Genomic DNA, 54,595 nt, shown 5'->3' on the forward strand with positions numbered 1-54,595 from the left:
CGGGTCGAGCGGGTCGCCCGCCACGATGGCCGCCGTGCGCGCCGCGAGGCGTGAAAGAAACCGCTCCTTGATCCCCTTTTGCACGAACACGCGGGTGCCGTTCGAGCAGATCTGCCCCGAGGAGTAGAAATTGCCGAGCATCGCCGCGCCGATTGCGCTTTCCAGATCGGCATCGTCAAAGACGATCAGCGGCGACTTGCCGCCAAGCTCCATCGTCACATGCTTCATCCCCGCCCCCGCGGCGGCATAGACCTTCGCGCCCGTCGGCACCGAACCGGTGAGCGAAACCTTCGCCACCCGCGGGTCGGTCGAGAGCGCCGCGCCCGCGGCCCCGCGCCCCTGCACCACGTTGAAAACGCCGGGCGGCATCCCCGCCTCGATGAAGATCGCGGCCAGTTGCAACGCGCCAAGCGGCGTGATCTCGGAGGGTTTGAACACCATCGCATTGCCGGTTGAAAGCGCGGGCGCGGCCTTCCAGCAGGCGATCTGGCTTGGATAGTTCCACGCGCCGATGCCCACGCACACGCCGAGCGGCTCGCGAATCGTATAGGCAAAATCGCCCCCCAGCGGGATGGTCTCGCCTGTCAGCGTGGGCGCGAGCCCGGCGAAATATTCAAGCGCATCGGCGCCCGAGGGCCAGTCGGCCACTTCGGTCTCCTGAATCGGCTTGCCGGTGTCGAGGGTTTCGAGCTGCGCCAGATCCGCCGCGCGCGCATGAATGAGATCCACCGCGCGGCGCAGGATTCGCGCGCGCGCGACAGGCTTCATCGCCGCCCATGTTTTTTGCGCCCGCGTGGCAGAGGCAAGCGCCGCGTCGATCACCGCGGGCGTCGCCTCATGGAGCCGCGCGATCACCTCGCCCGTGCCGGGATAAATCACCTCGATCTCGGCGCCAGCGGCGTCTTCGAGCCATTTGCCATCCACAAAATGGCTTGCTTGCGGTTGAGCCTTCATGGCGTTCCCTCCAGTTCACGGTCGAGATATTCTGTCACGATATCAAGTGCATATCGGCGATCCGGCGCGCCATCGGCAAGGGCAGCACGGATATAGACGCCGTCGATCATGGCACCGAGACCCCGGGCCACCGCCTCGGCCCGCGCGCCCACCAGCACGCGCAGATCGTGGCGCAGATTGGAGCGCAGCCGCCGCTGGTAGACCCGCAAGAGCCGGTGCGCCTCTGCATTCGTCTGCGCGAGCACGTAAAAGTTCAGCCAGGCCGAAATCGTCTCGCGCCGAAAGCTGCCCGCCGCGAAAGAGGCCGCCACAATCGCCCGAAGCCGCGACTCGGGGTCCTGTGCCGTCGCCAGAGCGCCGCGCACTTCTGCCCCGTAGAGGGTCAGAATCGCGCGCATCGCGGCAAGAAAAATCTGCTCCTTCGAGCCGAAATAATGATGCGCGAGCGCAGAAGACATGCCTGCGCGCCGCGCGATCTGCGCGACGGTCACTTCAAGCGACCCGGCCTCGCCCACGGTCTCGATCGTGGCTTTCACCAAGGCCGCCCGTCGAATAGGCTCTGCTCCAAGCTTCGGCATGGCTTTTACGTCCCTGCGACAAAAAGGTCTTGCTTTCTGGAGCTACAGGCAAGTTTATTGACTCGTCAATCAACAAAAAGCCTGACCATCAAACCGGGCAACCAACGGGAGACCAAAATGACCCTTCGTTCGTTCCTTCTTGCCGGGGCTGCGACACTTTCGCTCGCCCTTCCCGCCAGCGCCGATTGCACCAAGGTTGTGTTCTCGGATGTCGGCTGGACCGACATTACCGCGACCACCGCCGCCACCTCGGTCGTGCTCGAAGCGCTTGGCTACGAGACCGATGTGAAAGTGCTCTCGGTGCCGGTGACCTATACCGCGCTTGCGGGTGGCGATGTCGATGTGTTCCTCGGCAACTGGATGCCGACGATGGAGGCCGATCTTGCGCCCTACCGCGACGAGGGCTCGGTGGAAACGGTGCGGGTGAACCTGACGGGCGCCAAATACACGCTCGCCACCAATGCCGCGGGCGCCGCGCTCGGGATCAAGGATTTCGCCGATATCGCCGCGCACAAGGATGCGCTCAACGGGCAGATCTACGGCATCGAGCCGGGCAATGACGGCAACCGGCTGATCATGGACATGATCACGGCAAATGCCTTCGGGCTTGAGGGCTTCGAAGTGGTCGAAAGCTCCGAGCAAGGCATGCTCGCGCAGGTCGCGCGCGCCGACAAGTCAAACGAGCCGGTGGTGTTCCTTGGCTGGGAACCGCATCCGATGAACGCCAATTTCGATCTCACCTATCTTGCGGGCGGGGACGATTTCTTCGGCCCGAACTTTGGCGGCGCGGAAGTGATGACCAACGTGCGCAAAGGCTATGTGGCCGAATGCCCGAATACCGGCAAACTGCTCGAAAACCTTGAGTTCTCGCTTGCGATGGAAAACGAGATCATGGGCAAGATCCTCGATGACGGCGAGGAGCCGAAAGTGGCCGCAAAGGCCTGGCTCTCGGCGCATCCCGAGGTGCTCGCGCCCTGGCTTGAGGGCGTGACCACCAAGGACGGTGGCGACGCGCTGGCCGCGGTGTCCGAAGCGCTGAAATAAGCACCATTCCGCCCCCCGCCCGCTCGGTCGCGGGGGGCGATGATGGCCCGATATCGGGCGCACTTTCAGGGGACAGATGTAGATGGAGTGGCTTACGGCCCAGAAAATCCCGGTCGGCAAGACGGCGAAATTCGTCTTCGACTGGTTCAAGGAGAATGCCTCGGGCTTCTTCGACATGCTTTCGGCACTGATGCAGGCGCTGATCGACGGCATCTTGTGGCTGATGCAGACACCACCGCCGCTGGTGATCATCGCGATCTTCTGCGCCATCACATGGGCCACGCAGCGCAGCTGGAAGATGGTCGTGCTCGTCTTCGTCGGCTTTCTCTACATCCTCAACCAGGGCTACTGGAAACCCACCACGGAAAGCCTGACGCTGGTGCTTTCGGCCTGCGTCGTGTGCATGGTGGTGGGGGTGCCGATCGGCATTGCCGCGGCGCATCGGCCCCGCCTTTACATGGCGATGCAGCCGGTTCTGGACCTCATGCAGACCCTGCCGACCTTCGTTTATCTCATTCCGGCCATCGTGTTTTTTGGCATCGGCATGGTGCCCGGCCTGATCGCCACGGTAATCTTCGTGCTGCCCGCGCCGATCCGGCTCACGCATCTGGGCGTGTCCTCCACGCCGCAGGCGCTGCTTGAGGCCGCCCGCGCCTTTGGCGCCACGCCGCGGCAGGTGCTGTGGAAAGTGGAGCTTCCCTATGCCCTGCCGCAGATCATGGCGGGGATGAACCAGACCATCATGCTCTCGCTTTCGATGGTGGTGATCGCGGCGCTTGTCGGCGCCAACGGGCTCGGTGTGCCGGTGGTGCGCGCGCTCAACTCGGTCAATACCGCGCTCGGCTTCGAGGCGGGGATGATCATCGTCGTCGTTGCCATCATCCTTGACCGGATGCTGCGTCTGGGAGGCAAGAAATGACCCGGATCATGACCCCGAAGGAGACCGCGGGCGTTGCGGTGCGGTTCGACAATGTCTCGATCGTGTTCGGCGACCAGCCGGGGCGCGCGCTGCCCCTGATGGATCAGGGCCGCAGCCGGAGCGAGATTCAGGAGACGACGGGCCAGGTGCTTGGCGTGCACAATTGCTCGCTCGAGGTGGCCGAGGGCGAAATCCTTGTGCTGATGGGGCTCTCGGGCTCGGGCAAATCAACGCTTTTGCGCGCGGTGAACGGGCTCAACCCGGTCTGCCGCGGCAAGGTGGAGGTCTGTGACGGCAACGGGCTTGTGGATGTCACCCATGCCGATCCGCAAACCCTGCGCCGCATTCGCCTCTCTCGCGTGGCCATGGTGTTCCAGCAGTTCGGCCTGCTGCCCTGGCGCACGGTGCGCGAAAATGTCGGCCTCGGGCTTGAACTTGGCGGCATGTCAAAGGCGGAGCGGCGTGACCGGGTGGATGCGCAGCTGCAACTGGTTCATCTTGAGGACTGGGCAGATCGCAAGGTGGGCGAGCTTTCAGGCGGCATGCAGCAGCGCGTGGGCCTTGCGCGCGCCTTTGCCACCGAGGCGCCGATCCTTTTGATGGACGAGCCCTTCTCGGCGCTTGACCCGCTCATTCGCGCCAAGCTGCAAGACGAGCTGCTCGAACTGCAATCCGCGCTCAAACGCACCATCGTCTTTGTGTCCCATGACCTTGATGAGGCTTTCAAGATCGGCAACCGGATCGCGCTGATGGAGGGCGGGCGGATTGTGCAAATGGGCACGGCGCGCGACATCATCGCCAATCCGGTCGATGATTATGTCGAGGATTTCGTGGCGCATATGAACCCGCTGGGTGTGCTGACCGCGGCAGATGTCTCCGAGCCGGGCAGCGCGGAGGGCACGCCCTTCTCGCCCGATCTGCCGGTGAAAGAGGTGATGGCGCTCCTGCGCGACGTGCCTGCCGTGGCGCTCACGGGCGGGCGCCGCGTCACCCGCGAGGGGGTGATTGCGCGGCTGATCGACCCGCGTGGCAGCGACGGGCTGCGCTGACACGCCCCAAAGGCCCCTCTCTGAGGGGCCTTTCAACTGCGGCGGCGGCGGGCCTGCGCTTCGCGCCACGTGATGTAACTCACCGCGCCAACGATCATCCCACCGCCAAGAAAGACGAAGGGGTCGACGGCCTCGCCAAACAGCAAGAGCCCCGCCAGCGAGGCCCAGACAAGCTGCAAGAACACCACCGGCTGGGTCACGGTGACCGGCGCGCAGGCAAAGGCGCGGGTCATGCAGTAATGGCCGAGCGTGGCGAAAAGCGCCGTGGCGCCGAGCATCAGGTTTTCCGAAAGCGTCATCGGCTGCCATTGCCAAAGCGCGAGCGGCGCAAGGCAGAAGGTCACCACCACCGTCATCATGGCCACCACGACAGCGGCGGGCGCGATCACGGAGAGGCGCTTCATCACCAGATAGGAGAGCCCGAAAAAGAGCGCCGCGCCCAGCTGGGCGATATGGCCCGAAGAGATCTCGCGCAGGCCCGGCCGCAAGATCACCAGCGCCCCAAGAAGCGCCACCGCAATCGCCACGCCCCGGCGCCACGCGAAGGCCTCGCCCAACAGCAGTGCCGCGCCGATCGAGACGACAATCGGGTTGAGATAGCCGATCGCCGTCACATCGGCGATCGAGATTCGCACCATGGCGTAGAACCACAAGATCACGCCCGCCGCATGCAACAGCCCGCGCAGCCCAAAGAGCGCCCAGACCTTTGGCGTGAAGCGCAACCGCACAAGCTGCCAAAGCGCCGGGGCAACGAAAAGCCAGCCCCAGAGGAAGCGCACAAAAGAGGTCTGGGTCGCGGGAAGGCCCGCGCCCAGATAATGCACGCTCACATTCACCGCGGTGAAGCTCAGCGTGGTGGCAAGCATCCAGGCGATGCCTGCGAGCGGGCGGTCCTGGCTCGGAACGAAAGAGGGGGCACGGGTCATGATGGCCCGTTGTGCGGGCAGAGGCCGCCATTGGCAAGCGCGCGATTGCGCCAAGGGCAACATCGGCAGGCCGGCTCCGCCGCGCGCGCAAGATTGTCGCAGCCACTGGCCCCGCGGCGCAGGAAGAGTGTTGCTTTTTGAACCATCTGCGGCGAGGCTGCGGCAACCCATCGCACGCAGGCCCATGTCGCTCACCGCCCCTCTTCCAGCCCGACCGCTTCGCCACGCGCTGCCGCGCGCGCTGGCGCTCCTTGCGATGCTGGTGCAGGTGCTGTTTTTTGCAGAGCATCTGGGGGCGGCGGCCGTGCATGAGATGGGCGCGGCCCACCCCGGCGCCCGGCTCGGCTTTTTGCAAATTTGCACGGGCGAGGGCGTTGCGCTTTATGACCCCGCCTCGGGCCGCATCGTCGCCCAACCCGGCGCGCCCGCCCCCACAGGGCACAGCGATTGCGCCGTCTGCGCCTCGGCGGGCGTGTGCAGCTTTGATACGCCGGTCGCGAGCCTTGCCCTCGCGCCGATTGTGACGCTGATTGCCGCGCTCGCGCCCGCGCTGTTTGCCCCCTTTGGCTTCATCGCCCCGCTGTCCCGTTCTGGCCAGATCCGCGCGCCGCCGCAGGCCTGACGCCCCCGCGTCCGGGCCGGAGGGGCAGCGTCCCGCACCTCCGGCGCCGGTCGGGTGTCTTGCCGTGTTCGCGCCATGATCCGGGGCCGCCTTCAGGCGCTTGCCCCACGCCAATGACCGGAGATTTCCATGAACCGTCGCAATTTTCTGATCACCACCACCACCGGCGCCGCATTCGCGGGGCTGGCAGGCACCGCCGCGCGCGCCGAAATGGCGATGGCGCCCGCGGAAAAGCCCGTAAGCCCGATGCAATGGACCGACGAGAACGGGCTGACGCGGTTTTTGAAGGTCGATCCCGACCCGCTCACCGATGAATTCGAAAAATATCCGCGCTGCCCCTATTGCGGCATGATGCGCCAGATGTATTCCCACACCCGTCACCTCATCGTCTATGCCAATGACACGGTCGATGCCACCTGCTCGCTTCACTGCGCGGCGATTTCGCTCGCGCTCAACATGGATGCCGGGCCAAAGGCGATCTATGCGGGCGATGCCGGGGCCGAGGGCGAGGTGAAGCCGCTCGCCGAAACGGGCGCGATGACCTATGTGATCGACCCGGGCAAACCCGGCACGATGACAGCCGTGTCAAAATGGGCCTATGCCGATGCGGCCAAGGCCGAGGCCGCCGCCAGCGCCGCGGGCGCCAAGACCGCAGGTTTTGACGAGGCGCTGACCCTCGCCTATCTCGATATGGCCAAGGATACGCTCGCCATTCGCGCCCGCCGTGGGGAAAAACGCAAGCAAATGGGCATGCCGATGCCCGCCGGCAATTGACCTTTTGCAACATTTTGGCCGCGTCTCACCGCGCGGCCTGACCTGGAGTTGACCATGTGCAACATCTCGCAGCAATCCCGGCGGAGCGCGCTCGCGCTGCTGCTCGGCGCGGCGGCGCTGCCGCTCGCGCCCGGCCTTGCCTCTGCCGAGGCGGCAAAAATCACACTGCCACCGCCCGGCCCCCGCGACACTTGCCCGGTCTGCGGCATGTTCGTCGCGCGCTACCCGGACTGGATCGCGACGATCCAGTTCTCCGACAGCACAGCGGTGCATTTCGACGGGCCGAAGGATTTCTTCAAATTCCTGCATGACCCCGGCAAATACGCCCGCGGTCGCAGCCGCGCGCAGATCACCGGCATGGGAGTGAGCGATTACTACAACGTCGCGATGATTGATGCCGGCGCCGCACTCTATGCGGTGGGCTCGGATGTGCTCGGGCCGATGGGCCATGAGTTCGTGCCGCTCGCGAGCCCGGCCGATGCCGAGGATTTCATGCGCGACCACAAGGGCAAGCGGCTCGTGAGCTTTGCCGAGGTCTCGCCCGAGCTGCCCTTCGCGCTTGATGAGGGCCGCTTCGAGTGACCGCCCTGCCCCGATATCGCCGCCCCGCCACGCCGGTGTTCGGGGCACTGGGCCTGCTCATGGTGCTTGGCATGGCCGAGGCCGCCGATGCGCTTTGGCATGCCCCGCAAGAGCGCCAACGCCTCGCGCGCGAGCGCCAGATCGTGGCCGATCTCGGCCTGAGCGATCTCGCGCTTTTCACCGAGGCGCGCTACACCCGCCACCCCGCGCTTGCCGATCATGCCGCCGCCTTTCAAGATGCGCCCGGCAGTTTCGAACATTTCCCCTCCGGCAGTTTCGTGCCCCCAGCGGGGCCATGGGGCGCGGCAAGGCTCGGCTTTTCGGAAGCGGAGGTCGCACGATGAACGCGCTGCGCCGTCAGCGCGCGCTCGCTGATTACACCATCGCCGCGCTTTCCCGCCGCAAGGTCAAGAACCTTGCCCTCGTCGCGGTGTTCTCGCTTGTGGTGTTTTTGCTGGCCTCGGCGATGTTCTTCGCCTCGGCCCTGCGGCAAGAGGCGGATGCCGCGCTTGAGGGCGCGCCGGATCTGATTGTGCAGCAGCTTTCGCTGGGCCGTCAGGCGATGATTTCTGCCGATCTGATCGACGATCTCGCCAGCATCCGCGGCGTGCGCGATGTGCGCGGCCGGCTTTGGGGTTATTATTATGACCGGGTCAGCGGCGCGAATTACACCGTGATGGTGCCCGACGCGGGCCAGATGCCTCCCCCCGGGCAGGTGATCATTGGCGAGGGCATCGCGCGGGCGCGCGGGCTTGAATGGCAGGGCGCGCCGCTCTTTCTCTCCCGCAAGCAGGGGGATTTGAACCGCTTCGACGTGGCGCAAACCTTTGAAAGCGACTCCGCCCTGCTGACCGCCGATCTGCTCTTGATGAACGCGGCGGATTTCCGCGCCTTTTTCTCGGTGCCCGAGGGCATGTTCACCGACCTTGCCGCCAGCGTGCGCAACCCGCGCGAACGCGCCACCGTGGTCGAGAAGGCCAGCCGCGCGATGCCCGATGCCCGCTTCGTCACCCGTGACGACATTGCCCGCACCTATATGAAGCTCTTTGACTGGCGCGAGGGGATGATGGTGGCCCTTGCCGCGGTTGCCATGCTCGCCTTCGCGATTTTTGCCGCCGACAAAGCCTCGGGCCTCTCCGCCGAGGAAGCGCGCGAGATTGGCATATTGAAGGCGATCGGCTGGGATACGCGCGATGTGATCGCAATGAAGCTCTGGGAAGGCGGCTTTGTCTCGCTTGGCGCGTTTCTCCTTGGCACAACCGCGGCTTACGCCCATGTTTTCTGGGCTGGTGCGCCGCTCTTTGCGCCGGTTCTGAAAGGCTGGGCCGTGATCTACCCCGCGTTCCGGCTCGCCCCCGGGGTGGATCTTTCCGAGCTTGTGGTGCTTTTGCTGCTCACCACGCTGCCCTATGCGGCAGCAACCGTGGTGCCGGTCTGGCGCGCGGCAAGTGCCGACCCTGATGCGGTGATGCGATGATAACCCTCTCTGATGTCTCAAAAATTTATAACGAGGGCCGCCCGAATGCGGTCACGGCACTCCATGCCGTCACCCTGACCATCGCCCGGGGCGGGGTCACGGTGTTCATGGGGCCCTCGGGCTCGGGCAAGACCACGCTTTTGAGCCTTGTGGGCTGCATGGCGCGCCCCAGCACCGGGCGCATCACCCTCGATGGTGCGCCGGTCTCCGGCCTGCCCGAGCGGTTTTTGACCGATCTGCGGCGGCGACACTTCGGCTTCGTGTTCCAGCGCTTCAACCTGATCCGCGGTCTGACGGTCCTCGACAACGTGATGCTGCCCGCCGCCCCCCTGGGCGAAGACCCGCGCGCCGTGCAAGCCCGCGCGCTGGCCCGGCTTGAGGCTCTGGGGCTCGGCCCGAAGGCCTTGATGCCCGTCGAAGTGCTCTCGGGCGGCGAAACGCAGCGCGCCGCCATCGCCCGCGCGCTCGTGAACGATGCGCCGGTGCTGATCGCCGATGAGCCAACGGCAAACCTCGATACCGCGCTCACGCACCGCTTTCTCGATATCGTCGCCGCGCTGCGCGATCAGGGCAAAACGGTCCTGCTGACAAGCCATGACCCGCGCATCATCGCAGCAGCCCCCGTAACCGCGGTGGTCGAGATGCGCGACGGGCAGGTGGTCGAGGTGCGCTCGTGATCTTCCGCACCCCGATCCTGACCCTGCTGCTCGTCTCTTTTCTCGCGCTTCTGGTGGCGCTGGGCGCGGCCTGGTTCGGGCAACGGCTGGTGCGGCACTGGGATCTGACCTCGGGAAACCGCGCGCAGCTTGAGATGGAACGGCGCACAGAACTTGTCTCGACGCTCTTTGCGATGGTGATGCTGGTTGAGGCGGTGGCGCTGTTTCTGTTTGTGTTCAACGCAGACCGGATGGCGGCGCTGTTCGTGGGGGCGATGTGCGCGGTCGGCACGCTCAATGTGAATGGCTACGGCTTCCCCGCGCTTTATGCCAAGATTGCCGTGTTCTTCGCCGCTGCGGTCTGGCTGATCGTCGATCATGTGGACCGGCTCGGGCGCGACTATCCGCTCACCCGCGTGAAATATGCCCTCATCCTTGGGATCGCGCCGCTCGTGATCCTCGCGGGGGGGCTGGAACTCGCCTATTTTCTCAACCTGCGCACCGATGTGATCACCTCCTGCTGCTCGAAGCTCTTCACCCCGGCGAATGAAGGGATCAGCAACGAGATGGCGGGCCTCGGCCCGGGGCTCTCGCTCTGGGCCTTGGCACTGGCGGAGCTGGTCGTGTTGGGGCTCGGCGCCTATGCCGTCAGGACCGGGCGCGGCCATGCTCTCTTCGCGCTCGCGGGGGCGGTGTTCTTTGCGGTGGCGCTGACGGCGATGGTTTCGGTGATTTCGCTCTATGTCTATGAGAACCCCAACCATCACTGCCCGTTCTGCATTCTGCAGCGGGAGTATTTCTATATCGGCTACGCCTTCTATGTGCCGCTGTTCGGCGCAACGGCGCTGGCGCTCGGGCTTGGCGCCACCGCCCCGTTCCAGCGCCGTGCAAGCCTTGAAACGGCCCTGCCGCCGGTCGCGCGCCGGTTCACGCTTTGGGCGATGGCAGGCTTTGCCACCTATGGCGCGGTGACGCTTCTGGTGATCGCCCGCTCGCATCTGATCCTCTTCGGCTGAGAGTCTTTCGCCTCGGCAGAGCCGAGCCGACCCGCCGGGGGGCTTTGCCCCCCGGACCCCCCCAGGATATTTGGACAAAGTCGAAGGCGACATTTGAGCAGCTTCCAAGCGCAGGCGCCCCTGCTGCGGCGGTGCCGAGGCTTCTGCCCCGTTCGTGCGAACCGCCCCAAGATGCCCCTCCTTCGACTTTGTCCAAATATCCCGGGGGTCCGGGGGCGGAGCCCCCGGCGGGTCGCTCTGCGCCAGCAGGGCGAAACAGCCTCCTGCAATCATCACGCACGACAAAGGGCATCAGGGGGGCGCGGGGGGCTTTGCCCCCCGCGCGGGTCGCCTCGGCCTTGCCGAGGCGAAAGAAAAAGCCCCGCCAGGGGCGGGGCTTTCCAAAACCGTGGGATCAGGCTCAGCGCCGGATCAGATGCAGCAGTTCCTCGATCGACTTCTTCGCGTCACCGTAGAACATCCGCGTATTTTCCTTGTAGAAAAGCGGGTTCTCGATGCCCGAATAGCCCGTGCCCTGACCGCGTTTGGAAACGAAGACCTGCTTCGCCTTCCACACTTCCAGAACCGGCATGCCAGCGATCGGCGAGTTCGGATCGTCTTGCGCCGCCGGGTTCACGATGTCGTTCGAGCCAATCACGATCGCCACGTCGGTTTCGGGGAAGTCCTCGTTGATCTCGTCCATCTCAAGCACGATGTCATAAGGCACTTTCGCCTCGGCGAGCAGCACGTTCATGTGCCCCGGCAAGCGCCCCGCCACCGGGTGAATGGCGAAGCGGACCGATTTGCCGCGCGAGCGCAGCAGCGTGGTGAGTTCGCTCACCGCCATCTGCGCCTGCGCCACCGCCATGCCGTAGCCCGGGATGATGATGATGCTCTCGGCCTCGTTGAGCGCATCGGCCACGCCCTGCGCGTCAATCGCCACCATCTCGCCCTCCACCGCTTGCGCGGGGCCTGCGGTGTTGCCGAAGCCACCGAGGATCACCGAGACAAACGAGCGGTTCATCGCCTTGCACATGATGTAGCTCAGGATCGCGCCCGAGGAGCCCACCAGCGCGCCGGTCACGATCAGAAGGTCGTTGCCAAGCGAGAAGCCGATCGCCGCCGCGGCCCAGCCCGAATAAGAGTTGAGCATCGAGACGACCACCGGCATGTCGGCGCCGCCGATGCCCATGATCAGGTGATAGCCGATGAAAAGCGCCAGAAGCGTCATCACGATGAGCGGCCAGGTGCCATAGCCGAGCATGAAGAGCACGAGCATCGCCACCGAGCCAAGCGCGGCAACGGCGTTGAGAATATGGCCGCCCGGAAGCTTCTTGGCCTTGCTGTCGACCTTGCCCGCGAGCTTGCCGAAGGCGATGATCGAACCGGTGAAGGTCACGGCCCCGATGAACACGCCGAGGAACAGCTCGACATGCAGGATAGTGAGCTCGGTCGGCGTTTTATGCGCCACAACCGCGCCAAAGCCGCGCAGCAGCGCCTTCGCCGCCTCGTTCATTTCCGGCACGGTGACCGACTCGATATAGGCGTTATAGCCCACAAGCACGGCGGCCAGGCCAACGAGCGAGTGCATCGCCGCAACGAGTTGCGGCATCTCGGTCATCTGCACCTTCTTGGCGACCTTGACGCCATAAAAGCCGCCCCAGCCGAGCAGGATGATCGACAGCAGCCAGTAGCCCTGACCGGGGCCGACCAGCGTTGCCGCTACGGCAAGCGCCATCCCGACAATGCCGTACCAGACCGCCCGCTTGGCGCTTTCCTGGCCCGAGAGCCCGCCCAGCGAGAGGATGAAAAGAACTGCCGCAACAACGTAAGCGGCCGTGGTGAAACCGAAATCCATTATGTTCCCCTCCGCTTACGACTTCTGGAACATCGCCAGCATGCGCCGGGTGACCATGAAACCGCCGAAGATGTTGATGCCCGCAAGGAAGACCGAGACGGCCGAAAGCAGCACCACCAGATAGTTGGTCGAGCCCACCTGCATCAGCGCGCCCAGAATGATGATCGAGGAGATCGCGTTGGTGACGGCCATCAAGGGCGTGTGCAGCGAATGCGAGACGTTCCAGATCACCTGGAAGCCGACAAAGCACGAGAGCGCAAAAACGATGAAGTGCGCCATGAAGCTCGCCGGCGCGACAAGGCCGATGCCCAGGAGGAAGGCCCCGCCCGCGCCGAGCATGATCAGCTGATCGCGGGTCTGCTTGCGGAAGGCGGCCGTCTCCGCGGCGCGAATTTCCTCAGGCGTCAGCGCTTTGGGCTTTTCTTTCGGCTTTTGCGCGGCGATCGCGGCCACTTTCGGCGGCGGCGGCGGGAAGGTGATCTCGCCCTGATAGGCAACCGTTGCGCCGCGGATCACATCGTCTTCCATGTTGTGCACGACCACGCCGTCTTTGCCCGGCGTCAGGTCGGTCATCATGTGACGGATGTTGGTCGCGTAAAGCTGGCTCGATTGCTGCGCCATCCGGGACGGGAAATCGGTGTAGCCAATCACGGTCACGCCGTTTTCGGTAACGACCTTCTCGTCCTTTTTGGTCAGCTCGCAGTTGCCGCCACGCTCGGCGGCAAGGTCAACGATCACCGAGCCGCGCTTCATCGCCTCGACCATATCCTTGGTCCAGAGGATCGGCGCGTCGCGGCCGGGGATCAGCGCCGTGGTGATGACGATATCCATCTCGGGCGCAAGTTCGCGGAATTTCTTCAGTTGCGCTTCGCGGAACTCGGGGCTCGAGGGGGCGGCATAGCCCCCCGTCGCGGCGCCGTCCTGCTGCGTTTCCTCGAAATCGAGATAGACGAATTCAGCGCCCATCGATTCGATCTGCTCGGCCACTTCGGGGCGCACGTCAAAGGCATAGGTGATCGCACCGAGCGCGGTCGAGGCGCCGATCGCGGCGAGGCCGGCCACGCCCGCGCCCACCACAAGCACCTTTGCCGGCGGCACCTTGCCCGCGGCGGTCACTTGCCCGGTGAAGAACCGGCCAAAGTTGTTGCCCGCCTCGATCACCGCACGGTAGCCGGAGATGTTCGCCATCGACGACAGCGCATCCATCTTTTGCGCGCGCGAGATCCGCGGCACCATATCCATCGCGATGACATTGGCGCCGGTCGCCTTCGCGGCCTCCAGAAGCTCCTTGTTCTGGCCCGGATAGAAGAACGAAATCAGCGTTTTGCCGGGTTTGAGGCGCGCCATCTCGGCATCGACGGGCGGGCGCACCTTGACGACGAAATCAACCGCCTCGAAGAGCGCTGCAGCCCCTTTCACCACGGTCACGCCCGCGGCCTCATAGGCACTGTCCGCAAACCCCGCCGCATGACCGGCCCCGGCCTCGACGTAGCATTCATGTCCGAGCTTTTGCAGCTGGAGCGCAGAGTCGGGGGTCAGTGCGACGCGCGCTTCCCCCTCGAAAATCTCCTTCGGAGCGCCGATTTTCACTTTTCATTCTCCCATTGGCTCACCCGGACGATTTCAGCCGGGGGACAAAACGTGGCGACAGCCTCTTAACACCGCGTAAGAAAGTTTCACAAGCGAATGATCGAGGGAAACAGTTCGAAATCTGGCAGGCGCTGCGGGCCGCAACGCGGCATACCGCGGCATACCATGTTACCGCTCCCATTTCGCAAAATGTTTCAAGGGTTTGCCTCCTTGCTTGTCAATAGGGCAAGGGCCTGCCCCGGGCTGCTCAAAAACCGGGCTGCGACGATTTTTCTGCGCCGCGGCATCTGTTACAGCCAGCGCCGGGTCCGGGCGCAATATTGCGCATACTCCGCACCATGGGCCGCGGCGATCCACGCCTCCTCGCCCTTGATATAGCGATGCGTGATCCAGAGCATGAAAAGCGGCACCAGCGGCGCGGCAAAGAGCGCGTCCCAGATCAGCAAAAGCCCCGAAAGGATGAGCACATCGGCCAGATAAATCGGGTTGCGCGACAGCGCGAAGATGCCGGAGGTGACAAGCCTCGCGGGCTGGCGGCGCGGAATGAAGGTGGTGCGGGCAAGCACCATCTGGCCCGCGGCAAGCCCCGAGATGACGAGCCCCAGCGCCACGAGCCCCCAGCCGGCGACATCGGCATAAGGGATCGGCAGCGGGATCAGCCGTCCCACCGCCCAGCCAAGGGCCGCAAACACGGCCAGCCACATCGGCGGAAGCTCAAGCTCCTTGAGCGCAGTCCTGAGTGTCGTTGCCAGTTTCATCCCGGTCTCCCCCGCCCCATCTTGGGCCTTGCGCGCGCGCGTTCAAGCCCCGGCAGACGGGGCATGTGCGCGCAGCCCCTCTTGCGTCCGCGCCCGCCCGCAGGCAGGCTCACCGCGAAAGGACCCCCAGATGAGCACAGATTTCTCCGCCACCCGCGCGCTGTTCGACCTCCCCGAGGGGGTGATCTATCTTGACGGCAACTCGCTCGGGCCCCTGCCCCGGGCGGTGCCGGAGCGTGTCAACCGCGCGCTGACCGAGGAATGGGGCGCACTGCTGATCACCGCCTGGAACAAGGCAGGCTGGATGGGGCTGCCCGAGCGGCTGGGGGACCGGGTGGGCCGGCTCATCGGCGCCGAGCCCGGCACGGTAAGCTTGGGGGACACGCTTTCGATCAAGGTGTTTCAGGCGGTCTCGGCGGCGCTGCAAGCACGGCCCGAGCGCCGCGTGATCCTGACCGACAGCGGCAACTTTCCCACCGATCTTTATATCGCCCAAGGCCTTGCCGAGCTTCTGGCCGCCGGGCATGAGCTGCGCATCGTCGCCCCCGAAGAGGTCGAGGGCGCGATCAACGAGAGCGTGGCGGTGACACTGCTCACCGAGGTCGATTACCGCACCGGCCGCAAGCACGACATGGCCGCCCTGACCGCAAAGGCCCATGCCGCGGGCGCGCTCACGGTCTGGGATCTGGCGCATTCCGCGGGCGCGCTGCCGGTCGACCTTGCCGGCGCGGGCGCAGATTTTGCGGCGGGCTGCACCTATAAATACCTCAATGCCGGGCCGGGGGCGCCCGCGTTCATCTATGTCGCCCCCCGCCATGCCGAAACGGCAAAGCCTGCGCTCTGTGGCTGGCTCGGCCATGAGGCGCCCTTTGCCTTTTTGCAGGACTACCGGCCCGCGCCCGGCACACAACGGATGCGCGTTGGCACGCCCCCGGTGTTGCAACTCGCCGCGCTTGAGGCCGCGCTCGATGTCTGGGAGGGCGTCGATATGGCCGATGTCCGGGCACAATCGCTGCGGCTCGCAGACCGGTTCATTGCCGCCGTGGACGCGCGCTGCCCGGATCTGCGGCTCGTGACCCCGCGCGATCCCGCGCAGCGCGGCTCTCAGGCCAGCTTCGCCCATCCGCAGGGCTATGCGATCATGCAGGCGCTGATTGCCGAGGGCGTGATCGGCGATTTCCGCGCGCCCGACATTTTGCGTTTCGGCTTCACCCCGCTCTACCTCGGCGCCGATGAGGTCGACCGTGCCGCCGGGGTCCTTGCCGATATTCTCAAAACCGGCCGCTGGGACCGGCCCGAATTCCATGCCCGCGCCCGCGTCACTTGAGCGCATCCACCGCTTGCCGAGTGCCCCCTGCCACACTACCCTTGCGCAATGACGAGCCCTGCCCTCACCGACGCTTTCGCGCGCCCGATCACTTACTTGCGGCTGTCCGTGACCGACCGCTGCGACTTCCGTTGCGCCTATTGCATGTCGGAAGACACCACCTTCCTGCCGCGCCGCGATGTGCTCTCGCTGGAGGAACTCGACCGGCTCGCCACCGCCTTCATCGGCCTTGGCGTGCGCAAGCTGCGCCTGACCGGGGGCGAGCCCTTGATGCGGCGCAACATGATGAGCCTCGTGCGCGCGCTCTCGCGCCATCTTGCAAGCGGGGCGCTGGACGAGCTCACCCTCACCACCAACGGCTCGCAACTTGCCCGCCATGCCGCGGCCCTTGCAGAGCACGGGGTGCGGCGGATCAATGTTTCGCTCGACAGCCTCGATCCCGCCCGCTTTGCCGAAATCACCCGGCGCGGCGATCTCGCCAAGGTGCTGGAGGGCATTGCCGCGGCCAAGGCGGCGGGGCTCAGGGTGAAAATCAACACCGTCGCGCTCAAGGGCTTCAACGAAGACGAGCTCTTTGATCTCGTGGCCTGGGCGGGCGATGCGGGCCATGATCTGAGCTTCATCGAGGTGATGCCGCTCGGTGATCTGCCCGGACAGGCCCGGCGTGAGCAGTTCTGGCCGCTCACCGATCTGCGCGCGCGGCTGGCCAGCCGCTTCACCCTCGATGACCTTGCCGAGACCACGGGCGGCCCGGCGCGCTATTTGCGCCTGCGCGAAACCGGGCAGAAGATCGGCCTGATCACGCCGCTGAGCCACAATTTCTGCGAGGGCTGCAACCGGGTGCGGGTCAGCGCCACCGGCACGCTCTACCCCTGCCTCGGCCAGATCGGCAAGGTCGAGCTGCGCGAGGCTTTGCGCGCCTCCGAGGGCAATGCGCCCCTGCTCGCCGCAATCCGCGCGGGGCTCGGTGCCAAGCCCCGTGGCCATGATTTTCTTTATACCGAGACCGCAACCGAAGGCGCCGTGGCCCGGCCGATGAACCGCACCGGGGGATGACTTTGCTCCCGCCACAGCGCGCCCCGCGCAGCACGTGACCTGCATCAATGCATCCGTGCCGCGATACGCCGAGACTGATCTTGCAACCGTTCTCCAGAGGAGGGGAGTTCGTCATGTATTCCAATATCATCGTTCCCGTGGCTTTCGATGAGAGCCACGATCCCGCTGCCGCGCTTGAGGCCGCGCGGGTGCTTGCCGGTGCCGGCGCGCGGGTGACGCTTGTGCATGTGATGGCGGATGTGCCCGGCTATGCAATCTCCTACATGCCCGAAGGATATGATCTGGAGCTGCGCAACACGCTGCAAACCCAGCTCGACCAGCTCGCCAACAGTTTCGAGAATGGCGCGGGGGTGATCCGCCAGGGCCATGCCGCCAACGAAATCCTCGACCTGATCGACGAGATCGGCGCCGATTGCGTGGTGATCGCCGGGCATCGGCCGGATTTTGGCGATTATCTGATCGGCTCGACCGCGGCGCGGGTGGTGCGCCATGCGCCCTGCTCGGTGATGGTGCTGCGCTAAACGCGCGCGGGGGCGGCGGCACCGCTGTCCCCGCGGGCCCCGATGCCCCCCCGTCAGTGCCCCCCCCAGTCAGTGCACGGTGCAGACCATGCAGGGGTCGAAACTGCGCACGATATGCTGAACCGCAACCGGGCTCTCTTCGCCCGGAGCCACCGGCGCCCCCACAAGTGCGGCCTCAAGCGGGCCCGGCGTGCCCGCGGCATCGCGCGGCGAGAAGTTCCAGGTTGTCGGCGCGATGATCTGATACGCGGCGATCCGCCCCCCCTCGATCCGCACCCAATGCCCGAGCGCGCCGCGCGCCGCCTCGACAAGCCCGGCGCCCCGGCCTTCGGCGGGCAGGGCCACCGGCGCCATGAACTCTGCCTCGGGCCGGATGTGCGCGGCCCAGCGCTCCATCAGAATTTGCGTGCGCGCGATTTCCAGCAGCCGCGCGGCCACGCGGGCGAGCACGCCCCCGCCGGCGAGCGCCAGCGCCAGCGGATGACCATCCAGCACCTGCCGCGCGAGCGCCCCCACCTCGACCGTCTCCCCGCCCAGACGTGGTGCCTTGCACCAGCTGTAGGCTTGCGCGCGCATCGCCTGATCGGGTTCGGTGATGCCCTCATAGGGATGCGCCGCGGGGCCGAGCATCCAGGCGTGGCTCAGATCCTCGACAATCGCCCCCGGATCGACGGGCCGCACTTGCCCGCCCTGCCACAGCCCCGGCGCAAACCCGTGCCCCTCCTCGAGCGGATAGGCGCCAAAGCTCAGATAGCGCCCCGAGCCACGCCCCAGATCCGCCAGCCCGGTCTCGGCGGCGATCTCGAAAAACAGCCCCACATCGCCCCGCCCCCAGCCGCAGAGCGCCTCGGGGGTGGCGAGCGCGACAAAATCCTCAAGCCGACCGCCAAAAAGTTCCGCCTCCAGATAGCGGCGGAACTGGCGCAACCCGGTCTCGATGCGCAGCATTTCGCGCGGGCCCGGCGCGCGGGTCACGCCGCCGGGCTGGATTGCGAGCGTATGCGGCCACTTCCCGGCCATCAGGCCCAGAATATGCATCAGCCGCGCCCGCGCCTCGACCGCGGCCCGCCCCGCCGCGCCGGTCATCGCGGCAAAGCGCTCGACGGCATGCAAAAACCACGGTCGGCCAGAGTAACAAGGCCGGGTGAAATCCGGCATGAAGAACAGGTTGAAGTGAAAGAGATGGTCCGAGACATTCTCGATCGCATGGATCAACGCCGCTATTTGCGCGCCTTGCGGCGTTGGCCGCGCCCCGGCCGCGGCGGCGAGCGCGCGCGCGGCGGCGGCGGATTGCGAGATCGAGCAGATGCCGCAAATGCGCGGTGTCAGCGTCAGCGCGTCGCGCGGGTCGCGCCCCTCCAGCATGCGCTCAAAGCCGCGGTAGAGCGGCGCATTGACCCGGGCGGAGGCCACCTGCCCCCCGGCCAGCTCAAGCTGCACCTCCAGATCGCCCTCGACACGGTTGAACGGCCCGACCACGAGCCTTGGCGCGTCGCTCATCTGCGCTCCTTCGGTTTGCGGATCGCGGGCAAGACCTCGATGCGCGGCGCCACCGCATTTTTGGCGATCCGCTCGGGGGTGGCGGCCTTCGAGAGCGACGCGAGCGCCATGAACCACGCTTTTGGCATGTCAGCCGGAAGGCCCACCGGAATGCCCGCGACCTTCGGCGTTTCGGTGAACGGGTGGCGCGGCTCTTCGAACTCGGGCGCGGTGCAGGCGATGCAGGGATAGCCCGCCCGCGTGCAGGAGCCCTCGCCATTCCACGGGCGGATGTTGCAATCCCCCACCGCCTGCGTGCCGACGCAGCCCAGATGCTCCATCATGCAGCCCAGATCAGACAGCATGACGGCGGAGGCCTTGTATTCGTAATATTCATTCTTCGGGCAGCCGTGATGCACAAGATGTTGCGCATAAAAAAGCGGCCGCCCCATCGCATCCAGATCTGCCGCGGTCAATCGCCCGGCGGCGAGCAGCATCAGCGTTTCCGTCACCCAGCCCGGATGGGTCGGACAGCCCGCGATATTGATCACCGGCAGCCCTGCGCGGGCGCGGAACGCGGCGCTGAGCAGCCCGCCCGGATGCGCGCCCTCATAGGCGAGCCCCACCGCGTCCGAGGGGTTTCCCCCCGCCGAGCTCACGCCGCCATAGGCCGCGCAGCTCCCCACCGCCACCACATGCGCGGCACGGGGCGCGAGCGCCTGCACCCATTCAAGCATGGAACGCCCGGTGCCCGAGAGCATCTGGAACCGGCCCGTGCCCTGCGGGCCACGCGCCACCGCCCCCTCGATGGCCAGAATGTCGAGCGCGGTCTCGCCGCACTCGATCGCCTCCAGCAGCCGGCGCACCTCCGCCCCGCTCGCGAGGCTGAGCGCCGGATGCCAGAGAAACGAGAGCCCGGCACCTGCCAGCGTTTCCAGAAAGTCGGGGTCTTCGGCGCATAGCGCCGACATCGTGCAGCCGCCGCAACCGGAGGCCTGAAGCCAGAGAATGTTCATGCCTGCCCCTCCGGCGCCGCGCCGCTCGCACCCAGCGCCAGATCAAAGCCGAAACAGGCGCCGCCCAGCGGGCTTTCCGGCAACAGCCGCAGTCGTCCGCCATGTTCCTCGACGATCTTGTGGCTGATCGAGAGGCCGAGCCCGGTGCCCTTGCCGACCGCCTTGGTGGTGAAGAACGGGTCAAAGATCGTCGCCGCCACCGCCTCGGGCACACCGGGGCCATTGTCGCACACCCGAAGCTCGCCACGCCCCGCCACCACGCGCGCCTCGATCATCACCCGCGCGCCGCCCATATCTTCGAGCGCGTCGAGCGCATTTTGCACGAGGTTCATCATCACCTGCTGGATATGCCCGGGCCGCCCCCGCACGATCAGCGCGGGCGCGCCGGAAAAGCCGATATCGGCCAGCGTCTTGGTGCCGCGCTGCACCCAGTCGGCCGCGACATGGGCAACCTCGACAAGATCAAAATCCACCATCTCCCCGCTGCCCTCGGCGGAAAGACGGCGCAGATCCTCGACGATGTCGCGCACCCGCTCGGCGCCATCGCGCGCGCCCTCGATCGCGGTGCGCAGATTGGTCACGGCCCGGTCGAGCTTGAGTTCCTCCCGCAAGGAGATCAGCGCATCGCGGCTCGCGCCCTGCTGCACGGCGGCAAAATAGGTCTCGAACTTGCCGGCATAACGCTCCAGCGCATGGGCATTGGCGTAGACAAACGAGATCGGGTTGTTGAGTTCATGCGCCACCCCCGCGAGCAGCCGGCCCAGCGAGGCAAGCTTTTCGTTGCGCACAAGCTGCGCTTGCGCGGCGATCAGCGCGGCATGGCTGCTCTCAAGCTGCGAATAGGCCTGCCGCAGCTCTCCGAGCGGGCGCCCGGTGAGCACGAAGCCCACGATCCGGCCGCGCTCGTCGCGCCGGGGTGAAATTGAAAGCTCAAGCGGCGCGGGCCCGTCGCGGCCAATCAGCGCCACCTCAAGCGTGATCGGCGTGCGCCCCGCCGCGACCTCCGCCATCGCTTGCTCGATCCGCCCCCCGGCGGCGGGCTCGAACATCTCAACGAGCGCAGCCCCGGTCCAGCCGCCGGGGGCGCGCCCGGTGAGCGCATCGACCGAGGCGGAAGTCTCAAGCACCGCGCCGGTGCGGGTGGCCACGATCAACGCATCCGAGACCGAGGCAAGGATGGAGCCCAGGAAGGAGCGCAGCCCCTCAAGCTCATGGTTCTGCCGCTCCAGCCGCTCCTGGTAATCGACGAGTTCGGCCCAGGTGCGGTCCACCGCCGAGAGCACATCGGCCCAGACCGCATCCCCGGTCTCGGGCGCGAGCATGCCAAGCCGGGCCGGGTCGAACGCGGCGGCCTCGTGGCGGGAAAGGCTGTCCTTGCCGGTCATGATCTGTGCTTGGGGCTCCGGGCTCTGGGCGGGCAGTCGGTGGGGGCGCGCCCGGAAAGCCGCCCGGCACGCAGGCTCCAGTCTACCCCAGAGTGCCGCTCAGGCAAGGGGGCGCGGCAAAGGAGGGGCTCAGGCGAGAGGCGGTGCGAACGCGCCCGCCGAAACGAGTGCGGCGCGGATCTCGGCGGCCTCTTCGGGGGGCACACGCTCCCAGGCGATGCCCGCATGCACGATCACCCAGTCACCGGGCGCTGCGGCCTCGATCATGGCCAGAGAAACGGCCCGTGCCACGCCCTCAAGCGTGACCCGCGCGCGCCCCTCGGGAAGCATCGCCTCGATCTGCACCGGAATGCCCAGACACATCGCCGCCCCCTATTCTGCCGCCGGGCGCCGCGGCGCCGGTTCGGCCACCGCGACCGGCCCCGTTTGCACCGATTGCCAATGCGCAAGATCGGGCCAGGAGAGCAGCGGCACAAGAAAACCCCAGGCCGCCGCCAGATGCGTCAGCGCCCGTCGGCTCAGCCCCTCTCCCAGATCGAACCGCTCCCCCGCCATGCACAGCACAAAGGCCGGGGGCGGCTCGGCATTCATCACCTGCCGGTAGGCCTCCAGCACCGCCTCCGGGCCAACGCCGTGGCTGGAATGGGTCATCAACCGCCTTGGCCCGGTCTGCCGAAAGAAGAACGGCGGGGGCGTGCCCTGTCCGCCATCGACAAACAGCACGAAATCCTGCCCGACAAGGTCGAGCCCATGTTCGACCTGAAGCTGAAAATCTTCGATCAGCGTCACATGCGGCCAGCCCGCCGCATGGATCCGCGACGCCAGCCTTGGCCCGAGCCCGTCATCGCCGCGGCTCTCGTTGCCCCAGGCAAGGATCACCACCCGCGGGTTCAGCCGGGGGTTGCGCATGAGACCTCCCCGCGAATGCCGCGCCGGATCTCGGAGAGCAGATGGCCGGAGGCATCGCGCAGCTCCACCTCAAGTGGCATCTGCCCGAGCGCATGGGTGGCACAGGAGAGGCAAGGGTCATAGGCGCGGATCGCCACTTCGATATGGCCGAGCAACGCCTCGGTGATGTCACGTCCGCGCAGATGGCGGCGCACCACCTGCCCCAGAGCGGCATTCATCGCATGGGTGTTGTGGGTGGTGGGCACGATCAACTTGCAGGCGGTGATGCGCCCCGCCTCATCGCCGCTGTAGCGGTGAACCAGTGTGCCCCGCGGCGCCTCGATCATTGCCACCGCCTGCAGCGGCCTTTCGGCGCTGCGCTCGGCCATCAGATCGAGCCCGCACAGGCTGCGGTCATCGAGCAGGTCCCGGATCACCTCGGCGGCGTGCAAAAGCTCGACCATCCGCGCCCAGTGGTGGAACAAGACCCCATGCAGCGCCCGCCCCTCCCCTTGGGCCAGGAGCCGCTGGCGCTCAGCCTCTGCTTTCTCGGAGGTCAGAAGATCGCAGATCTGAATCCGTGCCAGCGGCCCCACGCGGTACCAGTCCTCCTCCGGACCGATCCCCTTGAGGTGCGGAAACTCTGTATCGCTCCAGGGCGCCGGGCGGGTCTCGATGACCGTATCGAAGCCCGCCGGGACGATCTTGTCGAACAGGGGCCCGCCCGCGGCGCTGCGGGCCCGCAGCACGCCCTCATAAAAGTCGGACGCCCCCGAGGGCGTGACCAGCCCGACCATCGGCCCCGCAACCGCGCCGAACCCGGCATAGAAATCGGGGTTCGTCGCGTGCAGCCGCGCGATCATCAAAAGCGCGCCCTCGGTCCAGTCGATCACCTGATCAACATCGCCGCGCAGCATCTCGCGCATCTGGGGGGCGAGCGGGCGGCTCATCCCGCCCGGCACCGCGCCACCGTCCTGCCCGCGCCGCCCCATGACCGCGCGCACCACCTCCTGCCCGAAGCGGCGCACCAGCACCCCTTGCGTGGCCATTTCGGGGAACGCCTCGGCCACCGCCACCAAAGCCCGACGGTTTTGCGCGGTTTCATGCCCGAGCAGCAGATCCGGCGCGGCGAGATGATAAAAATGCACCGCATGGCTTTGCACCATCTGCCCGTAATGCAGAAGCCTGCGCAGCTTTTCGGCGGTGGGGGTGAGCCGCGCATAGCCCGCAAGCTGGTCCATCGCCCGCGCGGCCGCCAAATGATGCGAGACCGGGCAGATCCCGCACAGCCGCTGCACAACCTGCGGGATCTCGGCAAAGGGGCGCCCCTCGAGATAGCGCTCGAAGCCGCGCAACTCGACGATATGGAGCCGCGCCTCATCCACCGCGCCTGCGGCATCCAGGCGGATCGTCACCCGGCCCTGATCGCCGAGCGGCGCGGGCGCATCGAGCGAGATCTGCCGGGCCGGAACGGCGGGCGCCACGCGATCGGGGCGGGCGCTGTCGGGTTCCAGAGGGCGGGAGGCATACATAGGCGGGCTTTCAGGGCGTCGATGTCAGGCGAGCGGGCAGCGCATCTGCCGTGATCGGCGCGGCGGCACCGGCGCGGCACGGCGAGACCGCATCGTCAAAGGCTCGACCCGGACGGCCACAATGACCCCCTGCCCCCCGACCCTGGGAGTGAAAGGTTCTGGACCGTCCGGGACGTTGACCCACCCCCCGAGCACCCCACAGGCAGGGGCGCCGGGCATCTCGCCCACATCGAGATGCGCGACAGGCGCAGGCAGGCCTCCGGTCACCGCGCGGGCACCAAGCGCGATGATCGTAGAACACCCGGCCCGGGCGCGGGGCCGGGCCGAACCAAAAACCGCTCCGAAAGCGGAGACGCGGTGCCGCCCGAATGCGCCCGGCGCGCGGTGGCGCGCGGCTCTGGAGGCGATCCTCATTTCGGGGCAGGGCATCAGGGGTCTCCGTCTGGAACAGGTAAAATTTCGCGCGCGGCGGCGGGTGGGTCAAACGAATTGCCGGTTTGCACCGATCCGCGCGGGACCTCGGGAAAAAACCGCCCCACCATGGGCAAACAGCGGCGCCCGGCGATTGGTCACGATGGCTGACTAAATCTGCCGGCAGACGCGAGGGATCGCGCCCGCAGCCTGCCCAAAAGGACAGGTCCGCGCGCAGCTCCCGCGCCAAGGCGCGTCAGCGCGCGCGGATTGGCGGGCCTTCTTTTTAAGGCGATGCGGCCCGCGCGCGCCGCGCCGCCGCAATTGGGTCCACCCCGGCCCCATCGCGCGCGCCTCCGCCGCGTTTGCGGGCACAAGGCGGCGCCTGCGCAACGGCACTTTCGCCGCTTTTTCCCCCCGAAACGCGCGCGCATTGCCTGCGCAAAATCCGCCGCCGCGCGGGGCCAGAAAATGCGGGCGGTTCCGCACTAACCACCAAAGCGGCAAGATCGGAAGGTTTGTTACCACCCCCCTCAAATCAGGCAGAGTCGCGCCGAAAACCGCGCCCCCGGCACAGGGCCCAAGCCCCCTCAAACCGGGTGGATATGCGGATGGGCGTGGAAATGCGGATGGCTATGGATCTCGGCCGGGCGGAGCACCCCCGCGCGCAGGCTCATCGCCCGCGTCGCAAGCTCGGCCACGAAGGCATCGTCATGCGAGACGAGGATCATCGCACCCGCAAAACCGGCAAGCGCCGCGCGCAGCCGCGCGCCGTTTTCGGCATCGACGCCATTTGTCGGCTCATCGAGCAGGAGCACATCGGGGCGCATGGCAAAGAGCCCGGCAAGGCAAACGAGGCGTTTTTCGCCCCCCGAGAGCCGATGCGTGAAGCGCTCGGCCAGATGTTCGAGACCGAGCCCCGCGAGCGCCTCCAGCGCCGTCGCGCGGGCCTCGGCCTCGGAGGCGCCGAGATTGAGCGGGCCAAAGGCCACATCCTCCACCACGCTCGGGCAAAACAACTGGTCATCGCTGTCTTGAAACAGAAAACCGATGCGGCGGCGGCCTTTGCGGAACTCTGCCTCGGTTCGGCAGGTCTCGCCAAACAGGCTCACGGCACCCGCCGCGGCGCGCTCCAGCCCGACCACGGCGCGCAAAAGCGTGGTCTTGCCCGCGCCGTTCGGGCCAACGATGGCGAGCCGCTCGCCAGCTTTGAGCGTCAGCGTGGCATGGGAGATCACGGCGCGCTCGTCGCGGCGGATTTCCAGATCGGTCAGCGTCAGAAGCGGGATCAACGGGCAAGCTCCCAGAGCAGGATCACAAGGAAGGGGGCGCCAAGCGCCCCGGCGCGGGCCAGATCTGCCGCGGGGATCGGCGGGGGCACCGGGCGCGGCAGCCGCCCTGCATAGCCGCGCAGGCGCATCGCCTCTTCCACCCGGTCCGCGCGGGCGAGCGCGCGCATCAGCATCCGCCCGATCAGCCAGCCATAGGCGCGCCAACTGTGCCGGTTCGTGCCGGGGTGAAAGGCGCGCGCCCGCATCGCCTCCTGCGCGCGCGCCATCTCGGCGCGGATCAGCGCGAGGTAGCGCACGAGGCCAAGAAAGATGCGGATCAGCCGCTCGGGCAGATGCGCCGCCCGAGCGGCGGCCCCCAAATGCTCGGGCGCGGTGCCCGCAAACAGCGCGGCAAGCAGCAGCACCGAGGCGGTGACCTTGGCGGCAAGGGTGAGCGTGCGCGCAAGCCCCGCATCGGTGAGCGTGACCGGGCCAAGCGAGAGCAAGGCCGCACCCGGCACCGAGAAGGGCAAGGTGACAAAGAGGAGCGCGAGAAACGCCTCAAGATGGATCAGCCGCCGCCACGGCAGGGCGCGGCGCTCCAGGAGATAGAGGGCCAGCACCAGCCCCAGCGCGGCGCAGGCGGGGCCAGGCCGCGTGAGCGGCGCGATCAGAACGAGCGCGCAAATCCCTGCCGCAAGCCGGGGTCGCAGATCGACCGGCGCGAGCCTCACCGGCGCCGCCCGCGTGCCCACAGGCCAATGCCGGCGAGGCCGATGATCAAAAACAGGCCCGACATCAGATCCGTGAGCCGCATCCGGTTGTCCATCTGCTCGATCCGCTCGGCAAGCGGGGCGACCTCGCGCGCAACCGCCACCGCCACGAGCGCGGCCAGCTCGGGGCCCGCCGCTTCGGGCGCGGCAGGCTCTGGCGCGGCCAGAGCGGGCGCCGGCGCGCCCGGAACCGCGCCGAACCGCGCGGGCGCCAGTTCCGCGCGGGCGACATGACCGTCGCCGGTGTTGAGCGTCACGGTGACGGGGCCGGTGACGGAAGCCGGGGCCGCAAAAGCAAAGCCGCCCGAAGCGTCGGTTTTGCCCTGCGCGAGGGGCGCACCGGCCATCTCGGCCTGCCACTCCACGCCCTCAGGCCGCCCGCCGCCGATGAAAAAGCCATAACCGCTCACCTGATCGCCGACCACCTTGGCAAAGACCTTCATCCCATGTGCGCTCGCCGGGCTCGCCGCAAGGAGGGCAGCAAAAAGGAGAAGGGCGCGGATCATGCCGGCTCCCCCTCCCCCGGCAGGATCGGGTGCAACGCCCGCGGCTCGACGCGCGCGAGAAAAGAGGTGATCGCACCTGTGATCGCCGCCTCGACAAGGGCGAGCGGCAGATAGGTGACGGCAAGGATCTTCGCCGCCGGGGTAAATTCGGGCGCAGAGAGATAAAGCGCAAGCGCCACCCCCCCTGCGGTGGCCAGCACCGCAAGCGCCGCCCCCAGCGCGGCCAGCGCGCCCGCGCGAACGGAGCTTTTTGCGGCGCGGATCATCGGGCCGAGAACAAGGCCCACCATTGCGCCCGGAAGCGCGATATTGAGCGTGTTCACGCCCAGGGTCGTCAGCCCGCCAATGCCGAACAGCGCGGCCTGCAGCGCAAGCGCCACCAGCACCGCCGGAAAGATCCCCCAGCCGAGCATCACCCCCATCAGCCCCGACAGCATCAGATGCACGCTCGAAGGGCCCACCGGCACCGCCACGAGCGAGGCGGCAAAGAACACCGCGGCCAACAGCGCCACCCGCGGGATCGCCCGGTCATCGAGCGCGCGCAGGCCCATGCCCACGCCCGCCACGGCCAGAGCGCCGCCCCCGATCAGCACCGGCAGCGTCAGGATTCCGTCGGGAATATGCGCCATCTTGCGACCTTCCTGCCTATCGTCCGGGCGCCGTGGCCTGCACCCAGATCAGCGCGCCCTCCTCAACCGGAACCTCCCGGCCCTCGGGCGACAGCATCGGCCTATCAGCTTCGGTCAGCGCCGCAAAGCCCCACCACCCGGCAAACGGCATCGTGTAAGAGAAGGTGCCATGGGCATCCGCGGTGATCACCTGCGTGACGAAAGCCTCGTTCGGCGCGGCAATCCCGGCGGTGTTGACAAGCTCCACCTCCACCTCGGCAAAAGGCACCGGCGCGCCCGCCTTCATCACCACGCCGGAAAAGGCATTGCCGACCCAGAGCCCGGTCGGGCGGGTGAGCGGGCGGATCTCGACCGGCAGGCCCACCATGGCCTCCCAGCCCGCGCCCGAGGCCCAACTGTCGACCACAACCTTGGCATAATGCACGATATACTTGCCCTCGGCGGGCTCCCAATAGGGTTGGGGCGTGACCCAGAACACGGCCCCGCCCGGTTCGGGCAGATCGACGCTGACACCCCAGGCACTCTTGCCCTCTTTCGGCGTTGCGGTGAGCGCGGGCAGCAGATCCGTTTTTTCTCCGCCCGCGAGCATGCCCACGGCGGCGGGGCGCGCCATCTCCATCACCGGCCCGCCTTCGAACGGATGGGTGAAGGTGAGATCGAGCGTGACCGCGCCGCCCTCGGGCAGCACATCTGCCGAGGGCAGGATCTCTTGAAAATGCGCGCAGGCCGGCGCGGCAGAGAGCGCAAGCGCGGCGGCGGCCAGAAGCGGGGCGTTGCGGCGGGGCATCGGATCCTCCCTGAATGGCACCCTTGTATGATTTATCCAAAGATTCATCATACCGCCACGCCACGCAAGCAAAAACCGTTGCGAAAGCGCAAAAAGAATCAGAAAATCAGCATGGTAAGCCTCTGACCACCGGAAAGGACAAGTTTCCATGCAGCGTGTGACGATCACCCTGACCGAGGATCTGGCGACCGAGCTTGACCTGTTCATGGCGCGCAGCGGGGCGGACAACCGCTCTGAGGCGATCCGCGATCTGGTGCGGCGCGCGCTTCTGGCCCGCCCCGATGCGCCCCCCGAGGCGCCCTGCCTCGCGGTGATGTCCTGCACCGTCGATCATGGCCTGCGCAACCTCGGCGCCCGGCTCGCCCAGCGCCGGCTCGACACGCATGACCACACGCTTGCCGCCCTTTCGGTGCCGCTCGATCACACCACCTCGCTCGAAATCGAGGTCACGCGGGGCACGCTTGCCAGCGTCACCCGCACCGCCGAGGCACAGTTTTTGGAGCGCGGCGTTGCGCATGGCACGCTTGCGCTCATTCCGGTGCGCGACGACGGCGCGCGGCACGCCCATGATCATGGCCACGGCGCGCCCGGCCATGCGCACAGCCACACCCGCGTGCAGGCCGGGTTTGGCGGCACCGAGGCCTGAGAGGCGCCATGCCGCAGGGCCGCGCGCACACGTCATTTGAACGTTACACAAACGTCAACCAGACGTCGCAGAGCGAGCCTAGCAGGGGGGCACCCCAACCTTAGACAGGATCAGGTGCTCGACATGACTTTCAAATCCGCCCTGCTGGGCGCCACGGCCCTCGTGCTGCTGCCCGGCCTCGCGCTCGCCCATGAGATCAGCTTCGCCCCGGTGCCGTTCGCGGCTGAGGATGCCGCCAAACGGCAGGTTCTCGCCACCGACAAGATCGTCATCGACGGTCAGGAACATGCCATTGGCTACAACATCCTCGCCCGCACCGGCGACAAGATCGGCGATGGCGTCTTTGGCGCGCTGGTCGATGAAAACGGCAAGGTCGTGACCGCCGAGGATGGCTCGGAAGCGCTCTCGGTCGATGCCGACTTCGCCTCGCTGCTCCCGGTCGGCGACAAGCTCTATTCGATCAGCCATTTCGAATCGCGCCCCGGCGCGATGTATGTGAGCGAGCTCAAGCAAGATGCCGATGGCAAGCTGACCCCGGTCTCGACCAAGCCGGTCGAATTCAAGGATCTGGGCGGGCTCTGGGTGCCCTGCGCGGGCTCCGTGACGCCCTGGGGCACGCATCTGGGCTCTGAAGAGTATCCGCCGGATGCCGAAGCGATCGAAACCGCCGCCGCGCTCTCGGATATTGACGATTACTATTTCCCGATGGTGCGCTTCTTTGGCGTGGACCCGGCGAAAATGGACCTCGCGACGTTCCGCTCGGTGTTCAACCCCTATGCCTATGGCTATCCGACCGAGATCACCGTCTCGGAAGATGGCGCGGCCAAGGCCGACAAGCATTACGCGATGGGCCGCGTTGCGGTGGAACTCGCCTATGTGCTGCCCGACCAGAAAACCGCCTATATCTCGGATGACGGCACCAACGTCGGGCTGTTCAAATTTGTCGCCGACACGGCGGGCGATCTGAGCGCCGGCACGCTTTATGCCGCGAAATGGGTGCAGACCTCGGCTGAAAACGGCGGCGCGGCAACGCTTGAATGGATCGACCTCGGCCATGCGACCGAAGCCGAGATCGCCGCAGCGATCGCCAAGAAACCGGCCTTCTCGGATATTTTCGAAGCGACCAAGCTGGGCGACGACGGCACCTGCACCATGGACTTCGCGCCTTCGAACGCCGAGGGCGTGCTCGAATGCCTGAAGGTGAAACCGGGCATGGAAGCGGTGGCCTCGCGCATCGAGACCCGCCGCTACGCCTCGATGCTGGGCGCCTCGACCGAGTTTCGGAAGATGGAAGGCATCACCTACAACCCCGACACGCATCAGCTTTATGTGGCGATGTCGGAAGTGGCCAAGGGCATGACCGCGGGCGACAAGAAGGATCTCGCCTCGCGCGACCTGATCCAGCTGCCGAAAAACGCCTGCGGCACCGTCTTCGCGCTCGATCTGGACGAAAACTTCAATGCCACGACGATGAAGGCGCTGATCTCGGGCAAGCCGATGAGCGATGAACAGGTGGCCGCTGCGGCCGATCCGAACTGCGACCCCGCGCATAACATGTGCGGCGCCGCGGCCGAGGTGAACACCTGCGATATCAACGCGATCGCCAACCCCGACAACATCACCTACATGCCGGGCACGAACACGCTGATCATCGGCGAAGACACCGGCGAAGGCCACCAGAACGACGTGATCTGGGCGATGAACCTCGGCTCGGGCGAACTGACCCGGATCTTCTCGACGCCCTACGGCTCGGAAACCACCTCGCCCTATTTCTACCCGAATGTGGGCGGCCATGCCTATCTGATGGCCGTGGTGCAGCACCCCTACGGGGAATCGGATGAAGACAAGCTGCAAGACGCTGCCGATGCGCGCGCCTATGTCGGCTACATCGGCCCGATGCCCGCGCTCGACGCAAAATAAGCACAGCCACAAGCCGACGGGGAGGGACCGCCCTCCCCGTCTTTTTGCAGGAGACATAGATGACCCACCCCGCTGCCCGCATAAGCCTCGCATGTCTGGTTCTGGCCGGTCTGGCCCTGCCCGCGCACGCCGCCCCGCCGGTGGTGGATCTCAAAACCACGGTGCTGAAAAACCGCACCGCCTATATTCCCCCGCAGTGCTACACCAAAACCGAGGATGCCGCGGGCGCGGTGCATAACCCGTGCTTCACCTGCCATGTCGAGAGCCGGGCGCCGCATTTCATCAACGATGATGACCTGCAAACCGCCTACAGCCTGCCCGGCCCGGCGCTGAAAAACCCCTGGACGAACCTTTTTGTCGACCGCCGCGCCGAGGTGGCCAAGGTGAGCGATGACGAGATCCTCGCCTATATCCGCACCGGCAATTATCTCGATCACGAGGGCCGGAACCTGCTCGCCGCGAAACTCGCCGATCTGCCCCCCGAATGGGATGTGAACGGCGATGGCCGCTGGAACGGCTTCACCCCGGATGTGACCTACAATTTCGATGCGGACGGCTTCGACATCGGCGCCGATGGCCGCATGACCGGCTGGCGGGCTTTTGCCTATTATCCGCTCAATGGCGCCTTCTGGCCCACCAATGGCGCCACCGATGACGTGATGATCCGCCTGCCCGCGGCCTACCGCGAAACCGCGGATGGCACCGAGAACCGGCTTGTGTACGAGACCAACCTCGCCATCGTCGAGGCGCTGATCCGCCGCGCCCCGGTGCCGATCGCGCCCACCGACGAAACCGCCCTCGGCGTTGATCTCGACCATGACGGCAAGCTCGGTCAGGCGCTTTTCGTTGCCTTTGACTGGGCGCCCAAAGAGGGGCGCACCATGAGCTGGGTGGGGCTTGCCAAAAGCCTGCAGGCGGCGGGCTCGGCGCCCTTGGCCGCCGGGCTCTACCCGCTTGGCACGGAATTTTTGCACACCGTGCGGTATATCGACCTTGATGAGACCTCGGGCGAGATCCGCATGGCAGCGCGGCTGAAAGAGTTGCGCTACATGCGCAAGACCCGCTGGCAGACCTATTTCGACCGGCAGGAGGGCGCGCTCGCCGAAGCCAAGGAACGTGTCGATTTCCCGGACCGGATCTCGCTCTTCTTCGGCTCTTCGGAAGAGGGGGTGACAAATGGCACCGGCTGGCGCCTGCAGGGCTTCATCGAGGATGCCAAGGGCGATCTGCGCCCGCAAAGTTTTGAGGAAACGGTGTTTTGCATCGGCTGCCATGGCGGGGTCGGCGCCAATGACGATGACACTTTCGCCTTCCCGCGCAAGGTGCCTGCAACGCTTGGCAATGGCGGCTGGTGGCACTGGAGCCAAAAGGCGCTTTACGGCATCCCCGAGATGATCCGCGCCGATGGCGCCCCCGAATATGCGCATTACCTGCAAGCGAATGGCGCAGGCGACGAATTGCGCGGCAATACCGAGGTGATCGAACGCTACCTGACCGAAGCAGGCACGCTGCGCCCCGCGCCGGTGGCAACGTTTCGCGCCGATGTCTCCCGGCTTCTTTACCCCTCGCCCGCCCGCGCGCTCGCGCTTGACAAGGCCTACCGGGAGATCGTGCGCGAGCAGAGCTTCGCGAAAGGGCGTGACGCCACCGTCGTGCCACAGGATAACGTGCATCGCGAGGTGACGCAGGACCAATCCACCGGCATCACCCGCCCGCTCTCCGCCTGGTATGAGTGACACCGCCTGGATGGCGCTGAATTTGCGAGGGCGCCAAAGCCTGAGCCGAATGGCGCATTCTGTTCCGGTCGGCAGACACCTGATCCGCCGCGATGTGCGCCTGAGCGGTGCGGTTGCGGCCGCATCACCAGGGCCGGATACGGGCCCGGCATGCTCGACCCTCCCTTCCAGAACGCCTCGCAGGTCACGTTTCAGGGGCAGAACACCTTTCTCAACCGCAGCCTTCACGGCGGCACGGCGGCGCGGGCGGCGTTTATCTGTTGCACCCAAGGCCGTCCTTGCGCGCAAAGGCTGCGGGCGCCTGCGCGCTTGATCGCGCGCCCCTCCGCCTCGCGCCGTCCCCCCATACCCCAGATCTGCCGCTGACGGGCTGAGGGACAAAGTGGCACTCTGCCCAAGACGAAGGCGGCTTTGGAATCCGCGGCGCGGCAAATCTGCAAAATCTGAGGTTTGCAACAGGGATCAAGGCTTTGCGGGGCGTGCCTGAGGAGATCCGCTAGTATTCCGCACGCGCGCCGCCTAAGGTGACGCAATGTCATGCGCCGCGCACGCGCGGGATTTGATTCCCGTTCCGTTGCGCGGCGCAAGACAGCCCCGGTCCTACGTTGCCACGCGGGTGTCCGCGGTCTGCCGCAGCCTCGACAGGGCGGTCTCCGGCAGTGGCCGGACATGTACGAGAACCGGGGTGGCGCTGTGCGACAGGCTCTGCTTTTTTTCCAAAAAACGTCGCTGGATGCCGCAGCTGCGGTCAAACCGACATGGAACTGAACCAATGATCCTCACACCCAAGATGAAGCTGTTGCTGGCCTCGGGGCTTGCCAGCCTGATGCTTATGTCGCCGGCGCTGGCCGAGAACATGCTGCGCATTTCCAATACCGAAGACCCGAAGACTGCCGATGCGCAGATGACGACGGATCTGTACACGCTGCCGCTCAATATCTTCGACCGGCTGGTGGAATCGGAGACCACCGGACCGGGGCAATCGAGCCTCGTTCCCGGGCTTGCGGAAAGCTGGGAGGTCTCGGCAGACGGGCTGACCTACACGTTCCATCTGCGCGCGGGCGTGAAGTTTCATGACGGCGCCGTGCTGAGCGCCGATGATGTGGTCTACACGTTTGACCGGATGCTCAACCCGGCCACCAAGGCGCTGAACACCGATATTCTCACCTTCATCGCCGGGGCCGAAGATCGGCTCGACGGCAAGGCCGACAGCGTCTCGGGGCTGAAAGCGCTTGATGATCACACCGTCCAGATCACGCTGGCGCAGCCCTATGCCGCGTTCCTTGCGCTTCTGGCCGCGCCCGGCGCCTCGATCTATGAGCGCGCCTTCACCGAAGCGGCGGGCGACCAGTTCGGCCTGACGCCGGAAACGACGAACGGCACCGGGCCGTTCATCCTGCGTGACTATACGCTCAACGACAGCCAGATGCTTGAGGCAAACGACGATTACTGGCGCGGCCGGCCGGAGCTGGACCGGTTGCTCGTGCGCGTGGTGGCCGATTCCGAAACCCTGCGCATGCTGTTTGAATCCGACGAGATCGACGTGCTCGACCTCGACTATGCGCCGACCCAGACGCCCTATTTCTACGGCAGCGACACCTGGAAGGATCAGATCCGCTCGGGCCCGCGCGTCGGGATTTACTATTACAACATCAACCAGGCCCAGAAGCCGTTTGACGATGTGCGCGTGCGCAAGGCGTTCCAGATGGCGATCGACCGCCAGACCATCGTTGACAAGAACTTCTACGGCAAGGGCAAGCTCGAAGACGGCGTGATGCCGCGCGGGCTGACCTGCTACGCCCCGGCGGAACCGATCACCTATGATCCCGCCAAGGCCAAGGAACTGCTCGCCGAAGCGGGCTACCCCGATGGCGTGGACATCACCCTGAGCCAGGCCGCGAACTGGTCGCAAAAATGGTCCGACATGAACCAGATCGTGCAGGCCCAGATCGCCGAAGCCGGGTTCCGCGCCACGATCGAAACGCCTGACGAGGCAACCTTCATGGCGGCGCGCAAGGCGGGCGAGACGCATAACTACATGCAGGTGTGGTCGGCGGATTTCAACGACCCGGACAACTTCTTCTACACCTTCTTCTCTGAATCCGGCTCGAAGTCGCGCGCCTACAACAACAACGACCCCGAGGTTTTTGCCGATATCGTCACCGCGCGCGGCATGGTCGATCAGGAAGCGCGCTGCAAGCTCTATCAGGATCTGACGGCGCGGATCGTGGGCACCGATGCCGCCTGGGTGCCGCTCTTCAGCCTCGATCACAACTATGTCGTGCAGCCGCGGGTGAAGAACTTCGTGGTGCCGTGGAACGGCTGGAGCGACATGAGCTATTACAAGGTCGAGGTCGAATAAGACCCCGCTCCGGGGCGGATTCACGCCGCCCCGGGCCGCCCCTCTTGCCGCCCTGACCGGGCGGCCTTTCGCCCATCTGCCCCGCCCTGCCGGGGCCGCAGAAAGACCGCTTCGCCGATGTTGATGTTTGCGCTGCGCCGCATTCTGGTGTCGATCCCGGTGCTGATCGGGATCACCATGATCCTCTTCATCATGCTCAACGTGGTGCCCGGCGACCCGGTGGCGCTGATGATGAAGGAACATGCGAGCCCCGATGTGATCGCCCGGGTCCGGGCGCAGATGCATCTCGATGACCCGATGATCGTTCGCTATTTCCGTTTTCTGGCGAATGCGCTTCAGGGTGATCTGGGCAATTCGATCAAGCTCAACCGCCCCGTCACCGATCTTTTGCTCAAGGCCTTTCCCAATACGCTGATGCTGGCGGTCTGTGCCGCGCTCGTTTCCTGGGTGATCGGCATTCCGGCGGGGGTGCTGTCGGCGGTGCGGCGCGACAGCCTGATTGACCGGTTCTTCATGGGCTTCTCGCTTCTGGGCGTCTCGATGCCGGTGTTCTGGTCGGCGCTGCTGTTGCAATACATCTTCGCGATGCAACTGAGGCTTTTGCCGGTTTCGGGCTTTTACGGCTGGAAATACATGATCTTGCCCGCAATTGTGCTGGGCTGGTCCTCGGCGGGGGTGATCGCGCGGCTGACACGCTCAAGCCTGCTGGAGGTGATGCGGCACGATTATATCCGCACCGCCCGCGCCAAGGGCCTGCGCGAGACCGGCGTGATCACCCGCCATGCGCTGAAAAATGCGCTGATCCCGGTGGTGACGATCATGGCGATTCAGGTGGCGGGGCTGCTCTCGGGCGCGGTGATCACGGAATCGATCTTCTCGATCCCCGGCGTCGGGCGCATCACCGTCAACGCGATTTCCTCGCGCGACATGCCGCTGTTGCAAGGCGCGGTGCTCTTTGCCACGGCGCTTGTGATCCTTGGTAATCTGGTGGCCGATATTCTCTATTCGGTCCTTGATCCGCGCATTCGCGCACAGATGAAGAAGGACGCCTGATCATGGCCGCTCCCGCCCCCCCGGCCACCGACCCCGAAACGCTTGAAGACGCAAGCTTCCTGCGGGACACTTTGCGCGCCTTTCGCAAGAACCGCATGGCGATGGTGGGGCTCGCCTTCGTGGTGCTGCTGGTTCTGGGCGCGATCTTTGCCCCCTGGGTGAGCCCGCATGATCCCTATCGCGTGGCGCTGGACGAGCAACTCCTGCCGATGTCGCACACCTATTGGCTCGGCACCGACAATTTTGGCCGCGATGTGCTCACGCGCATCCTTTACGGCGCGCGGATCTCGCTGATGGTGGGGATTGTGCCGAGCCTCGTCTCGCTCACCATCGGCACGGTGCTCGGCATTCTGAGCGGCTATCTTGGCGGCAAGACCGATTTCGTGGTGATGCGGCTTGCCGACATGATGATCGCCTTCCCCTCGCTGCTGCTTGCGATGGTGGTGATGTATACGCTCGGCGCGAACCTTCTGAACATCTTCCTCGCGCTCGCGCTCGTGGGCTGGGCCTCGGTCGCGCGGGTGGTGCGCTCCCAGACCCTCGCCCTGCGCGAGAAGGAATTCATCGAGGCGGCGCGCGCCAATGGCACCGCCCGCGCCACGATCATGTTTGCCCATATCTTCCCCAATGTGGTGCCAACGCTGATCGTGCTCTTTTCGCTCTCGATCCCGGAGGCGATCATGTGGGAATCGAGCCTCAGCTTTCTGGGCGTTGGCGTGCAACCGCCCGAGGCAAGCTGGGGGCTGCTGGTGGCCAAGGGCAAGGAATACATCTTTCAGGCGCCAAGCGTGGCCATTGCCCCCGGCATCGCGATCCTGCTCACGGTGATGGCCTTCAACTTCATTGGCGACGGGCTGCGCGATGCGCTTGACCCCTCGATGAAGGATTGAGCCGATGGGAAGAGCAGATCCAATCCTTTCGGTGCGCGGCCTCTCGACTGCGTTTTCGGGCGACCGGGGCAATGTGACGGTGCTCGACGATGTGTCTTTCGAGGTCGGGCGCGGCCAGATCGTCGGGCTGGTGGGGGAATCGGGCTCCGGCAAGAGCATGACGGCGCTGTCGCTGATGGGGCTCGTGCCGCAGCCGCAGGGCCGCGTGAGCGCGCGCGAAATCCTTCTCGACGGGGTTGATCTCGCGCGTCTCGACGGCGCCGGGATGCGGCGCATCCGCGGCGGCGAGATGGCGATGGTGTTTCAGGAGCCGATGACGAGCCTGAACCCGGTGCGCAAGGTCTGGGAGCAGGTCGGCGAGCCGCTCGCGATCCATCAGGGGCTTGGGCGTCGGGCGATCCGCGCGCGCGTGCTCGAAATGTTCGAACTCGTGGGCATTCCCGAGCCCAAAAGCCGGCTCGACGCCTATCCGCATCAGCTTTCGGGCGGGCTGCGCCAGCGCGCGATGATCGCGATGGGGCTGATCTGCGAGCCGAAGCTTCTGATCGCGGATGAGCCGACGACGGCGCTGGATGTGACAACGCAGGCGCAGATCCTGCAGCTGATGCGCGATCTGCGCGACCGGGTCGGCACCTCGATCATCATGATCACCCATGATCTGGGGGTGATCGCCGAGATGTGCGACGCGGTCAACGTGATGTATGCGGGCCAGATCGTCGAGCAGGCGGATGTGTTCGACCTGTTCGAGCGCCCCGCCCATCCCTACACGCGCGGCCTGCTCGCCTCGATCCCGCGAGCAAACGAACCCCGCGCCGGGCGGCGCATGCCGAGCATTCCGGGCATGGTGCCAAACCTCGCCAAACTCCCCCCCGGCTGCCGCTTCGCGCCGCGCTGTGGCGATGCGATGCCGCTTTGCGCCCGCGCGCCCGAACTGGCCGCACTCGGTGCGGGGCATTCTGCGCGCTGCTGGTTGCATGCGCCCGAAGCCGCCCAGCCTTTGGAAGAGATGCCGTGACCCAGACCGCAAAAGCCCCCCCCGCCCCCGCACACGACGAGATCCTGATCTCGACGCGGGATCTGACCAAGCATTACCGCATCGGCGGCGGCCTCTTCGGGGGGCCAGCGCGCGTGGTGCGCGCGGTCGATGGCGTGACGCTCGACATCCGCGCCCGCGAAACCTTCGCGCTGGTGGGGGAATCGGGCTGCGGCAAGACCACGCTCGGCCGGGTGATGCTGCGCCTGCAGGAGCCGACCTCCGGCACCATTCGCTACCGCGACACCGATCTGACGGATCTGGGCGAAGGCGCGCTGCGCGCCCTGCGCAAGAACCTGCAGATCGTGTTTCAGGATCCTTTTGCCTCGCTCAATCCGCGCATGCGGATCGAACAGATCCTGGCCGAGCCGCTGCGCAGCCATGGCTATGGCACGCCCGCCGAGATCCGCGAGCGCTGCACCGAATTGCTGGAGATGGTGGGCCTGCGCCGGCAGTATCTGCGCAGCTACCCGCACCAGTTCTCGGGCGGGCAGCGCCAGCGAATCGGCATTGCGCGCGCGCTCGCCAACAAGCCCGATTTCGTGGTCTGCGACGAATCTGTCTCTGCGCTCGATGTCTCGATTCAGGCGCAGGTCTTGAACCTGCTGGGCGATCTGCAAGATCAGCTCCAGCTGACCTATTTCTTCATCACCCACGATCTTTCCGTGGTGCGCCAGTTTGCCGACCGCGTGGGGGTGATGTTTCTGGGCCGGCTGGTCGAGGTTGGCACCACCGAAGAGCTGTTTGCCCATCCGCGGCATCCCTATACGATGCTGCTGATGTCGGCGGTGCCGCGCCCCGATCCGCGCCGCCGCGGCGAGCCGCGCCCGATGATGCAAGGCGAGATCCCGAGCCCGATGAACCTGCCAAAGGGCTGCCGGTTTCACACCCGCTGCCCCTTCGCGCGCGACATCTGCCGCGCCGAGGAACCGATGTTGCAGGGGGGCAGCGGTCCCGCGGTCGCGTGCCATTTTCCGCTTGAGGGATGAAAGGACAATCATGGATCTGATCGTGACCCGGCAGGGCGATATCTGGCAGGCCCGTTACGGCGAAAAAGTCTGGCAGGCCGGTGTGGGGCGCGGCGGCATCGCGCCCAAGCGGATCGAGGGGGATGGCATCAGCCCGATCGGCTGCTGGCCGATCCGGCGCGTGCTCTACCGCGCCGACAAGCTTGGCGAGGCCCCGGCCTCGGTCTTTCCGACCGAGACCATCGCCGCCGATGACGGCTGGTGCGATGCGCCCGAGCACCCCGACTATAACCGCCCGGTGAAGCGCCCCTTTGCGGCCAGCCACGAAGAGATGTGGCGTGCCGATGACCTTTACGACATCGTCGTCGTGCTCGGTCACAATGACGATCCGGTCGTGCCCGGCGCGGGCAGTGCGGTGTTTTTGCATGTGGCAAGCGCAGGCTATGGGGCAACTGCGGGGTGCGCCACGCTGACGCGCGCGGATCTGCTCGAATTTCTCGCTCTGGCCGCGCCGGGAACGCGGCTTTGCTTCCGCGCGGAGGAATAGGACCCATCGTGTCAGAGATCGACCTTTCGGCGCTCGATGAAGCGCTTGACCTGCTCCCCGATCAGTTTCGCGGCCCGGCGGGGGTGGCCGGTGTGGTGCATCGCGGCAAGGTGGTGGCCCAGCGTGCCTGGGGCCATGCGGATGTGGCGGCGCGGCTGCCGATGACGGCGGCCCGCCGCATGCCGATCTGCTCGATCTCGAAGCATATGACCTGCGCCTTGCTCCTTGATCTTTTCGAGAGCCCGGAGGTGCTGGCCCCGCTCCTGCCCGCGCTCTTGCCCAATTTCCGCGGCCCTCTGCCCAGCGTGGCGCAGCTTTGCCACAACCAGTCGGGGCTGCGCGACTATTGGGCGATGACGGTGCTGCACGGCGCCGCCCCCGAGGGCCGGTGCACCCTGGCCGATGGCCTCGCCCTGATCGGGCAGGCGCAGCGCGGCCATTTTGCCCCCGGCGCGCATTTTTCCTATTGCAACGGCAATTTCCGGCTGCTGGCGGAGCTGATCACCCGCGCGACGGGGCACGATTTTGGCGCTCTTCTGGAGGAGCGGCTGTTTCGCCCCGCGGGCATGCCCGGCGCGCGCCTTTCTCCCGATATGGCCGAACGGGTCGACGGGGTGATCGGCTATGAGGGCAATGACGAGGTCGGCTTTCTGCCCGCGCAAAGCGCGATCAGCTGGTTTGGCGATTCCGGCGTCTCGGCCTCGCTCGAGGACATGCTCGCATGGGAAGCGCATATCGATGCGGAGCGCGCGAACCCGGCGGGGCTTTATCAGCGCATTTCCGGCCCGGTGTGCTTTGCCGATGGAACCGCCGCCCCCTATGGCTATGGCCTGCGCCGCTATATGCGCGACGGGCGCGCGGTCACCGCCCATGGCGGCGGGGTGCGGGGCTTTTGTTCTTACCGTCTGCATGTCGCGGCAGAGCGGCTCTCGGTCGTGGTGATCTTCAACCATGAGGCCAGCGCGATGCGGGCCGCCGAGACGCTGATGGCGGCCGCCCTCGGCTTGGCCCCCCCCGCCGCCCCCACGCCCGCAAAGGGCTGGGACGGTCTTTGGCATGACACCGAGACCGGGCTCTTTTTGCGCACGCGCGACACGGCGGGCGGCGTGCGGCTCCATTACGCGGTCTCGCCCGTCACATTGCCGCAAAGCGATGAAACCCGTGCCAGCGCCCCCGATCTTTCCCTGCGACGGGAGGGGGACATGCTGGTCATGACCCGCACCGCCGAGAACCTGACGGTGCACGCCAGGCGCCTGCACCCGCTCGCACGCGCGAACGCGGCAGAGATTGCCGGCACCTACCGGTCCGAAGAGATCGGCGCGACGCTGGTGATCGAGGCCCGAGGCGGTGCCGCCAGCATCGGCTTTGAGGGCATGCTGGGGCGCGGGCCGATGGAGCGGATGTATCCGCTGGCACAAGATCTCTGGACCGTCACCTCCCGCCGCGCGATGGACGCGGCCCCCCCGGGCGAATGGACCGTGCAGATCCGCCGCGATGCCACAGGCGCCGTTGCGGGCCTGACCATCGGCTGCTGGCTGGCCCGCGGGATCGATTATTCGCTCCTCTGATCGGGCCATTCCCCGGCCGTTGCAGCGCCTGCGCCCCGTCCGGGGAACGGCCATGGCGGCCCGGAGCGCCGATCGGAAGCATTTTACTGAAGAAATTCCCGTTCCGATCTAAGCATTTGTGTTTGCCGATGCCATTGCCTGCCCGCTTTCAGGCGGCCTTTTGCAAAGGATTAGGAAACCTGTCGCAGATTTACGGGATGTTGTTTTTTCGGCTGGTAACGATGACCCGTGTTGATCTCCCCAAGACCTCGTTGCGTCGCGTCATGGCGATTTCCCTTGCCGTTCCCGCGCTTCTCGCGCTGGTGTTCGGCGTCTTCCTGATCGTCGAGCGCTGGAGCACATTAAGCGATGCGCGCCGGATGCTGCGATTGATGGATCTGGCCCGAGCTGCAGGTGCGGTGGCCCATGAGCAGCAGCTTGAGCGCGGCTTGACGAGCCTGTTTCTGAACGGCAAGGACGCCAGCCCGTCCGAGCGCCTGATCGCGCAGCGCGCCGCGACCGATGCATCCCGCAAGGCGCTTCTGGCACAGGCTGATGAGATCGGCCTTGACCGCTTGCCCGGCGAGATTTCTGCGCTGGTGACCGAACTCGCCGGAGATTTTGACCGCGCCACGGAGATCCACACCGGGATCGACACGCGCAGCCTGCCGCTGCCCGAAGCCATCGGTTATTTCACCGAGATGAACGCGGATGTTCTGCAAATGGTCAACGAACTGGCCGAGGCCGGGTCGGACGCGCTGATCACCGGCAGGATCGTGGCCTTCAGCGCCTTCATGACGGCAAAGGAACGGTCCGGGCTGGAGCGGGCACTGGGTGCCGGCGCCTTTCGCAAGGGCGTTTTTGACACGCCGATCCTTCTCGCGATGCGCACGATGGTGGCCCAGCAGGAGCAAGCGTTGCTGTTTTTCGATGCGCTCGCCGCGCCTCAGGATCTGGCGGCGGCCGTGCAGCTCGACAGCCTGCCCGCCAGCGCGGAACTTGAGCGGATGCGCAAGATCGCTTTTGCCTCCCCCGATACCCATGACCTTGCCGGGGTGACGGGGGACGCGTTCTTTGCTGCAACGACGGCGCGCATCGACGCCATGAAAGAGATCGAGCTTTCCCTTGGCAATGGCATCAAGGCGGAAGTGACGAAACAGGCCCAATCCGCCCTGATCGGCTTCCTCGCGGTGGGCGCGTTCATCACCGCCGCGCTCTTGCTCTCGCTTTGGATCGGCCTGCGCTCAGTGCGGCGCGCCGAAACGGAGGTGCAGCAACTGGTGGTGGCCGCAGATACGATGGCGCAGGGTGATCTTGATGCGGCGCTCCCCAAGCCGCAACTGCAGGAAACGGCGCGCATGGGCGCCGCGCTCGACAGCTTCCGGGTCAGCATTCTCGAAGGGCAGGCGATCGCACGGCAGGCCGAAGCGGAAGCCGCGGCGCATCGTCAGGCCGAAGCGGAACGCGAGGCGGCGCAACGGGCGGACAAGGAAGCGCGCGTGGCGCGCGAGACCGAGACGGCCCGGCTGGAAGCCGAGCGCGATCATCAGATCGCCACCGAAATCTCTGCGGTGGTGGGCGCTTGTGCGCAAGGCGATTTCTCGCGGCGGATTGATCTGTCCGACAAGCAAGGGATTTTTGCCGAGATCTGCCGCGGCCTGAACGAGATCGGCGAAGCCACCGATGCCAGCATTTCCGAGGTGAATAAGGCGCTCCATCATCTTGCCGAGGGGAATCTGACCTATGAGATCAAGCAGGGCTTTGTCGGCGTTTTCGCCGAGATGGCCCAGTCGGTGCGGGAGGCGAAGGACAGCATCACCCGCACCGTGGTTGCGATCGAGGCCACGACGCAGATCATCGACGGGTCCAGCGCCGAGATCGGCTCTGCCACCCATGATCTGGCGCGCCGCAGTGAGCACAATGCCGCCGTGCTGGAGGAAACCGCCTCCGCACTCGAGGAAATGTCGAGCACAATCGGCGGCATGGCGGGGCTTGCCAATGATGCCAAGGCGCAGATGCGCGATATCTCGAGCCATGCCGAAAACGGCAATGCCATCGCGCAAGATGCGCTCACGGCGATGGAGAGCATCCGGCAATCCTCCGAGCGGATCGAGGGCGTGTTGCAGGTGATCGACGACATCGCCTTCCAGACCAATCTTCTGGCGCTCAATGCCGGGGTCGAGGCGGCCCGGGCGGGCGAGAGCGGGCGCGGCTTTGCCGTCGTTGCCTCCGAGGTTCGGGCCCTTGCGCAACGGTCCTCGGAAGCCTCGCGCGAAATCGCACAGATCATCGAAACGGCAACGCGGGACGTGGGCCGCGGTGTCGAGATGGTGGATCACACCGCAGGCGCGCTTGGCCAGATCGTCGGGGCGCTCCGCAACGTGCAAGAGCGGATCGACCACATCGCGGGCGCCGTTGACGAGAGCAAGCTTGGCATCGCCGAGATTTCCAAGGCCGCGACGGAACTTGACCGGACCTCGCAACAAAACGCGGCGATGATCGAGGAGACGAATGCCGCATTGACCGCGTTGCGCGGCGAGGCGGATCAACTCGTCACCAATGTGGCGCAATTCACGACCGGAACACAGAACCAGCGCGCAACAGCCGCCTGACCTTGCCAATTGCGCCAGGCGCCCGCGTGACCGGGCCGTTCGCCCTCACGCATGCGAGTCCCCGGCTCTCGCCCCGCCCGAAGTCCGGCGGGGCGGGTTGTCGGCACAAAGGATCGCGCAATCGGGGGGCTTTCGGCGTCGCCACGCTCATGCATGCGGCTGCGCACCACCGCCCGACGAAGATCGGGATGATCGGCGCCAAGGCAGGTCGAACGTGCGCAACACCCTGCCCAGCCTGCCAAAGCCGATCATCCCGAACAGCTCGAAAGTCGCGCCCGAAATGCCGGAGATGCCGGCAAAGGGGCTGCTCGATGCGGGATCAGGCGTCGGAACGGATAAGCTCATCCATTCCCCATACGATTCGCGATGACAGAGACCTTGGTTCGCCCCATAAAGGGCCGGATCATCGAGAGAAACGGCGCCACAAGCGGCCCCACGCACCACCACAAGCCCCCCACATCAAAAATATTAAATCATTGATTTGGCGTGATTTTGCGGTGGGTGATGAGAGACTCGAATTCTGCTTCGCCACCGTCTTAGGCATTGATTTTAAAAGGTTTCTCGACGCCTCGGATGCCCAAACTGTATCAGTGACATGTACCAGCCGTCAAACGGTCTTTGTTCGAAGCGGTGGCGCGAGGCTGTGGGCGTGGATGACAAACGGGAAGGGGTGCGGCGGTCGCTGGTCAATTTCCACTCGGCCCGCCGCTGGTTCGCCACGAAGGCCGACCGGGCAGGCGTCTGGGAAGCTGTCATCAAGGACGTGATCGGCCACGTCCCCGACAAGAAGAACGTCACCCGCGCGTCCTACATCGCGGCCTCGTCAGGGGCACAGATGCGGGAATGCGTGGAGGCCGTGAAGGTGAGGTGACGATACGGATATTATGCTGCCTTTGGCTAGTTGAAGTAGCAGGGAAGAGCGCGCTGGCGTTTCCCGTGGCACCCTCCATTAGGCTCAGGACTCGTTCTGGATCATAGCCAAAACAAGACGGTTGCGGCGAGCATGATGGCAGAGAAGAAGGTTTGCGGGCAGCGGTCGTATCGGGTGGCCGTGGTCCCGTGACCATGTGTCATCGAAGGGGTGGCCACGGTGGCGGAGATCTCCGACGACACAGCGGAACAGGGACTGATGGCGGGAACCTCCACGCTTCCCGTGAGGGCTGACCGTTGGGGGCTGCAGGATGCGCAAGAGCAACGCTCTCCCTCAAGCCCACCTCTCAATGACACCTCGACCTCGGGATGACCCCGAGGCCAACACCTTCTCTGTGGTCTCCCTCGGCGAAGCCGGATGATCGACGACAGAACGGGTCAGCTGATGTTGGGCCGCATCCTGCGCGGGACCATCAGGCCACCTTCCGGGGCACCTCTGCCTCGGCTCCACGCCGACGAGCCCCTCTGGACGCGCTGGCGAATGGAATTGTTCGAGAGCTTGGCCTCCTCGAGCATTGCATTCATCCATGCCTCTGCTTCACGGGCGGTGAGCGTTGTTAGGTCGTCTGAGCCACGGAATGCCACAAACTCCGCACACTGAAAGCGATACTTCCGCTCGGTCTCAGGCCGTACTGGAGCGGCATCCTTGCCGCGCGCCTTGGCGGCGACCCAAGCGTCAATAGTCCCCGCGAAGGTCTTCGGCGAAGTGTCGACCTTAACGGGAACCGATCGTTTCTCGGGAAGGGTCAACTCGGGATAATACGCAGCCTTACCGTGTTGGGAATAATCCCCTACCGCCTTCGCTTCGTTCACCTTTGCCATGTCGTCTAGTGCGTCCGCAACATGGCGCAACAATTGGGGCCGAGATTCGGGCGCGACCAGAATGCCCTTGGCGGTGGTGAAGGCGTCGACCATGGGGCCGAAGCGGGAATCCAAACTGCGAGCGATGCGCACCTGTTCACCGATGTACAGCGGGGTAAGCTTCCCCTGCCGCGCCTTATCGTTGGCATCAAGAACACGCTGCCACCGCTCGGGGGGGGCCGGGTTGTTCATCAAACGCGTCGACCCATGCAGCATGGAGCGCTCCTGCAATGGCGAGGCTTTACTTGTGGCTGAGCGGCTTCGGCCCCTTACGCACCATCTCCCAGTGCTCTTCCAGCGCCGCATGAGCCAGTGTGAAGCGCGACTTGGCCTCGGCGGCATCCTTGGTCCGCAGGGACACCTTTGCGTGGCCCTTGATCAGCACCGAACGCGGCACTCCATCGACGGGCACCGAGACAACCGTTCCGCACACCTTTGAGGCCACGTCGCTGGGCACAAGGACGCGCAGATAGTAGGTCGAGCCGATCAGAATCGGAGTTGGCATCGTCAGTCCCATATGTACCACCTCTATGTACCAGTAGAGGCGTCGCTTTTCCTTTGAAAGCAATTCCTTAGTGAAATCAATGGGCTGACATGGTGGGTGATGAGAGACTCGAACTCCCGACATCCTCGGTGTAAACGAGGCGCTCTACCAACTGAGCTAATCACCCGGCGGGTGTTTTCTAGCCCGGCGGCGCGGGCTGCCGCAAGGCACAAAGCACATGTTGCAAGCGCCTCTCCGCCGGAACCGCCCTGCGCCGGGGACAACCAGCGCCGTCGCAACACCACGCGGTCACAACACCCGCAAACGCAAGAAGCGCCGCCTTTCGGCGACGCTTCTGTAGGATGGTGGGCGATAACGGATTTGAACCGCTGACATCTTCGATGTGAACGAAGCGCTCTACCGCTGAGCTAATCGCCCGGTAGCGGGGCTTTTAGACTCACTCTTCGGGCTTCGCAAGGGGGTCTGAGCCGGATTTTTCATCCTTTTTCTCGCCCTCTTGTGCCCCCGCACGTTTGAGCCGCAGATGCAGCACCGCGCTGCCGGCACGCTCGGTGCGCCGCGCAAGCGACAGCTTGCCCAGCGGCGGCACGACAAGCGTTTCGCCCGCCTCCAGCGCCTCGGCCATCACCGCCAGCACCGCATCGGTCAGATCGCGCGCCGCGGCCTTCTTGACCCCGCCTTTCAGCGCCACGCGCTCGATGAGATCCTTTTTCTTCACCTGCACGCGTGCGGCCACCGCCGCCGCATCGTCGGGCTTGGCGCGTTCGCCCTGCACCGTCTTGCCTGCTTTTGCCATAGCTGCCTCATTGTTTCTGCCATGCGATCAGATTACGGCGCCGCGCCGCGCCGTGCCATATGCTTCGCGCTTGCAGAGGTAAAAAGAACGGGGCGCGCCCGGCCCGGACGCGCCCCGATTGTATCCTTGTGCGCCAGATTCAATGCGTGGCGGCGCCGGAGCTTTCGGGCTTAGCAACCGCCGCCGCAGCGGCAGCGGCGGCAGCGGCTTCTTCGGCCGCCTCATCCCATTCGACGGGCTCGGGCATGCGCACCAGCGCGCGTTTGAGCACTTCGCGAACGTGAGTCACCGGAATGATCTGAAGCCCTTCCTTCACATTGTCGGGGATGTCGGCGAGATCCTTCTCGTTCTCCTCGGGAATGAGCACGGTCTTGATGCCGCCCCGCAGCGCCGCGAGCAGTTTCTCCTTCAACCCGCCAATCGGCATGGCATTGCCGCGCAAGCTCACCTCGCCCGTCATGGCGATATCCTTGCGCACCGGAATGCCGGTGAGCACCGAGACGATCGAGGTCACCATCGCAAGGCCTGCACTCGGGCCATCCTTCGGCGTGGCGCCATCGGGCACGTGAACATGGATGTCCACCTTCTCGAATTTCGGCGGTTTCACCCCGATTTCGGGCGCGATCGAGCGCACATAGGACGATGCTGCCTCGATCGATTCCTTCATCACCTCGCCAAGCTTGCCGGTGGTCTTCATCCGGCCCTTGCCGGGCAGCTTGAGCGCCTCGATGTGCAACAGATCCCCGCCAACCGAGGTCCAGGCAAGGCCCGTGACCACGCCCACCTGATCTTCGGCCTCGGCAAGCCCGTAGCGATGCCGCTTCACGCCGAGATATTCGCCCACCTTGGCCGCATCGACGGTGATCGACTTCACCGTGCCCTTGGCCTTGATGATCTCCGTCACCGCCTTGCGGGCAAGCTTGGCGATCTCGCGCTCAAGGTTCCGCACCCCGGCCTCGCGGGTGTAGTAGCGGATGATGTCATTGAGCCCGTCATCGGTAAGCGTGAACTCGCCCTTTTTCAGCCCATGCGCCTTGATCTGCTTGGGGATCAGGTGCTGCTTCGCGATCTCGCGTTTTTCGTCCTCGGTGTAGCCGGCGAGGCTGATGATCTCCATCCGGTCCAGAAGCGGGCCCGGCATGTTGTAGCTGTTCGCCGTGGTGAGGAACATCACGTTCGAGAGGTCATATTCCACCTCAAGGTAATGGTCGACGAAGGTCGCGTTTTGTTCCGGGTCGAGCACCTCAAGCATCGCCGAAGCCGGATCACCGCGGAAATCCTGCCCCATCTTGTCGATTTCATCGAGCAAGATCAGCGGGTTCGTGGTTTTGGCCTTTTTCAGCGCCTGAATGATCTTGCCGGGCATCGAGCCGATATAGGTGCGCCGGTGGCCACGGATCTCGCTTTCATCCCGCACGCCGCCAAGCGAAATGCGGATGAATTCGCGCCCCGTCGCCCGCGCGACCGAGCGGCCAAGCGAGGTCTTGCCGACGCCGGGCGGGCCGACGAGGCAGAGGATCGGGCCCTTGAGCTTGTCCGAGCGCGCCTGCACCGCGAGGTATTCGACAATCCGCTCCTTGACCTTTTCAAGGCCATAATGATCGGTATCGAGCACCTTCTCGGCGGCGATCAGATCCTTTTTCACCCGGCTCTTGACGCCCCAAGGCAGGCTCAGCATCCAGTCAAGGTAGTTGCGCACCACCGTGGCTTCGGCCGACATCGGGCTCATCGAGCGCAGCTTTTTCAGCTCTGCATCGGCCTTTTCCTTCGCCTCCTTGGAGAGCTTGGTGGCGGCGATTTTCTCTTCCAGCTCGTTGAGCTCGTTCTGGCCGTCCTCGCCATCGCCCAGCTCGCGCTGGATCGCCTTCATCTGCTCGTTGAGGTAATATTCGCGCTGCGTCTTCTCCATCTGGGATTTGACGCGGCTCTTGATCTTTTTCTCGACCTGCAGAACCGAAACCTCGCCCTGCATCAGCCCGTAGACCTTTTCCAGCCGGGCGGAGATGTCGAGCGTTTCCAGCAGCTCCTGCTTTTGGCGCACATCAAGGCCAAGATGGCCCGACACGAGATCGGCGAGCTTGTCGGCCTCGGTGGTCTCGGCCACCGCCGTCATCGCCTCCTCGGGGATGTTCTTCTTGATCTTGGCGTAGCGCTCGAATTCCTCCGCCACCGAGCGCAGCAGCGCGCGGATCGTGGCCACATCGCCCTCGGTTTCCTCAAGCACCTCGGCTTCGGCCTCGAAGAAGGTCTCATTGGCGATGAATTCGGTAATCTTCACCCGCGTCTTGCCCTCGACGAGCACTTTCACCGTGCCGTCGGGCAGTTTGAGCAGTTGCAGCACATTGGCGAGAACGCCAGTGCGGAAGATGCCATCGGTCGTCGGTTCGTCGACAGACGGATCGAGCTGGCTCGCCAGCAGGATCTGCCGGTCATCCGTCATCACCTCCTCGAGCGCGCGCACCGATTTTTCACGCCCGACGAAGAGCGGCACGATCATATGCGGAAACACGACGATGTCGCGCAGCGGCAGGACCGGATGGGATCTGGGATGGGTGTCGGTCATTCTCTGTCCTCTATGGCGAAAGGAACGGGCCCCACCTTGGCAGCCTGCCCCTTCCCTTTGCCTTATCTAGGAGGGGGGACTGCGCAGTTCAACTGGGGCCAGCCTCCCGGCCTGTCCGGCCTTCATCGAAGCGTTACGTTGGCGCATAAATTGCGGCACAAACGCGCGCCCCGCAAGCACAGCTTCACTCCAATGCCACTGATCGTGCAAAGGCGCCGCAGGTCTGTCTCGGTCGGCATCTGCTTTTGCCGGCCCTGCGCACACAGGCGCGGCGTCCAAAAGGCGTACACAAGGGGCGCAATCGGGCTGAGACAAGGGCATAGGCGCAGCCCCATGCCGCCCCCCTGCCCCACCTGTAGAGGTTGGAAAGCTCAAAAATACAACCATGGCGGGTTGACAGTGTCCTGATGCATGTCAAGGATTGATTAACGAAGTTGGCGGTATCTTTCAGGATACGGGCCTCACACGCGAATCAAAGCACCGGAGTCAGAACACACAAAGATGTTTCGCGAGGCACCTGCGGCCTGTCGGCAGCCCCGAGCCGCTCTCTTGAGCAGCCCTGCGCAGAACCGGCACCGCGAGACCTCCCCTGACGGCCCCGGCCGTCTTCCGAGACCTTCCCAGGCGGATCGCCCGGGCCGCAGAACTGGAGCCTGCCTAGATGCCGTCGACCCTGACCCCGCCGCTGCCCCCATCCCTCGGCCTGCCGCGCGCCCCGGCGCAATCGGCACGCCATCACAGCCTGTCTTCGCCGCTGCCGCCCGCGATCGACGCCGAAGCCGAAGCCGAAGACACTCAGGGGGACACCGGCAAGGCGTGGCCCGGCGGCTGGTGGATTTTGCCCGCGCTGCCGCTTGGGGCGGCATTCTGGGGCGGGCTTCTGGTGCTGTTGCTCTGACCTGACGGCCCCGCCGGGCCTGACGCCCGCGTCAAAGCGGCACCACCAGTTCGACGGCAAGCCCGCCGAGCCGCGCGCTTTCTCCCAATTGCAAACCGCCCCCATGGCCGCGCGCGATATCTGCGGCGATCGCGAGGCCCAGCCCCACGCCCTGACCGCGATCTTGATTGCGCGCCGGATCGAGGCGCGTGAACGGTCTGAGCGCCTCCTCGCGCCGCTCGGGCGGAATGCCCGGCCCATCATCCTCAACCATGATCCGCAGGTTGCGCGCCCGCACCGCAAGGCTGAGCTCCGCCCGCCGCCCATAGCGCACCGCATTGCCCAGCAAGTTCTCCAACGCCCGGCGCACCGCATCGGGGCGCACCGTCACCCAGATCGGCCCCTCCGGCGCTTCGATCAGGCGCACATCATGGCCTGCGCGGCCTGCATCCCCCACCACCTGCGCGACCAGCGACACGATGTCGATCCGCTCGGCCTCATCGGAAACCGCCTCCTCGCGGGTATAGCTCAAAAACGCGTCGATCAGCTTGCCCATATCGGTGACATCGCGCTCCATCGCGGCGATCTCGTCGCGCGTCTCCTCCTCCTCGGGCAACATCGAGAGCCCGAGCCGAAGCCGCGTCAGCGGGGTGCGCAGATCGTGGCTGATCCCCGAGAGCATCAAGCGCCGCTGCTCGATCTGGCGCTCGATCCGGTCGCGCATTTCGATGAAGGCGCGCCCGGCGGCGCGCACTTCCAGCGCCCCGGTGGGCCGATAGGGCAGCGATTGCCCCTTCCCGAACGCCTCCGCGGCGCGCGCCAGCCGCTGGATCGGGCGCAACTGGTTGCGCAAGAAGAGATAGGCGATCACCGTCATCAAGGCAGAGACCGCCCCCATAAGCACAAGGAGCTGATGCGGATTGGAGGCAGATACCCAGCCGCGCGGAAAGCGGATGTAGAGCCAACCGTTCTTTGTTTCGGTCCAGAGCTGCACCCGGCCCCCATCGGTGAGGTCGATCGCACGCAAGCCCGGCAGCCCGGCGCGCAGCGTTTTCGTGACGGTCATGCCGGTAAAATCGGCAAAACTGCGCGCATCGCCCGAAGGCACCGGCCCCGGCGCGGGCAGCTCCAGCATCATGTCAAGCGCTTGTTCCAGCTCGGCCATTTGCGCTTGCGCCGCGATCAGCCCGGGTGCGGCATCGGCGCGCTCGATCACCAGCACGATCTCGCGCAGCATCGAATTGGTCATCTGCTGGGTGACGCGCTCGAAATGGCGTTGAATGAAGACAACCGAAACCACGAGCTGAATCGTGATGACCGGCAACACGAGGATCAGCGCGGCACGGCCGTAAAGGCCACGGGGCAGGAAGTGTTTCAGCCAGCCGAGTTTCATGGCAGAACCCTACCGGGGGACGAAGACGAGGGGAAGAGAGATGGCACTCGAGCCGCTGGCCGAAGGGATCCGCCGCATCGTGGCGCCCAATCCGTCGCCGCTCACCGATCGCGGCACGAACACCTATGTGCTCGGCACGGGCCGGGTGGCGGTGCTCGACCCGGGGCCTGATGACCCCGCGCACCTTGCCGCCCTGATCGCGGGGCTCTCCCCCGGAGAAAGCGTGGCCGCGGTGCTCGTCACCCATGCGCATCTGGACCATTCCGCCGCCGCCCGCCCTTTGGCGCAGCGCACCGGTGCGCCCGTCTTTGCCTTTGGCCCGCCCGAGGCCGGGCGCTCGGAAACGATGCGCCGGCTCGCGCAAGAAGGGCTTGCGGGCGGCGGCGAGGGCCGCGACGCGGCGTTCCGGCCCGATCACACCCTCGGCCATGGCGCGCGGCTTTCGATCGGCGACTGGGCGGTGACCGCGCTTTTCACGCCGGGGCATTTTTGCAATCATCTGTGCTTTCGGATGCAAGATGCGATCTTCACCGGCGATATCGTGATGGGCTGGTCCAGCACGCTCATTTCGCCCCCCGATGGCGATCTGGGCGATTATTACGAATCGCTCGATGTGCTGGCGGCCGAAGGCGCCGCGATGTTCTATCCGGGGCATGGGGAACCCGTGACCGACCCCGCCGCACGGCTTGCAGAATTGCGCGCCCACCGCGCCATGCGCAGCGCGCAGATTCTCGCGGCCCTCGCCGAAGGCCCGGCGGATGCCGCCACGCTGACCGCGCAAATCTATACGGAAATCCCCCAACCCTTGCGCGCCGCGGCCGAGCGCAACGTGTTCGCGCATCTGGTCGAGCTTGCGAAAACAGGCCAGATCCGCGCCACGCCCGCGCTCTCTCCGAGCGCCCGGTTCCGGCGCGTGACAGAGATGTAAAAAACTTCCTCCCCCCCTCTTGCGCCCCCCCGCCACCGCCGCTATACACCGCCCCGTGTTCCGGCGTAGCTCAGCGGTAGAGCAGTTGACTGTTAATCAATTGGTCGTAGGTTCGATCCCTACCGCCGGAGCCAAAAATATCAATAAATCCAACGTGATGAAGGCCACCTGAGACGGTGGCGTTCCTCGTTTTCGGTGCCCTCTGCAACATTGGATGGTTCTGCAACGGGAACGGGCGATGCGTTGCCACACCGCCCGCGTCCAATGTCATGCGGCCGCAGCCTCGCACACAAACTCATTGGCCAGACCCGTCCAAGGCTCCCGCAGAGCGCGCAGTTGCTCCACCGCTTGGTCGAGAGACGAGAGAGCAAAACCAAACTCTTTAGCGACCATCAGCACCGAGAGGACTTCAAGGTCATCAGGATCCTGAAAGCAGAGTTCAACATCGCGGACGGTGATACACAGGGACCCGTAGCCAATCTGCGACTCGTCCGGGTGCGTTGTGTAGCGCGACAAAAAAACTGCACTAGCAAGGATGGAGCGCTATGCTCTCAGTGCATAGCTCAGACTTGGCTTAGCTTCACGGCAGTACCGCTGGCGACAAGAAACAGCATGCTTTTGCCGCCGCCCGAGATCTCGGAATAGTCCAAGTCGACCGCGACAACGGCATCGGCACCGAGTTGCACCGCTTGGGCACGAAGATCATCAAGTGCCGCCTCGCGCGCCTCACGAAGGCCGCGTTGCATCGTCTCGCTGCGACCGCCAAAGGTGTCTCGCACCGCCGCGGCAATATCCCGGAAGATGTTCAGCCCAACGACATATTCGGCCGTCAAGATGCCGAGACGCTCGTCCACCGGCAGGTCGTGCGCGGTCTCTGTCGTCAAGATAATTCGCGCATGGCGGGCATCAACGACTGTCTTGTCTTCGAGTTTCGTCGGCGCACTGCCTTCAACCGCTCTTACGCATTTCATGCACATCCCATCAACTGACGTGCCAAAAAACCGATATCAGTGCCGCATCGTGAACAAGCCGGCATGTCTCACTCCTGACTGGTGTGCCCCCACCAAAGGACTTTCCCAATTATTTTCATTGAGTTGACTGACGATTTTCGTTTGAACTCTGTCTGAAATTCCGGATTGTCAGACATGACTGCGTAGAAGTCTTCGTCGATGCGCTCGATCCGCTTCACGCGTGCCGCGCCATCCTCGACGAACGCGTAAATCGGCGGAGGCCTGCGCCTTGACGCTTTCGACCTTGATACAACTTCTGTCTTCGATGTGTCGATCAGGATCATGTCCCCATCGCACAGGGTAGGCGCCATACTGTCACCGTGAACGCGCGCGACACGAGCCTTCGACGCCACCACGCCGAGCTTTCTCAGCCAGTCACTACGAAATGCGAGTGTTCCGACGATTTCTTCGGCCCCGTTCACTGATCCACTTCCTGCGGCTAAGGTGGCTTCATGAATTGGAATCTTGGCGAAATCGTCGTCTTTGGGCGGAACCACTTCGACGGCACCATGGTCCCGTGGTGGACCGAAGTAAAACTCCAATCCAAGTGCCTCACAGATGCGCGCCGCTTTATCTAAGTTCGGGATCGCGCGCTTTTCATCGTTGCGAATGACGCCCCGTATGTAGCCCTGCGGCAGACCTGCCCTCGCCTCGGCCTGATTGACGTTCAGGTCGAGCTCATCGAGTCTGCTAAGAATGACATCGGCGAATGCCATCGTTCCCCCGGAAAAAGAGATTGGGATAATGCCCAACTTTTCCACCGCTGACAATTAGGCAATGTCCAGCTTGGTGTATTAGGCATTAGCCGGACACTGAGGCAAAGATGCAGCCCAAGGACCTAATGACACGAGCTGATCGCTACACCGGGCACGTTGGCATCAAACTGTCCACCGTGGGCGCCTACTGCGCGAACGACGGAAAATTCTTCCGGCGCTTGAGCGATGGATCCGACTGCCGCACGAAAATGGCACAGAAGGTCTCAACTTGGTTCAGCGAAAACTGGTCCGCAGACCTTGAATGGCCACGCGACATCCCCCGCCCCCCGAAGAACAAGA

General features: G+C 65.4%; 53 protein-coding genes and 3 tRNA genes. 29 read left to right on the forward strand and 27 right to left on the reverse strand.

The genetic code is table 11. From position 1 onward, the window contains the following. The coding region (locus tag ACFSM0_RS00460; protein ID WP_377385540.1) for an aldehyde dehydrogenase family protein at positions 1 to 954 on the reverse strand (954 nt) is incomplete at its 3' end. Then, positions 951 to 1,532, reverse strand: a complete 582-nt coding sequence (betI, locus tag ACFSM0_RS00465) for a choline-binding transcriptional repressor BetI (RefSeq protein WP_377385543.1) — start codon at positions 1,530 to 1,532, stop codon at positions 951 to 953. The genes ACFSM0_RS00460 and betI, both read right to left, overlap by 4 nt. Before the next feature lie 117 nt (positions 1,533 to 1,649). On the opposite strand from betI, the gene ACFSM0_RS00470 reads away from it, so the two are divergent. From ACFSM0_RS00470 to choV, 3 genes are all read left to right on the forward strand, one after another. Then, positions 1,650 to 2,576, forward strand: coding sequence for a choline ABC transporter substrate-binding protein (locus ACFSM0_RS00470; RefSeq protein ID WP_377385546.1), 927 nt, complete (start codon positions 1,650 to 1,652; stop codon positions 2,574 to 2,576). A gap of 82 nt (positions 2,577 to 2,658) precedes the next feature. After that, the gene (gene choW / locus ACFSM0_RS00475; RefSeq protein ID WP_377385549.1) at positions 2,659 to 3,495 is read left to right on the forward strand and encodes a choline ABC transporter permease subunit; all 837 of its coding nucleotides are present in this window, start codon (positions 2,659 to 2,661) and stop codon (positions 3,493 to 3,495) included. Next, the gene (choV, locus tag ACFSM0_RS00480; RefSeq protein WP_377385552.1) at positions 3,492 to 4,544 is read left to right on the forward strand and encodes a choline ABC transporter ATP-binding protein; all 1,053 of its coding nucleotides are present in this window, start codon (positions 3,492 to 3,494) and stop codon (positions 4,542 to 4,544) included. Before choW ends, choV begins: the two co-directional genes overlap by 4 nt. A 32-nt stretch (positions 4,545 to 4,576) precedes the next feature. Here the strand turns inward: choV and ACFSM0_RS00485 are convergent, their stop codons facing one another. Continuing rightward, the gene (locus ACFSM0_RS00485; RefSeq protein ID WP_377385555.1) at positions 4,577 to 5,470 is read right to left on the reverse strand and encodes a DMT family transporter; all 894 of its coding nucleotides are present in this window, start codon (positions 5,468 to 5,470) and stop codon (positions 4,577 to 4,579) included. A gap of 184 nt (positions 5,471 to 5,654) precedes the next feature. Between ACFSM0_RS00485 and ACFSM0_RS00490 the strand changes: the two genes are divergently transcribed. The 7 genes from ACFSM0_RS00490 to ACFSM0_RS00520 all read left to right on the forward strand — a co-directional run bounded on the left by ACFSM0_RS00490 (position 5,655) and on the right by ACFSM0_RS00520 (position 10,597). Continuing rightward, on the forward strand, positions 5,655 to 6,092 hold the full coding sequence (locus tag ACFSM0_RS00490; RefSeq protein WP_377385558.1) for a hypothetical protein: 438 nt from the start codon (positions 5,655 to 5,657) through the stop codon (positions 6,090 to 6,092). A gap of 129 nt (positions 6,093 to 6,221) precedes the next feature. Further along, on the forward strand, positions 6,222 to 6,866 hold the full coding sequence (locus tag ACFSM0_RS00495) for a nitrous oxide reductase accessory protein NosL (protein WP_377385561.1): 645 nt from the start codon (positions 6,222 to 6,224) through the stop codon (positions 6,864 to 6,866). Between the two features lie 54 nt (positions 6,867 to 6,920). Next, complete coding sequence (locus ACFSM0_RS00500; protein ID WP_377385564.1) at positions 6,921 to 7,448, forward strand: nitrous oxide reductase accessory protein NosL; 528 nt, start codon at positions 6,921 to 6,923, stop codon at positions 7,446 to 7,448. Next, positions 7,445 to 7,792, forward strand: a complete 348-nt coding sequence (locus tag ACFSM0_RS00505) for a hypothetical protein (RefSeq protein WP_377385567.1) — start codon at positions 7,445 to 7,447, stop codon at positions 7,790 to 7,792. The genes ACFSM0_RS00500 and ACFSM0_RS00505 overlap by 4 nt, the downstream gene beginning before the upstream one ends. Next, positions 7,789 to 8,925, forward strand: coding sequence for an ABC transporter permease (locus ACFSM0_RS00510; RefSeq protein ID WP_377385570.1), 1,137 nt, complete (start codon positions 7,789 to 7,791; stop codon positions 8,923 to 8,925). The genes ACFSM0_RS00505 and ACFSM0_RS00510 overlap by 4 nt, the downstream gene beginning before the upstream one ends. Next, a complete protein-coding gene (locus ACFSM0_RS00515; protein WP_377385573.1) occupies positions 8,922 to 9,602 on the forward strand; it encodes an ABC transporter ATP-binding protein in 681 nt (226 codons plus the stop codon). Before ACFSM0_RS00510 ends, ACFSM0_RS00515 begins: the two co-directional genes overlap by 4 nt. Further along, entirely contained in the window at positions 9,599 to 10,597 is a 999-nt protein-coding gene (locus tag ACFSM0_RS00520) for a hypothetical protein (RefSeq protein ID WP_377385576.1), read from the forward strand. Before ACFSM0_RS00515 ends, ACFSM0_RS00520 begins: the two co-directional genes overlap by 4 nt. A 400-nt stretch (positions 10,598 to 10,997) precedes the next feature. Here ACFSM0_RS00520 and ACFSM0_RS00525 read toward each other — a convergent pair whose 3' ends face one another. The 3 genes from ACFSM0_RS00525 to ACFSM0_RS00535 all read right to left on the reverse strand — a co-directional run bounded on the left by ACFSM0_RS00525 (position 10,998) and on the right by ACFSM0_RS00535 (position 14,782). After that, positions 10,998 to 12,434 (reverse strand): NAD(P)(+) transhydrogenase (Re/Si-specific) subunit beta, encoded by a 1,437-nt coding sequence (locus ACFSM0_RS00525; protein WP_377385579.1) that lies wholly within the window; start codon positions 12,432 to 12,434, stop codon positions 10,998 to 11,000. A 15-nt stretch (positions 12,435 to 12,449) separates the two neighbouring features. Then, positions 12,450 to 14,024 carry a Re/Si-specific NAD(P)(+) transhydrogenase subunit alpha gene (locus ACFSM0_RS00530; protein ID WP_377385582.1) on the reverse strand — a complete coding sequence of 525 codons (1,575 nt, stop codon included), beginning with the start codon at positions 14,022 to 14,024 and terminating at the stop codon, positions 12,450 to 12,452. A gap of 290 nt (positions 14,025 to 14,314) precedes the next feature. Further along, on the reverse strand, positions 14,315 to 14,782 hold the full coding sequence (locus ACFSM0_RS00535; RefSeq protein ID WP_377385585.1) for a methyltransferase family protein: 468 nt from the start codon (positions 14,780 to 14,782) through the stop codon (positions 14,315 to 14,317). 130 nt (positions 14,783 to 14,912) lie between these two features. On the opposite strand from ACFSM0_RS00535, the gene kynU reads away from it, so the two are divergent. From kynU to ACFSM0_RS00550, 3 genes are all read left to right on the forward strand, one after another. Beyond that, positions 14,913 to 16,109 carry a kynureninase gene (gene kynU, locus ACFSM0_RS00540; RefSeq protein ID WP_377385588.1) on the forward strand — a complete coding sequence of 399 codons (1,197 nt, stop codon included), beginning with the start codon at positions 14,913 to 14,915 and terminating at the stop codon, positions 16,107 to 16,109. A 48-nt stretch (positions 16,110 to 16,157) separates the two neighbouring features. Then, positions 16,158 to 17,165: a GTP 3',8-cyclase MoaA gene (gene moaA / locus ACFSM0_RS00545; RefSeq protein ID WP_377385591.1), complete on the forward strand. Its 1,008-nt coding sequence runs from the start codon at positions 16,158 to 16,160 to the stop codon at positions 17,163 to 17,165. 113 nt (positions 17,166 to 17,278) lie between these two features. After that, positions 17,279 to 17,686, forward strand: a complete 408-nt coding sequence (locus tag ACFSM0_RS00550) for a universal stress protein (protein WP_377385594.1) — start codon at positions 17,279 to 17,281, stop codon at positions 17,684 to 17,686. Between the two features lie 69 nt (positions 17,687 to 17,755). On the opposite strand, the gene ACFSM0_RS00555 is transcribed toward ACFSM0_RS00550, so the two are convergent. The 11 genes from ACFSM0_RS00555 to ACFSM0_RS00605 all read right to left on the reverse strand — a co-directional run bounded on the left by ACFSM0_RS00555 (position 17,756) and on the right by ACFSM0_RS00605 (position 28,363). After that, positions 17,756 to 19,186 (reverse strand): nickel-dependent hydrogenase large subunit, encoded by a 1,431-nt coding sequence (locus ACFSM0_RS00555; RefSeq protein ID WP_377385597.1) that lies wholly within the window; start codon positions 19,184 to 19,186, stop codon positions 17,756 to 17,758. Then, complete coding sequence (locus tag ACFSM0_RS00560) at positions 19,183 to 20,181, reverse strand: NADH-quinone oxidoreductase subunit B family protein (RefSeq protein ID WP_377385600.1); 999 nt, start codon at positions 20,179 to 20,181, stop codon at positions 19,183 to 19,185. The genes ACFSM0_RS00555 and ACFSM0_RS00560 overlap by 4 nt, the downstream gene beginning before the upstream one ends. Further along, positions 20,178 to 21,503, reverse strand: coding sequence for a sensor histidine kinase (locus tag ACFSM0_RS00565; protein WP_377385708.1), 1,326 nt, complete (start codon positions 21,501 to 21,503; stop codon positions 20,178 to 20,180). The genes ACFSM0_RS00560 and ACFSM0_RS00565 overlap by 4 nt, the downstream gene beginning before the upstream one ends. Positions 21,504 to 21,695: 192 nt before the next feature. Then, a complete protein-coding gene (locus tag ACFSM0_RS00570) occupies positions 21,696 to 21,929 on the reverse strand; it encodes a HypC/HybG/HupF family hydrogenase formation chaperone (protein WP_377385603.1) in 234 nt (77 codons plus the stop codon). 9 nt (positions 21,930 to 21,938) lie between these two features. Beyond that, positions 21,939 to 22,475 carry a hydrogenase maturation protease gene (locus tag ACFSM0_RS00575; protein WP_377385606.1) on the reverse strand — a complete coding sequence of 179 codons (537 nt, stop codon included), beginning with the start codon at positions 22,473 to 22,475 and terminating at the stop codon, positions 21,939 to 21,941. Then, positions 22,457 to 23,986 carry a Ni/Fe hydrogenase subunit alpha gene (locus ACFSM0_RS00580; RefSeq protein ID WP_377385609.1) on the reverse strand — a complete coding sequence of 510 codons (1,530 nt, stop codon included), beginning with the start codon at positions 23,984 to 23,986 and terminating at the stop codon, positions 22,457 to 22,459. The genes ACFSM0_RS00575 and ACFSM0_RS00580 overlap by 19 nt, the downstream gene beginning before the upstream one ends. A 1,001-nt stretch (positions 23,987 to 24,987) precedes the next feature. Further along, positions 24,988 to 25,689: an energy-coupling factor ABC transporter ATP-binding protein gene (locus ACFSM0_RS00585; protein ID WP_377385612.1), complete on the reverse strand. Its 702-nt coding sequence runs from the start codon at positions 25,687 to 25,689 to the stop codon at positions 24,988 to 24,990. Next, the gene (locus tag ACFSM0_RS00590) at positions 25,686 to 26,402 is read right to left on the reverse strand and encodes an energy-coupling factor transporter transmembrane component T family protein (RefSeq protein WP_377385615.1); all 717 of its coding nucleotides are present in this window, start codon (positions 26,400 to 26,402) and stop codon (positions 25,686 to 25,688) included. Before ACFSM0_RS00590 ends, ACFSM0_RS00585 begins: the two co-directional genes overlap by 4 nt. After that, on the reverse strand, positions 26,399 to 26,947 hold the full coding sequence (locus ACFSM0_RS00595; protein WP_377385618.1) for a cobalamin biosynthesis protein CbiL: 549 nt from the start codon (positions 26,945 to 26,947) through the stop codon (positions 26,399 to 26,401). Before ACFSM0_RS00595 ends, ACFSM0_RS00590 begins: the two co-directional genes overlap by 4 nt. Then, positions 26,944 to 27,576 (reverse strand): cobalt transporter CbiM, encoded by a 633-nt coding sequence (gene cbiM / locus ACFSM0_RS00600; protein ID WP_377385621.1) that lies wholly within the window; start codon positions 27,574 to 27,576, stop codon positions 26,944 to 26,946. The genes ACFSM0_RS00595 and cbiM overlap by 4 nt, the downstream gene beginning before the upstream one ends. Positions 27,577 to 27,592: 16 nt before the next feature. After that, entirely contained in the window at positions 27,593 to 28,363 is a 771-nt protein-coding gene (locus tag ACFSM0_RS00605; RefSeq protein WP_377385624.1) for a DUF4198 domain-containing protein, read from the reverse strand. A gap of 148 nt (positions 28,364 to 28,511) precedes the next feature. Between ACFSM0_RS00605 and nikR the strand changes: the two genes are divergently transcribed. The 12 genes from nikR to ACFSM0_RS00665 all read left to right on the forward strand — a co-directional run bounded on the left by nikR (position 28,512) and on the right by ACFSM0_RS00665 (position 44,548). After that, positions 28,512 to 29,009, forward strand: a complete 498-nt coding sequence (gene nikR, locus ACFSM0_RS00610; protein ID WP_377385627.1) for a nickel-responsive transcriptional regulator NikR — start codon at positions 28,512 to 28,514, stop codon at positions 29,007 to 29,009. A gap of 123 nt (positions 29,010 to 29,132) precedes the next feature. Beyond that, positions 29,133 to 30,929 (forward strand): PhoX family protein, encoded by a 1,797-nt coding sequence (locus tag ACFSM0_RS00615; protein WP_377385629.1) that lies wholly within the window; start codon positions 29,133 to 29,135, stop codon positions 30,927 to 30,929. Positions 30,930 to 30,988: 59 nt separating this feature from the next. Further along, a complete protein-coding gene (locus ACFSM0_RS00620) occupies positions 30,989 to 32,665 on the forward strand; it encodes a hypothetical protein (RefSeq protein ID WP_377385632.1) in 1,677 nt (558 codons plus the stop codon). A 772-nt stretch (positions 32,666 to 33,437) separates the two neighbouring features. Next, positions 33,438 to 35,027: an ABC transporter substrate-binding protein gene (locus ACFSM0_RS00625; protein ID WP_377385634.1), complete on the forward strand. Its 1,590-nt coding sequence runs from the start codon at positions 33,438 to 33,440 to the stop codon at positions 35,025 to 35,027. A 117-nt stretch (positions 35,028 to 35,144) separates the two neighbouring features. Beyond that, positions 35,145 to 36,080, forward strand: coding sequence for an ABC transporter permease (locus ACFSM0_RS00630; RefSeq protein WP_377385637.1), 936 nt, complete (start codon positions 35,145 to 35,147; stop codon positions 36,078 to 36,080). A 2-nt stretch (positions 36,081 to 36,082) separates the two neighbouring features. Further along, complete coding sequence (locus ACFSM0_RS00635; RefSeq protein ID WP_377385640.1) at positions 36,083 to 36,970, forward strand: ABC transporter permease; 888 nt, start codon at positions 36,083 to 36,085, stop codon at positions 36,968 to 36,970. Positions 36,971 to 36,974: 4 nt separating this feature from the next. Further along, complete coding sequence (locus tag ACFSM0_RS00640) at positions 36,975 to 37,985, forward strand: ABC transporter ATP-binding protein (RefSeq protein ID WP_377385643.1); 1,011 nt, start codon at positions 36,975 to 36,977, stop codon at positions 37,983 to 37,985. Next, a complete protein-coding gene (locus ACFSM0_RS00645; protein WP_377385646.1) occupies positions 37,982 to 38,992 on the forward strand; it encodes an ABC transporter ATP-binding protein in 1,011 nt (336 codons plus the stop codon). Before ACFSM0_RS00640 ends, ACFSM0_RS00645 begins: the two co-directional genes overlap by 4 nt. Positions 38,993 to 39,002: 10 nt before the next feature. Then, on the forward strand, positions 39,003 to 39,518 hold the full coding sequence (locus ACFSM0_RS00650; protein ID WP_377385649.1) for a L,D-transpeptidase family protein: 516 nt from the start codon (positions 39,003 to 39,005) through the stop codon (positions 39,516 to 39,518). An 8-nt stretch (positions 39,519 to 39,526) separates the two neighbouring features. Continuing rightward, a complete protein-coding gene (locus tag ACFSM0_RS00655) occupies positions 39,527 to 41,086 on the forward strand; it encodes a D-aminopeptidase (protein ID WP_377385652.1) in 1,560 nt (519 codons plus the stop codon). A gap of 221 nt (positions 41,087 to 41,307) precedes the next feature. Beyond that, a complete protein-coding gene (locus ACFSM0_RS00660; protein WP_377385655.1) occupies positions 41,308 to 43,677 on the forward strand; it encodes a methyl-accepting chemotaxis protein in 2,370 nt (789 codons plus the stop codon). A 649-nt stretch (positions 43,678 to 44,326) separates the two neighbouring features. Further along, entirely contained in the window at positions 44,327 to 44,548 is a 222-nt protein-coding gene (locus tag ACFSM0_RS00665) for a site-specific integrase (RefSeq protein WP_377385658.1), read from the forward strand. Positions 44,549 to 44,985: 437 nt separating this feature from the next. Here the strand turns inward: ACFSM0_RS00665 and ACFSM0_RS00670 are convergent, their stop codons facing one another. The 6 genes from ACFSM0_RS00670 to lon all read right to left on the reverse strand — a co-directional run bounded on the left by ACFSM0_RS00670 (position 44,986) and on the right by lon (position 49,332). After that, positions 44,986 to 45,684: a hypothetical protein gene (locus ACFSM0_RS00670; protein ID WP_377385661.1), complete on the reverse strand. Its 699-nt coding sequence runs from the start codon at positions 45,682 to 45,684 to the stop codon at positions 44,986 to 44,988. A gap of 25 nt (positions 45,685 to 45,709) precedes the next feature. Continuing rightward, positions 45,710 to 45,973 carry a DUF6538 domain-containing protein gene (locus tag ACFSM0_RS00675; protein WP_377385664.1) on the reverse strand — a complete coding sequence of 88 codons (264 nt, stop codon included), beginning with the start codon at positions 45,971 to 45,973 and terminating at the stop codon, positions 45,710 to 45,712. Between the two features lie 90 nt (positions 45,974 to 46,063). Continuing rightward, positions 46,064 to 46,139, reverse strand: a tRNA-Val gene (locus ACFSM0_RS00680). A gap of 176 nt (positions 46,140 to 46,315) precedes the next feature. Next, a tRNA-Val gene (locus tag ACFSM0_RS00685) sits at positions 46,316 to 46,390 on the reverse strand. A 19-nt stretch (positions 46,391 to 46,409) separates the two neighbouring features. Continuing rightward, entirely contained in the window at positions 46,410 to 46,769 is a 360-nt protein-coding gene (locus ACFSM0_RS00690) for an HU family DNA-binding protein (RefSeq protein WP_377385666.1), read from the reverse strand. Positions 46,770 to 46,908: 139 nt separating this feature from the next. Further along, positions 46,909 to 49,332: an endopeptidase La gene (gene lon / locus ACFSM0_RS00695; protein WP_377385669.1), complete on the reverse strand. Its 2,424-nt coding sequence runs from the start codon at positions 49,330 to 49,332 to the stop codon at positions 46,909 to 46,911. 661 nt (positions 49,333 to 49,993) lie between these two features. On the opposite strand from lon, the gene ACFSM0_RS00700 reads away from it, so the two are divergent. After that, positions 49,994 to 50,230, forward strand: coding sequence for a hypothetical protein (locus tag ACFSM0_RS00700; protein WP_377385672.1), 237 nt, complete (start codon positions 49,994 to 49,996; stop codon positions 50,228 to 50,230). A 31-nt stretch (positions 50,231 to 50,261) separates the two neighbouring features. On the opposite strand, the gene ACFSM0_RS00705 is transcribed toward ACFSM0_RS00700, so the two are convergent. Beyond that, the gene (locus ACFSM0_RS00705) at positions 50,262 to 51,602 is read right to left on the reverse strand and encodes an ATP-binding protein (RefSeq protein WP_377385675.1); all 1,341 of its coding nucleotides are present in this window, start codon (positions 51,600 to 51,602) and stop codon (positions 50,262 to 50,264) included. 40 nt (positions 51,603 to 51,642) lie between these two features. Here ACFSM0_RS00705 and ACFSM0_RS00710 point away from each other — a divergent pair, with 40 nt between their 5' ends. Beyond that, positions 51,643 to 52,530 carry an MBL fold metallo-hydrolase gene (locus ACFSM0_RS00710; RefSeq protein ID WP_377385678.1) on the forward strand — a complete coding sequence of 296 codons (888 nt, stop codon included), beginning with the start codon at positions 51,643 to 51,645 and terminating at the stop codon, positions 52,528 to 52,530. A 59-nt stretch (positions 52,531 to 52,589) separates the two neighbouring features. Then, positions 52,590 to 52,664: transfer RNA gene (locus ACFSM0_RS00715), tRNA-Asn, on the forward strand. A gap of 133 nt (positions 52,665 to 52,797) precedes the next feature. Here ACFSM0_RS00715 and ACFSM0_RS00720 read toward each other — a convergent pair. From ACFSM0_RS00720 to ACFSM0_RS00730, 3 genes are all read right to left on the reverse strand, one after another. Further along, positions 52,798 to 53,046 carry a hypothetical protein gene (locus ACFSM0_RS00720; protein WP_377385681.1) on the reverse strand — a complete coding sequence of 83 codons (249 nt, stop codon included), beginning with the start codon at positions 53,044 to 53,046 and terminating at the stop codon, positions 52,798 to 52,800. 47 nt (positions 53,047 to 53,093) lie between these two features. Next, complete coding sequence (locus ACFSM0_RS00725; protein WP_377385683.1) at positions 53,094 to 53,414, reverse strand: YbjQ family protein; 321 nt, start codon at positions 53,412 to 53,414, stop codon at positions 53,094 to 53,096. A 155-nt stretch (positions 53,415 to 53,569) separates the two neighbouring features. Beyond that, a complete protein-coding gene (locus ACFSM0_RS00730) occupies positions 53,570 to 54,256 on the reverse strand; it encodes a S24 family peptidase (protein WP_377385686.1) in 687 nt (228 codons plus the stop codon). Between the two features lie 107 nt (positions 54,257 to 54,363). Between ACFSM0_RS00730 and ACFSM0_RS00735 the strand changes: the two genes are divergently transcribed. Next, positions 54,364 to 54,595 (forward strand): hypothetical protein (locus tag ACFSM0_RS00735; protein ID WP_377385688.1); only part of this gene is annotated, 232 nt, incomplete at its 3' end.

Origin of the sequence: Rhodobacter lacus (assembly GCF_042683065.1) — a bacterium.
Taxonomy (GTDB): domain Bacteria; phylum Pseudomonadota; class Alphaproteobacteria; order Rhodobacterales; family Rhodobacteraceae; genus Rhodobacter; species Rhodobacter lacus.

Coding starts and splice junctions, on each gene's coding strand:
- betI (WP_377385543.1), bottom strand. CDS start 1,532: ATGCCGAAGCTTGGAGCAGAGCCTATTCGACGGGCGGCCTTGGTGAAA.
- ACFSM0_RS00470 (WP_377385546.1), top strand. CDS start 1,650: ATGACCCTTCGTTCGTTCCTTCTTGCCGGGGCTGCGACACTTTCGCTC.
- choW (WP_377385549.1), top strand. CDS start 2,659: ATGGAGTGGCTTACGGCCCAGAAAATCCCGGTCGGCAAGACGGCGAAA.
- choV (WP_377385552.1), top strand. CDS start 3,492: ATGACCCGGATCATGACCCCGAAGGAGACCGCGGGCGTTGCGGTGCGG.
- ACFSM0_RS00485 (WP_377385555.1), bottom strand. CDS start 5,470: ATGACCCGTGCCCCCTCTTTCGTTCCGAGCCAGGACCGCCCGCTCGCA.
- ACFSM0_RS00490 (WP_377385558.1), top strand. CDS start 5,655: ATGTCGCTCACCGCCCCTCTTCCAGCCCGACCGCTTCGCCACGCGCTG.
- ACFSM0_RS00495 (WP_377385561.1), top strand. CDS start 6,222: ATGAACCGTCGCAATTTTCTGATCACCACCACCACCGGCGCCGCATTC.
- ACFSM0_RS00500 (WP_377385564.1), top strand. CDS start 6,921: ATGTGCAACATCTCGCAGCAATCCCGGCGGAGCGCGCTCGCGCTGCTG.
- ACFSM0_RS00510 (WP_377385570.1), top strand. CDS start 7,789: ATGAACGCGCTGCGCCGTCAGCGCGCGCTCGCTGATTACACCATCGCC.
- ACFSM0_RS00515 (WP_377385573.1), top strand. CDS start 8,922: ATGATAACCCTCTCTGATGTCTCAAAAATTTATAACGAGGGCCGCCCG.
- ACFSM0_RS00525 (WP_377385579.1), bottom strand. CDS start 12,434: ATGGATTTCGGTTTCACCACGGCCGCTTACGTTGTTGCGGCAGTTCTT.
- ACFSM0_RS00535 (WP_377385585.1), bottom strand. CDS start 14,782: ATGAAACTGGCAACGACACTCAGGACTGCGCTCAAGGAGCTTGAGCTT.
- kynU (WP_377385588.1), top strand. CDS start 14,913: ATGAGCACAGATTTCTCCGCCACCCGCGCGCTGTTCGACCTCCCCGAG.
- moaA (WP_377385591.1), top strand. CDS start 16,158: ATGACGAGCCCTGCCCTCACCGACGCTTTCGCGCGCCCGATCACTTAC.
- ACFSM0_RS00550 (WP_377385594.1), top strand. CDS start 17,279: ATGTATTCCAATATCATCGTTCCCGTGGCTTTCGATGAGAGCCACGAT.
- ACFSM0_RS00555 (WP_377385597.1), bottom strand. CDS start 19,186: ATGAGCGACGCGCCAAGGCTCGTGGTCGGGCCGTTCAACCGTGTCGAG.
- ACFSM0_RS00560 (WP_377385600.1), bottom strand. CDS start 20,181: ATGAACATTCTCTGGCTTCAGGCCTCCGGTTGCGGCGGCTGCACGATG.
- ACFSM0_RS00565 (WP_377385708.1), bottom strand. CDS start 21,503: ATGCTCGCGCCCGAGACCGGGGATGCGGTCTGGGCCGATGTGCTCTCG.
- ACFSM0_RS00570 (WP_377385603.1), bottom strand. CDS start 21,929: ATGTGTCTGGGCATTCCGGTGCAGATCGAGGCGATGCTTCCCGAGGGG.
- ACFSM0_RS00575 (WP_377385606.1), bottom strand. CDS start 22,475: ATGCGCAACCCCCGGCTGAACCCGCGGGTGGTGATCCTTGCCTGGGGC.
- ACFSM0_RS00580 (WP_377385609.1), bottom strand. CDS start 23,986: ATGTATGCCTCCCGCCCTCTGGAACCCGACAGCGCCCGCCCCGATCGC.
- ACFSM0_RS00595 (WP_377385618.1), bottom strand. CDS start 26,947: ATGATCCGCGCCCTTCTCCTTTTTGCTGCCCTCCTTGCGGCGAGCCCG.
- cbiM (WP_377385621.1), bottom strand. CDS start 27,576: ATGGCGCATATTCCCGACGGAATCCTGACGCTGCCGGTGCTGATCGGG.
- ACFSM0_RS00605 (WP_377385624.1), bottom strand. CDS start 28,363: ATGCCCCGCCGCAACGCCCCGCTTCTGGCCGCCGCCGCGCTTGCGCTC.
- nikR (WP_377385627.1), top strand. CDS start 28,512: ATGCAGCGTGTGACGATCACCCTGACCGAGGATCTGGCGACCGAGCTT.
- ACFSM0_RS00615 (WP_377385629.1), top strand. CDS start 29,133: ATGACTTTCAAATCCGCCCTGCTGGGCGCCACGGCCCTCGTGCTGCTG.
- ACFSM0_RS00620 (WP_377385632.1), top strand. CDS start 30,989: ATGACCCACCCCGCTGCCCGCATAAGCCTCGCATGTCTGGTTCTGGCC.
- ACFSM0_RS00625 (WP_377385634.1), top strand. CDS start 33,438: ATGATCCTCACACCCAAGATGAAGCTGTTGCTGGCCTCGGGGCTTGCC.
- ACFSM0_RS00630 (WP_377385637.1), top strand. CDS start 35,145: ATGTTGATGTTTGCGCTGCGCCGCATTCTGGTGTCGATCCCGGTGCTG.
- ACFSM0_RS00635 (WP_377385640.1), top strand. CDS start 36,083: ATGGCCGCTCCCGCCCCCCCGGCCACCGACCCCGAAACGCTTGAAGAC.
- ACFSM0_RS00640 (WP_377385643.1), top strand. CDS start 36,975: ATGGGAAGAGCAGATCCAATCCTTTCGGTGCGCGGCCTCTCGACTGCG.
- ACFSM0_RS00650 (WP_377385649.1), top strand. CDS start 39,003: ATGGATCTGATCGTGACCCGGCAGGGCGATATCTGGCAGGCCCGTTAC.
- ACFSM0_RS00660 (WP_377385655.1), top strand. CDS start 41,308: ATGACCCGTGTTGATCTCCCCAAGACCTCGTTGCGTCGCGTCATGGCG.
- ACFSM0_RS00670 (WP_377385661.1), bottom strand. CDS start 45,684: ATGCTGCATGGGTCGACGCGTTTGATGAACAACCCGGCCCCCCCCGAG.
- ACFSM0_RS00675 (WP_377385664.1), bottom strand. CDS start 45,973: ATGCCAACTCCGATTCTGATCGGCTCGACCTACTATCTGCGCGTCCTT.
- ACFSM0_RS00690 (WP_377385666.1), bottom strand. CDS start 46,769: ATGGCAAAAGCAGGCAAGACGGTGCAGGGCGAACGCGCCAAGCCCGAC.
- lon (WP_377385669.1), bottom strand. CDS start 49,332: ATGACCGACACCCATCCCAGATCCCATCCGGTCCTGCCGCTGCGCGAC.
- ACFSM0_RS00700 (WP_377385672.1), top strand. CDS start 49,994: ATGCCGTCGACCCTGACCCCGCCGCTGCCCCCATCCCTCGGCCTGCCG.
- ACFSM0_RS00705 (WP_377385675.1), bottom strand. CDS start 51,602: ATGAAACTCGGCTGGCTGAAACACTTCCTGCCCCGTGGCCTTTACGGC.
- ACFSM0_RS00710 (WP_377385678.1), top strand. CDS start 51,643: ATGGCACTCGAGCCGCTGGCCGAAGGGATCCGCCGCATCGTGGCGCCC.
- ACFSM0_RS00730 (WP_377385686.1), bottom strand. CDS start 54,256: ATGGCATTCGCCGATGTCATTCTTAGCAGACTCGATGAGCTCGACCTG.